The organism is Rhodococcus sp. USK13, assembly GCF_018343855.1.
GTDB classification, from domain to species: Bacteria; Actinomycetota; Actinomycetes; order Mycobacteriales; family Mycobacteriaceae; genus Rhodococcus_F; species Rhodococcus_F oxybenzonivorans.
In genome coordinates this window covers 3,047,182-3,104,425 of sequence record NZ_CP069242.1, presented here as the reverse complement: position 1 = coordinate 3,104,425, position 57,244 = coordinate 3,047,182, and the positions used below count along the sequence as shown (strand labels likewise).

Here is a 57,244-nt window from a genome sequence, read left to right as displayed (position 1 = left end):
ACGGTGTGCACGAGCGGGCCGCCGAACCGTAGCGGTCCGAGCACCCCGAGAATCAGCCCGTGGATGTGGAAGAGCGGGAGTCCGTGCACCACGGTGTCGGCGCCGGTCCACTCCCACGCCTCGGCGAGCGCGTCGAGTCCGGCGGCAATCGCTTTCCGGCTGAGGAGTACGCCCTTCGGCGGTCCCGTCGTCCCGGAGGTGTAGAGGATGAATGCGGTGGCCGTGTCGGGCGGCTCGGGGTAGCTGTGCCAGGAGCGGGCGTGAAGCCGGACGGGGATGACGGGCAGCCCTGCTGCGTTCTGCGGAGCCTCGCCGAGCCACGCCTGGGCCCCGGAGTCACGCAGGATGTGTTCGAGTTCCGCGCGACCCGAATCAGGTGGAACGGGCACGGCGGTGACGCCGGCGATGAGACAACCCACCACCGCGAGCACAGTCGTCACACTGGGGGTGGCGAGGATCGCGACCCGGTCTGCGCGCGAGACCCGTTCCGCCACGGAGGTCGCTGCGCCGAGCACATCACTGCGCGACAGTGTGGATTCGCCGATCCGGACGGCGTCAGGAATGTCGTCGCCGCGGGCGACGGCCACAGGATTCAGGGATCGCAGAAGCACAGGGACAGCTTCTCACAGGGGGCGGGCGGCGCCGGCCGGGTCTCCCACGGGCGGACTGACGGTCGCCAGCGCGGCGCCCAGCAATGCCCCGGTGAGCACCGCGAGTCCGTGAGCGTCGCCTACCGCGACGAGCAGAACACCCGCCAGCACCACCCCGGCACTGAGCGCGAGGGATCGCCACTCCTTCGACTGCATGACCACCAGCCCGGCGATGGAGGCCGCGAGTGTGAGGGTGGCTCCCGAGTTGCCGGCGCCGGAGGAAGGAAAGAGAAAAGCGGTGAACAACCCGAAGATGACTTGACCGGCCACGAACAGTAGGACCGTCCGCGCACTCCCCCACACCTTCACCGCCAGCGGCGCCACCCACGCGAGAACCGCCAAATTCAGCAGCGTGCCGGCGATCCCACCGTCCTGAACCGCGACGGAGGTGACGATGCGCCACCACTGGTCGTCCCTGATCCGGTCGGGCTCCCGATCGAACGCATCGAGAATCGCCGGAAACACGAACTGCAGCAGCGACGGAACTGCGACCACCGACCACAGCACGACGGCGGTCCGGGGCGGGTGAGCCGGCAGTCGGTAGCTGACGAGAACCTGCCCGAGCAGCGCAGACAGCACGAGGACCACCGCGAAGAGGACCGCACCGGTCCATCCTTCGACTGAAGTGGTCACCGCGAAACTCTACAACGGCGCAGGCCCGGCCCCGGGTCCGTGGCACACCGTGTCAGTGCCTGCTGACCACCGACCGGAGGAAGAATCGCAAGTTCGAGGGACGCTCCGCGAGGCGGCGCATGAAGTAGGCATACCACTGAGTTCCGTACGGTACATACACCCGAACCTGCTTGCCCTCACTCGCGAGCCTGCGTTGTTCGAGGTCTCGGATGCCGAACAACATCTGGTGCTCGTATTCTGCGGATGTGCGCCCTGATTTCGTCACAAGTGGCCCGACCGCAGCGATGACTGCCGGATCGTGCGACGCCACCATCGGGTAACCCGATCCGGAGATCAGAACCTCGAGGCACCGCAGATATGCCGCGTCGACCGCAGCACGGTCTTTGAACGCCACCGACTCCGGCTCTTGATAGGCACCCTTGCAGAGACGAACCCGGGAGCGGGCACCCGCCAGTTCGCGGCAGTCCTGTTCGGTGCGCCGCAGATACGACTGCAGCACGGCGCCCAGCCAGGGGTAGTCCCGCCGGAGTTCGCGCACGATCGAGAGAGTCGAATCGGTGGTGGTGTGATCCTCGGCGTCCACGGTGACCCAGACGCCGGCGGCCTCCGCGGCCGCGCAGATCGTGCGGGCGTTCTCGGTGGCCACTTCGGTTCCACGGTCCGGGAGCGCCAGCCCGAGCGCCGACAACTTCATCGACACCTCGAGCCGGCGCGCGCCCGACCCGCCGGGCGCCGCCTCGGGTAACGCTCCGAGGGCGGCGACGAGTTGCAGATACTCGTCGACGGTTGCCTGCGCTCCCTCCTCGTCACGGGTGTCCTCGCCGAGGAAATCGATGGAGACGGAACGGCCCGAGTCGAGGAGGTCGCGGACCGTGCGCAGAACCGAGTCACGGTCGTCGCCGGCGATGAATCGATCGACGAGCTTGCGGGTGACCGGTGTGCCCGTGACCGCCCGTTTCACCCGGGACGAACGCGAGGCCGCGAGGATCGCCGGCCGAAGCGGATTCGCGAGGGACGCGGGCGCTTTCATTCCGACCCCATGTGTGGGTAGCGATAGTCGGTGGCGGGCGAGAACGTCTCCTTGATCGTGCGCGCCGACACCCACCGCAGAAGGTTCAGCTTGGAGCCGGCCTTGTCGTTGGTACCCGAGGCGCGGGCGCCGCCGAAGGGTTGCTGTCCGACCACGGCTCCGGTCGGTTTGTCGTTGACGTAGAAGTTCCCCGCGGTGAACCGCAACGCGGAGGTGGCAGCTTCCACCGCACGGCGGTCGTCGGCGATCACGGCCCCTGTCAGCGCGTACGGGGCCGCCGAATCGACCGCGCCGAGGATGTCGGCGAAGGCACCGGGCGCCGAATCGTCGTAGACGTGCACGGTGAGGATCGGGCCGAAGTACTCGGTGGTCATCGCCTCGTCCACCGGATCGGCGGCGAGCAGCACGGTCGGACGGACGAAGTACCCGACGCTGTCGTCGTACTTGCCGCCCACGGCGATCTCGACGCCGGTGGTGGCGCGTGCACGCTCGATGGCCGCGACGTTCTTCTCGTACGCGCGGCGGTCGATGAGAGCGCCGCCGAAGTTCTCGAGGTCGGTGACGTCACCGTAGGTGAGCGCGTCGACTTCCGCGGTGAAGGTGTCGCGCATCCTGTGCCACAAGGACTTCGGTACGTAGGCGCGGGATGCCGCCGAGCACTTCTGACCCTGATATTCGAACGCTCCCCGGATCAACGCGGTGCGCAGTACGTCCTCGTCCGCCGAGGCGTGCGCGACCACGAAATCCTTGCCGCCGGTCTCGCCGACCAGCCGCGGATAACCGGCATAGTTGCCGATGTTCTCCCCGATCTGCCGCCACAGGTGCTGAAACGTCCGGGTCGAACCGGTGAAGTGGATCCCGGCGAGACGGGGATCGCTCAACGCCACCTCGGACACGGCCTGCCCACTGCCGGTCACCAGATTGATGACGCCCGGTGGCATTCCGGCGGCCTCGAGCAGCTTGATGGTCCAGTACGCCGCAACGGTCTGCGTCGACGACGGCTTCCACACCACCGTGTTACCCATCAGTGCCGGCGCGGTAGGAAGATTCCCGGCGATGGCACTGAAGTTGAACGGGGTGATCGCATAGACGAAACCCTCGAGCGGCCGGTATTCGAGCCGGTTCCACACGCCCGGTGACGAGATCGGCTGATCGGCGAGGATCTGCCGGGCGAAATGAACGTTGAAACGCCAGAAGTCGATCAATTCACACGGTGCGTCGATTTCCGCTTGTTGCACCGACTTGGACTGACCCAGCATCGTGGCCGCCGCCAACGTCTCCCGCCACGGTCCCGACAGCAGGTCGGCGGCACGCAGGAGGACTGCTGCTCGGTCGTCGAAAGACAGTGCCCGCCATTCCGGCGCTGCTGCTGTGGCGGCGTCGATGGCCGCTGATGCGTCGTCGTGGGTCGCGTTGCGCAGCGTGCCGAGCACCGCGGAGTGCCTGTGTGGTTGCACGACGTCGACACGGTCGCCGGCGCCGTGCCGGTGCGTTCCGCCGATCACGTGCGGGATGTCGATGGGATTTGTCGCGATGTCGCCGAGTGCGGTCTTGATTCGTGCGCGTTCGGGACTGCCCGGCGCGTACGAGTGGACCGGCTCATTGGTGGGCACCGGAACCTGGGTGATGGCGTCCATGCTGCCTGCCTCCTGCCCTCAGATCGTGAGGAACTGTGACCGCGAACGAACTGTGACGGGGACTTCTCGGACGGGACACCCGACCGAGTTGGACCCTGTGCCCAGGTTAGCGCCGGAGAGGGGGAGCCATCCGGTTTTGGCCGCGACTACACGTCGCGGGCGTTCGAGACCATCTGATGCACGTCCTGGTCGCCGGCGCCGAGACCGAAACTGATGATGCGACGCGGATGAATACGAATCGTCGGGCCACCGAGGCCCTGCGTCTGCGCAGCGTCCGCGTCGATCGCCTCCCCCCGGCCGCGGATCTCGACGCACCGCACCCGCCACGGATCGACGGAAGGAACATCATCTACCACGAAGGCCACCCGCCCGTTGTCGGCGACGTTGCGGAACTTCCGGCTCGCCGCCATGCGGTAGCCCTGAATGTCGATCGTCGACGTCGTGGGGTTGTAGTGGAAGCCGACAGGGCTGACCTGCAAAGTCCCGTCGGGCTGGACCGTCGCGAGGCGTCCGAGGCGCTGGGTGGACAGGTACGCGAGTTCGTCGTCTGTGAAAGGCATGATCTCACGCTAAAACCTGAACCACGCTGGAGGTCAAGTGTTCACCGAAGATCCCGGACCGCCTGCTTCGCTTCGTCCATCCGCTGTTCGGCCCGGTCGAGTTCCCGTTCCGTCCGACGCACGCTCTCCGCCGACGCCTTCTCGGCGTTCCGGGTGAACTGTCGTTCCTGCTCAGCGTGTTCGAGTTCCGCGCGCAACTCCTCGATGCGCCGGTCGATCTCCGCCAGCGTCGAGCGCGCCTGTTCGAGTTCCGACCGTGCACTGCTCAGCGCGCCCCGGATTTCCTCCGCCTGCGACGTGGCCTCGGCGAGCTCCGTCTTTGCAGCCGCCCGCTCGGCGTCGCGCTTGCGCGCCTCCGACTTCGTGTCCTTCCGGGATGCCGACTTCGGCTTGGACTCGGTAGCCGATTTCGGCTTGGACTCGGTCGTCGACTTCGCGGACGAACCCCCGTCCGACGCGGTCGGGCTCGCCGATTTCTCGCTCTTCTTCGCAAGCTTCTCCGAAACGACACTCAGTCCGGCCGGGCCGAAACCGCTGTAACTCGCAGCAGTCACCATCCGGCCGAGCCGAACCTGATCCGCCGTGCCGGAATCGGCGAGCGCCGCTGTGAGCGTCTGCCCCACCTCGCGTAAAGCGTCTTCACCGACCTGCCGCCCGCGCTCGGCCGCAATGTCCCCCGCCCGGCGAGCCAGGGCGCTCACTGCCTGCTGCCGTTGGGCGGACAGTTTCCGAAGGTCCGGCCCCGACAGATGGCGTTGGGCGTCCCGAAGCGCCTCACCCAACTGCAAAAGCGCGCCCACCTCCTCCGGCAACTCGCGCGAGAGTAGGTTGACCAGCCACCCCACCGTTGTCGGTTTCCGCAGCTTCCCGATTGCGCTGGCCATCGCACGATCCCCGGTCTCGCGGGCCGCTTCCACCCTGGCAGTGCGGGCCGAGACGAACTCACCAGGGTCGAGGCCATACAACTCGTCGGCGACATCGTCCAGGTTCACGGACACAATCCTGTCACCGCAAACCACCGCACCTCAGCGCAACCGCTCGGCCGCCGCCTCGATCCGCTCGTCACTGGCAGTCAAGGCAATCCGCACATGCGTGCCGCCGCGGGGACCGTAGAACTCCCCCGGGGCGACGAGAATGCCGCGGTCGGCGAACCACTCGACGGTGTCGCGGCACGACTCACCGCGGGTGGCCCAGATGTAGAGCCCGGCCTCGGAATCGTCGACGGTGAATCCGGCACCCCGTACTGCGGCGAGGAGGATGTCGCGGCGACGACGATAGCGCTCGCGCTGCTCGTTCTCGTGCTCGTCGTCGGACAGCGCGGCTGTCATCGCCGACTGGATGGGCAGTGGCACCATCATCCCAGCGTGCTTGCGCACCTCGAGGAGTTCGGCAACCAGCACGGGATCACCGGTGACGAATCCGGCGCGGTAGCTCGCGAGATTCGACGTCTTCGACAGGGAGTGCACGGCGAGCAAGCCGGTGAGATCGCCGTCGTTCACCCGCTCGTCGAGGATCGACAGCGCCTCACCCTCCCAGGTAAGTCCCAGGTAGCACTCGTCGGAGACGACGAGGGCGCCGCGCCGCCGCGCCCAGTCGACCACCTTGCGCAGATGTTCGAGGCCCAGCACCTTACCGGTGGGGTTGGACGGCGAATTGACGAAGATGAGGGACGCAGCCTCCGGCCCCAACCGGTTGAGCCCGTCGGCGCGGATCACGCGGGCACCCGCGAGAAGCGCCCCCACCTCGTACGTGGGATACGCGAGTTCCGGAATGACCACCAGGTCGTCGGACCCGAGCCCGAGGAGGCTGGGCAGCCACGCGATCAGTTCCTTGGTACCGATGGCGGGGAGCACCGAAACCGGATCGATCCCGGCGATCCCGTACCGGCGTTTCAGCGACTCGACGGCAGCGACACGCAACTCCTCCGTACCGTGCGTCGTCGGATATCCGGGGACGGCCGCGACCGCGGCCAGCGCCTCCTGGATGATCGGCGCAACGGGATCGACGGGCGTGCCCACCGACAGGTTGACGATGCCGCCCGGGTGCGCGAGTGCTTTCGCCTTGGCCGACTCGAGTGAGTCCCAGGGAAAGTCGGGCAGTGCCTTGGCTACCGAGATACGCGGCACATCTAGTCCTCGCCCATGGGCGGCAACGCCTTGATGAACGGCGGGTCGAAATCGACCTTGCCCAACTTTGCTGCGCCACCGGGGGATCCGAGGTCGTCGAAGAAATCGACGTTGGCGGCGATATAGCCGTTCCACTGTTCCGGGACGTCGTCTTCGTAGAAGATTGCTTCTACCGGGCAGACAGGTTCACAGGCACCGCAGTCCACACACTCGTCGGGATGGATGTAGAGCATCCGCCCGCCCTCGTAGATGCAGTCGACAGGGCACTCCTCGATACATGCCTTGTCCAACACATCTACGCACGGTTCAGCAATCGTGTAGGGCACTGCCGCTCTCCCTGCCTTTCTGACGCCACCAACGAGCTGCGGAAGACCCGCAGAAGACCCTATTATCCCCTGCCCGGACTCCCACTTTTCGCTGAGGGTTACCTGACCCGGCGCAGTCCTGGGGTAAGCGCCGCGTGGGAGCTGATCCACTGCTCACCCTGCTTCGCCGCCCGCGCCAGCGCTCCCCGTTCACCGAGATACGCGGCCACCACACCGATCACCGGCACGTTGCCGAGCAGAGAGTAGGTGCGACCCGGCCCCGGCCGTTGATCGAGCTCGGTGGTGAGTGCACGCAGCGTGCGGGCCGTGCGCCACAAGACGCCCATCAGTGCGAACGGACGCCACGACGACTCCCCTGGGACGGGACCGGGCTCGTCACCCTCGGCAGACAGGGCGCGAGCATCGGCGTCACGCCGGCACAGCACCGACGCCAGTAGCTCCACCTGCTCGGCCCGCTCGGTCACACCGTGCTCCCGCGCAACGGCGACGAGTACGAGAGCCTGGTTCGCGAACCCGAGCAGGTCTCGGATGGGCAATCGGTTCAGGAGAACGCCGAACATGCCCGGGAACGCGACCGCGACCGTGTTGAGTGCCCCGATGCGCGTCACCCACCACCGAGCGCGTTCGTCGTCGCTTGCCTTCTCCCACGAAGCCGTTCCCGGGAACTGGATGGTGTCCAGCACCCAGGCGATGCCGTCGAGCAGGGCTTCTGCGGCGCTGCGCTCCTCCGGTGTCGGGACGAACGTCCGGCCCTTGATCCCGAACGGGTCCGTCAGTGCCAGATCGAGCACAGGGTTGATGCCGCGCGCGGCCCGATCCAGTATCGCGACGACCTTGTCGTCTCCGAGCCGATCCGTATCGCTCATGCTGCGGGTGACCTTCCTTCGCGTCGGGCGTGGGTGGTGGTGCGTTCGCGTGCCGGGCGGTCGATGCCCTCGGCGATGGCCCGTAGTTCGGCGACGGTCTTCTCGGAACCGTGCTCGGACCCCGCCATCCGGGAGATGGTTTCCTCCATCAGGGTGCCGCCGAGATCGTTGGCACCGCCCTGCAACATCACCTGAGTACCCGTGACACCGAGCTTGACCCAACTGGTCTGAATGTTCGGGATCCGCCCGTGCAGCATGATCCTTGCCAGGGCATGGACGGCGCGGTTGTCGCGGTTGGTCGGGCCCGGCCGCGAGGCACCCGCGAGATACAGCGGCGCGCTCTGATGCACGAACGGCAACGGCACGAACTCGGTGAAACCACCGGTCCGGTCCTGGATCCCGCGCAGCACCCGCAGATGCCCCACCCAGTGCTTCGGGTTGTCGACGTGGCCGTACATCATCGTCGAACTCGACCGCAGCCCCACCTCGTGCGCCGTGGTGACCACCTCGACCCAGGTGGCCGTGGGCAACTTCCCCTTGGTCAGCACCCAACGGACCTCGTCGTCGAGGATCTCCGCCGCCGTGCCCGGAATCGTGTCCAGACCCGCCTCCCGCAACTCGGTGAGCCAGTCCCGGATGCTCTGCCCACCCTTGGCGGCACCGTTGACGATCTCCATCGGAGAGAACGCATGCACGTGCATCGACGGCACCCGCGCCTTCACCGCCCGCACCAGATCGGCGTACCCGGTGACCGGCAGCTCCGGGTCGATGCCACCCTGCATGCACACCTCGGTGGCCCCGGCGACGTGCGCCTCCCACGCCCGGTCCGCGACCTCGGACGTCGACAGGGTGAACGCATCCGCATCACCCTTGCGCTGCGCGAACGCGCAGAACCGGCAGCCGGTGTAGCAGATGTTGGTGAAGTTGATGTTCCGGTTCACCACGTAGGTGACCTCGTCCCCGACGGCCTCCTTGCGGAGGGCGTCGGCCAGCGCCACCATCGCCTCGAGACCCGGCCCCTCGGCGGTGGCCAGGGCCAGGTACTCGTCGTCGGTGCATCCGGCCGGATCGCGTTCGGCGCTGCGCAACGCCGCGAGGACATCGGTGTCCACCCGCACCGGGCCACTGAGTTCGAGGACCTGCTCACGGACGGTCTCCCAGTCCCCGAACGCACTGCCCAGATCGCTTCGGGTGTCGGTGTTGCGGCCGTCGGTGTCGATTCCGGTGTGCAGATCCACCCGCCCGGTCGACTCCCACGACTCGTCCGGCTCCTGCCACGGCAATCCGACCGGGATCGTGTCCGGCCGGGCCAACCCGGTGTCCGGCTCGGCGAGGGCCTGCACGTGCCCGAGGATCCGCGGATCGATCCACGGCGAGCCGGCGAGCACGAACTGCGGCTGCGCCGCCGTGCGCTCGGTGAGCACGAACCCGGCCTGCGCGGTGATCTCGGCCAGGGTGTCCAGATTCGGCCACGGGCGTTCGGGGTTCACATGGTCGGGGGTCAACGGCGACACCCCACCCCAGTCGTCGACACCGGCACCGAGCAACGCGGCGCATTCGGTGTTCGAGACCAGGTTGGGCGGCGACTGGATCCGCATCCCCGGACCCAGCAGCAGCCGCGATACCGCAATGGACGCCAGGAATTCCTCGAGACCGGCATCGGGGGCATCGCGCATCGCGGTATCCGGTTTGGCCAGGAAGTTCTGGATAATCACTTCCTGGATGTGCCCGAACGCCTTGTGCGATTTGCGGATCGCCATGATCGACTCGGCCCGCTCGCGCACGCTCTCGCCGATGCCCACCAGAATTCCCGTCGTGAACGGCACGTTCAACCGCCCGGCGTCGGTGAGCGTGCGCAGCCGCACCGCCGGATCCTTGTCCGGGCTGCCATAATGGCATTCGCCCTTGTCGGTGAACAACCGGGTGGCCGTGGTCTCGAGCATCATCCCCATCGAGGGCGCCACCGGCTTGAGGCGGGAGATCTCTTCCCAGTTCATCACCCCGGGATTGAGGTGCGGCAGCAGCCCGGTCTCCTCGAGCACCCGGATCGACATGGCCCGCAGGTAGTCGAGCGTCGAATCGTAGCCGCGCTCGTCGAGCCACTGCTTGGCCTCGGGCCACCGATCCTCGGGACGATCTCCCAAGGTGAACAAGGCCTCCTTGCACCCCAGTTCCGCGCCCCGGCGGGCGATCTCGAGCACCTCGTCCGGCTCGAGATACGCACCCCGGCCCTCGGCCCGCAGCTTGCCCGGCACGGTCACGAACGTGCAGTAATGGCACTTGTCGCGGCACAACCGCGTCAACGGAATGAACACCTTGCGTGAATACGTGACCGCCCCGGGTCTGCCCGCCGCCAGCAACCCCGCATCGCGCACCTTCGCCGCCGACGCACACAGATCGACCAGATCGTCGCCACGCGCCTGCAACAGAACAGTGGCCTCGTCGACATTCAACGTCGCGCCGTCCCGGGCACGCCGCAACACACGCCGCATAGCCGAGGCAGAAGGTGCCGCTTCCTGCACCGATGCGCCAGTCGAGGTCGCAGCTGGAATACCCGGTATGGGAAGCATGGTGGGCCGGCCGGTCTCTTCACCTGAATGGGTCACCCAGCGATCATGCGCCACCCACTCGCGCACGTGCCACCCAGACTCCCCCGAGCGGCCGGTATCGCTATTCGCGCGGATAGTCTTCGTCGTCCGGGACGACTCGGCTCTGCTCCGCGGCATCCGCCTCGTTCACTTCCAAGGACGACACCTCTTGTACCTCGTCAGTGGGCTCGTCGTCGACGGCCAGATCCTGCTCCAAACGGTCGGCCTCGGGAACCTCCGGAGAGTTGGCCGCATCGAATGACGTCATGTCTGCGCTCCTTTCGCTTCGGGGGTCCTCTCACGATAGGTCTGTTCTCGACAGAATGCCGGTGCACGGCCAAAGTAGGGGCATGAGTGCGCCCGCTACCGTCACCATGGCCGATCCGCTGTGGCGGCCCAGCCCCCGAGCCAGGCAGCTGTGGGCCATCAACGCCGCACTCTTGTGGCTCCCGGTCTTCGCCCTCCAGGCGGTGGGTGCCTTCGTCGGCAGCTGGTGGCCGACCTGGGCTCAGATCAGCGTTGCAGCGGTCACTGTCGTCCTCGCCCTGTCGCATGTCACCGTCGTTCCGTTCTGGCGCTATCGCGTGCATCGCTGGGAGATCAGCGACACCGCCGTATACACGCGCACCGGGTGGTTCACGCAGGAACGGCGCATCGCCCCGATCTCCCGGGTGCAGACGGTCGACACCGAACGCGGGCCGATCGACCGCATGCTCGGTCTCGCCACGGTCACCGTGACCACGGCGTCGTCGGCCGGTGCGGTCAAGATCACCGCCCTCGACCAGGACACCGCAGATCGCACCGTGGCCCAGCTCACCGAGATCGCCGGAACCAACGTCGGCGACGCCACATGACTGCGCCGCCGCCCGGAGTCGCGCCTCCCCTCGCGCACGGCGAGGCCGCGGCCGCTGCCGAGGCAGAACAACCGTGGCTCCGCCTGGATCGGCGGATGCTGCTGGTCCACCCGGTGAGCGAGTTCGTGAAGCTGCTGCCCGTGCTGCTGCTGTCGCTGGTCGTCGGCAGCCAGAGTGGTAACCACGTGTGGGGTCTGATCGCGGTGGCGGCGTTCGTGACACTCGGCCTCTCGCGCTGGTTCACCACGAGCTACCGCATCGGTCCCGTCCACGTGCAATTGAGGCAGGGACTTTTCCGCAAACGACTCCTCTCCATTCCCCGAAACCGCATCCGCTCGGTGGATGTCGAAGCGGGAGTGCTGCATCGCCTGCTCGGATTGTCGATCGTCCGGATCGGCACGGGACAACAGGTCGGTTCCAAACCGGACGCGGCGAAGTTCGAACTCAATGCCCTCTCCGCCGCCCTCGTACCGGATCTGCGCACCGCACTGCTCTCCCACACACCCGAAACAGTGCCCGGACCCGGCACGATCGCCGCCGAGCGTCCCGTACACGAGATCGGGCACTGGAGGCCCTCCTGGGTTCGATACGCCCCGTTCTCCGTGACGGGCGTGGTCACCATCGGCGCGATCGTCGGCATCGCATTCCAGTACGGGTTCGCCCGCGAGATCGCACGGTCCTCGACGGTGACCGAAGGTATCGAATCGGCCGAGCGGCTCGGTATCGCGCTCGTGGTGGTCTTCGGAGTCGTCGTACTCCTGATCGCTGCCAGTGCACTGGCATGCATTCGCTATCTCCTGGCGTACGGCAACCTGACGCTCACCGACAACGGACGGACACTGCACGTCAGCCACGGACTCCTGAAAACACGGCAGACGACGCTCGACCGTGCACGGTTGCGGGGCACGACCCTGAAAGAGCCGTTGCTTCTCCGGCTGGCCGGCGGTGCCCGGCTCGACGCCGTCATGACCGGGGTCAGCGCCGAGAAACACGAGTCCTCGCTTCTGCTTCCCCAGGCGCCGCGCCGTGAAGCCGAACGGGTGATGGCCACGGTGATCGGAGACAGTCGTCAAGCCGCGGTCGCACTGAGACCGCACGGAGCTGCCGCACGACGGCGGCGCTTCACGAGGGCTCTGATCCCGGCGGGTGTCGCACTGCTCGCCGCGCTCGTCCTTACGGCGGACGGCCGGCCGGTGATCTGGCCCGTGTGGGCAGGAATCGGGGTCGCCATGGTCGCCGGAGCCGCCCTCGCCTGGGACCGGTACCGCGGGCTCGGCCACGCAGTTCTTCCCGGTTGGCTGATCACCCGCAGCGGCTCCCTCGACCGGGCCCGCGACAGCCTCGAGGCGAACGGCATCATCGGTTGGACCGTCCGCCAGACGTTCTTCCAACGCCGGTCGGGGGTGGCCACCGTCATCGCCGCCACCCCCGCGGGCACCGGAAAGTACCTCGTGATCGACCTCCCCGCCGATCAGGCGTGGACTCTCGTCGAGTCCGTGACTCCAGGCGGAGGTGACGTGTGGGCGCGCCGCTGAACGATCTTGCGCGTCTCGACGCCGAACTCGTCGACTGCCGCGCCTGCCCACGTCTGGTGGAGTGGCGAGAAAAGGTGGCCCTCGAGAAGCGCGCCGCCTACCGGAACGAAACATACTGGGGCCGACCCGTTCCGGGATTCGGACCACCCGACGCCGCCATGCTGATCGTCGGACTCGCTCCTGCCGCCCACGGCGGAAACCGGACGGGGCGGATGTTCACCGGCGACCGCAGCGGAGACTTCCTCTACGCGGCGCTGCATACCGTCGGTCTGGCAAGTCAGCCGACCGCCACGCACATCGGTGACGGCCTCGAACTGTTCGGCACCAGGGTGACGGCACCCGTGCACTGCGCGCCGCCCGACAACAAACCCACGCCTGTGGAACGGCAGACCTGCCGTCGCTGGCTCGACGCCGAATTGAAGATCCTGCAGCCGCGGCTGCGCTCGGTGATCGTGCTCGGCGGATTCGGCTGGCAGGCACTGCTGCCCGTGCTGGAGGACGCCGGATGGGTCGTCCCGCGACCCCGCCCGAAGTTCGGCCACGGCGCCCACGTCGAACTCGCCGGCCGGACCGGTCCTCTGCACCTGTTCGGGTGTTACCACGTCAGCCAGCAGAACACCTTCACCGGCCGGCTCACCCCCGCGATGCTCGAGTCGGTGCTCTCCGACGCCGCACATGCGGCCGGGTTGATGGGGTGATCCCGCCCGTTCGTGCGACACCCGGAGGGTGCTACCGCCGGTTCGGCAGTTCCTCGATGATGTATTTGGCCATGCTGCCCAGCCGTGAGCGGGCGGGTTGCATAGTGTCGACACCGAGCACGGTGAGAGGCGACGCCGTTACCGAGCCGACGCATATCGCGGCCACCGGCCCGTTGAACGCGCGGACGAGAGCGTCGACGCGTCCGACGTCCTTCGCAGTGCTCAGCAGCGAGGACACCGCCGGCGCGCTGGTGAAGGTGACCGCGTCGACGTCACCACCGGCGATGCCGTCGACCAGCGCCCGCAGGGGTCGTTGATCGACGGGCCGTATCCACCGGTACACCGACACCGCGGTGGTCCGCGCGCCCGCCTCGGCCAGGGAGACACTCAAGTCGGTGATCGGTTCCCACTCCGTGATCGTGCCGTGTAGTTGGACCGCAACGTGTAGCCCCCTCACTCCCTCGGCGATGAGGTGTTGCGACACTTCCTCGGACGACTCCGTCTCCGGCGACCACTCCTCCCGCAGGCCCGCACCGCGTACGGCGCCCTTGGCTTTGGGACCGCGGGTGATGATGCGTGCCGAGCTCAACGCGCTGACGAGGGCCTCGTCGTTACCCCAGGCGCGTGCGGCGTCCATCCACCCTCGGAAGCCGACGGCCGTGCTGATCACGACGAGGTCCGGCGGAGAGGTGATGATGTCGGCCGTTCGTGCTTTCAGATCGGAGTCGTCGACCAACGGCAGCACATGGATGGCAGGTGTGTGCGTCACGGTGGCACCGTGACGTTCGAGCAGCGTGACGAACTCCGCGGCTCGGCGTTCGGCGGTGACGGCGATGGTCAGTCCCGCAAGTTCATCGTTCGACATTGTCCCAGTGTGACGGACGTTCCGGCTTATGCTGACGAGATGATCACTGCCGTGCACACGCTCGTCTATGCCGACGACGCCGAAGCTGCCCGCGATTTCTTCCGCGACGTGCTGGGCTGGGACCACGTGGACGCGGGAGGCGGCTGGCTCATCTTCCGCACGGGCCCGTCCGAGATGGGCGTGCATCCCACCTCGGACGACCGCGGCGGGGAGCCGTGGTCGACGCAGCCTCACCATGAGATTTCGCTCGTCTGCGACGACATCGAGGCGACGGTTGCCGAGTTGAAGGCGAAGGGCGCCGAGTTCACCCGCGACGTTCGCGACGAGGGATACGGCTTGACCACCGCGCTGAGAATTCCCGGCGCCGGCGAGATGATGGTGTATCAGCCGCAGCACCCGGTCGCGTACTGAAGGTCGGGTACCGAGAGGTCCAGACGCTCAGGCAGGAACTGGGGACGTGGGCGGCAGCGGCGACCCGACCTTCCAGAGATATGCGGCAGGCGGAATCAACGCGCCGAGAAATAGCAGCAGGGTCCACACGGACGCGAGCAGGAGGACGTCGCCGCCCGGCCCGCCGAGCATGCAGAGCAGGAACCCCACGATCCACCCGACGAGTGGGAGGGCTGCGGCGCCCACCCGGCCGGTCGCGGACCGCGCTGCGATCACCAGTGCCACATTGACCGCTCCGGCGACGAGGATGCTCACCGGGAACGGCGTCGCCCCGAGGTACAGCGGGAGAAAGAGTACGGCGAGGACAGCACACAAAAGGCCGTCGAACACCAGCAGGGCAAGGGTGGCCCTTGCCAGAACGTCCGTATGTTCACGTTTTTCTGCGGTGCCGACGGCCATGTGTCAATAGTGGATCAGGGGACCGGCGGGTAGCCGAGCAGGGTCAGCAAGTGACTCTGCATGTCGGCAAATCCATACAGCACGCTGTAGTACAGCTCGCGCTGAGCGGGCCATGACGGCTTCAGCGTGTCGACGAACGCCACTATGGCGTTCTGAACATCCCAGTTGTACATCGAAGACCTCTCCTGACGGGCGTCACACGGACTCGGACTGAGCCGCTGCGTGATGTGCGCCACAGTGTAATACGTAATGCGAGTCACAGTTAAGTGCGGTCGTGCCCGGCACCGCAGAGGTCAGAGTTCTACACCGGCGAAGAGGTCACGCTCACGACCACGGTCGTCGACCTCCCCCGACCGACCACGGGCCAGCACGAAGTGTTCCTCCGGAAGGATCGGCTGGGCGACGGCGTTGGAGAGCGCGAACTCGGCACCTCCGGGCGCCACCGTCACCTGCGTGGCATGGGCCGCGAGTGCGGCCTGCTTGGCGTCCAGCACCGCCTGCACGTCGATCACCGTGGTGACCTGGGAGTCGGGCACGCTCGGTAGTTCGCCGGGCTCGGGCAGTCGCCATCCTTCGGGGAGGTCGCCGATTCGGCAGATCCCCGGTTCGAGCGCGCTCGCCTCGGTGACCGTCCAGTACAGCTTGGCCACCGGCCACGGTTCACCGGCGTCGGGAAATGTCGTCGTCCCCGACGCCTCCACCGCTGCCTCCGTGAGGCGATGCGCCTGGATGTGGTCGGGGTGCCCGTAGCCGCCGTGCTCGTCGTAGGTGACGACGACGTGCGGTCGCAGCTCCCGGATGACCGCCACCAAGGCTGCGATCGCCGTTTCTTTGTCGGCGTTGACGAAGGCGCGCGGATGGGCTGCCGAGGGCGTACCCGCCATTCCCGAATCGCGAAAGTGCCCCGCCCCCAACAGGAACCGTGGCCGTCCGGCGCCGAGAATCGACAGTGCAGACCTCAGTTCGCCGATCCGGTATCCGCCGAGCTGATCGGCGGCACCGGCAACGAGCCCGGCCCACTCGTCCCCGATCACCTCGCCTTCCTCACCCAGCGTGCAGGTCAGGACGTGTACCTCGACACCCTCGGCGGCGTAATGTGCGATGGTGCCACCGGTGGTGATCGTCTCGTCGTCGGGATGGGCATGGATGAAGAGAAGGCGTCGATCGGTCATTCCTCGATCCTGCTCCAACCGGCCGCGTCACTGAAAATTCCTACCGGCACAGCGCCCGACAGCGACACTCCCTCGACGCCCGGCCCTACCGCCACCAACGTGCGGTCCTGCATGATCGGCAGCACGGCAGCAAGATCCCACAGTCGGCGATCTGCGTCGGCCAGAGCCTGGGATACGTCACCCGCACCGCGCAACGCGGCGTCGATCGCGGGCTGCAGCGACGGGTCACACACGCCGGACAGATTGGACGGCGCTTCCGCCTCTGCGGCGGAATTCCCTTCCGGTGCAGCCCCTTCGGCTCGAGCTGGCGTGTTCGTCGCTGCGGCGGGCGGGCAACTGTGCCGGGAGGCCAGCGCGGTTGCCGGATCGGAACCGTCGCGGGACCATCCGACGACGGCGCCGATCTCGCCGCTCGTCAACGCTTCTCCGTACAACTCTTCCGCGGGTATGGATTGCACACTGGCGTCCACTCCGGCACCACGCAGTTGGTCGGCAGCCGTGTTCGCGACAGCACTGGCGGTGTCATCCCCCTCCGGAGTTCCGATGACTAGCGAGAGCGGCACGCCACCGCGGACGAGCCTCGCCTGCGGCACGGTTGCGGCGGGATCGGGAGTGGGCGCGGCAATGTCGGAGACATAGCCGTACTCCGCGAGCTGCGCCAGCACCTGTTCGCGGGACGGGCGCGCGGGGGCGGTAGCGGTGTATCCCGGGTCGGACGGGGCGTACACCTGCGAGCGGGTGGGAACGGCGGCCGCTTCGCTTCCCGCCCCGACGACCGCCAGAAGGTCGGTATCGAGCAAGTCCAGCAGACTCCGCCGCACCCGGACGTCCGCGAGTTCGGGCACCCGTCCGTTGAGGGTCAGCGACAGCCCTCGCGGCTGGAACGACGCACCCGTGCGCACGGTCGGGATCGCCGCGAGTTGCGCGGAAGTGGCTGTGCCGCCGTGAATCTGCACGATCTGCGTGTCGTTGTTGCGCATCGAGTCGGCGAGCTGCGCGGGGGTTCCGTCACGCCGCATGAGTATCTGGTCCGGGGTCGCCGGCTTGTCCCAGAATCGATCGTTACGTTCGAGCAGAATTTCGTCGCGACCGCGGTCGATGTTTTTGATGTGGAAGTGTGCGCCCGACACCGGAATGTTCTCGGACAGCCCGGTGGCGAATCCCCCCGGCGAATCCTTGATCAGGTGCGACGGCAGGAGGTCGGTGAACAGCTCTCGCCACGCCGGGTACGCGGACTTCATCACCACGTTCACGGTCTTGCCACCGCCCGACGACCGCACGTCCTCGATGAGTTGATAGCCGGCCGGGTCGACGGCTCCCGGGGCGCTGATCATCTGCTGCCACAGGTAGCGGAAATCCTCCGCGGCGATGGGCGCACCGTCGGACCATTGCGCTTCGTTGCGCAACTGATAGGTGATGGTGAACGGTTCCTGCGACGAGACCTCGGCGGACATCACGAGCGAGGTATCGGGGATCCAGTTACTGCCGCCCACACGCTGCGGGTCGGGAACCGGGCGGAACGGACTCGGGAGGACGAGTGCACTGACGGCGGAGTTCGCCGGCGACTGATCCGACAGGAGATGCGGGTTGAATCCACTGCCGACGTCGTCGATGGCCACCACGACGGGCTGCTTCTCCGTGGGTGAGACGGTGGGTTTGGGGCTGTCGGTGCTCTCGACGGGAGGCGGCGGGTCGGCCGTACACGAGGTGAGGACCGTCGTGGACACTGCGAGAAACACCGCGGTGGTCACGAGCCCGTTGCCACGCCTTCGACGCCGAACTCCCCACGCCCTGTCGATCGAACCCCCAGAAACCACCGCGCCGCCTTTCCTCAGAGATACCGGAAGGCTCCGGAAACCCTCGGGCGAATGTACCTTCGGTCGGCGATCGACCGAAGGTACATTCGCCCGGTTGTGTCTTACGTGGTCGGACGCGGGACCTACAGGGCCGCCTTGTCGCGGGCCTTGGAACGCGAACGCTCACGGGCGCGGTCGGTGGCAGACAGGTGCACCTTGCGCACCCGCACGACCTCCGGGGTGACCTCGACGCACTCGTCGCCGGCGCAGAACTCCATCGCGCCCTCGAGTTCGAGCTTGATGGGCTTGGCGAGGGTCTCCATCACGTCGGCGGAGGACTGACGCATGTTGGTCAGCTTCTTCTCGCGGGTGACGTTGATGTCGAGGTCCTCCTGGCGCGGGTTGATACCCACGACCATGCCCTCGTAGGTATCGGCGCCGGGCTCGACGAAGAAGGTGCCGCGATCGGCCAGCTGGATCATCGCGAACGGGGTGACGGTGCCGGTGCGGTCCGAGACGAGCGAACCGGTGTGGCGTGCCCGGATCTCGCCGGCCCACGGTGCATAACCGTGGAACACCGCATTGGCGATGCCGGTGCCGCGGGTCTCGGTGAGGAAGTCGGTGCGGAAACCGATGAGCCCACGCGACGGGACGATGAACTCCATCCGAACCCAGCCTGCGCCGTGGTTCGCCATCTGGACCATCTTGCCCTTGCGGTTGGCCAGCAGCTGGGTGATGGCACCGAGGTACTCCTCGGGGCTGTCGATGGTGAGCTCCTCGAAGGGCTCGTGCACCTTGCCGTCGACCTGACGGGTGACCACCTGCGGCTTGCCGACGGTCAGCTCGAAGCCTTCGCGGCGCATCTGCTCGACGAGAATGGCGAGCGCGAGTTCACCACGGCCCTGCACCTCCCAGGCGTCGGGGCGACCGATGTCGAGGACCTTGAGCGAGACGTTGCCGACGAGCTCCTGGTCGAGGCGGGACTTCACCATGCGGGCGGTGAGCTTGTGCCCACTGACCCGGCCGACGAGCGGCGACGTGTTGGTGCCGATGGTGACCGAGATGGCGGGCTGGTCGACGGTGATCCGAGGCAGCGGGACAGGGTTCTCCAGATCGGCGAGCGTGTCACCGATCATGATGTCGGGGAAACCGGCGACGGCGACGATGTCGCCGGCAACCGCCCTCTCGGCAGGCTGACGCTCGACACCCTTGGTCGCGAGCAATTCGGTGATCTTGGCCTTGGTGACGACGGGCTCGCCGTCCACCTCACGGCACCAGGAGACGGTCTGCCCCTTGGTCAGCTCGCCGTTGTGGATGCGCACCAGCGCGAGGCGGCCCAGGAATGCGGACGCGTCGAGGTTGGTGACGTGAGCCTGCAGTGGCGCGTCGACGTTGCCCTTGGGTGCAGGAACGTAGTTCAGAAGCACGTCGAACAGGGCGTCGAGGTTCTCGGCGTCCGGTGCGTGACCGTTCTCGGGTTGACTCTTGGACGCCTTGCCCTCACGGCCGGAGGCGTAGAGGACCGGGAGGTCGAGAGCGAGTTCGGCGGCTTCCGCGGCCTCGTCGTCGAGGTCCGAGGCGAGGTCGAGAAGCAGGTCGTGACTCTCGGATACGACCTCTTCGATGCGGGCATCGGGGCGGTCGGTCTTGTTGACCACGAGGATCACGGGCAGCGAGGCGGCGAGGGCCTTGCGGAGCACGAACCGAGTCTGCGGCAGCGGGCCCTCGGAGGCGTCGACGAGCAGGACGACACCGTCGACCATGGACAGGCCGCGCTCGACCTCACCACCGAAGTCGGCGTGGCCCGGGGTGTCGATCACGTTGATCACGGTGACGCTGCCGTCGGCATGGTGCTTGTGGACGGCAGTGTTCTTCGCGAGGATGGTGATGCCCTTCTCGCGCTCGAGGTCGCCGGAGTCCATGACGCGATCGACCAGCTCGGCGCGCTCCTCGAAAGCCCCCGATTGGCGCAGCATGGCGTCGACGAGAGTGGTCTTGCCGTGGTCGACGTGTGCGACGATGGCAACGTTACGGAAGCTGGTGATGGTCACGCGATGGCTCTCCTGGCTGAGTTGATTCGGCCACGCGAAAGTTCACTCGCACGACCTTCTGGCGGCCGCATTGTCATCCTGATTCAGAAATCCCTCGTCGAGGCGATGGCAAAATCGCTCATACAGGCATCGCGGCCACGTAAATACTACCCGCCCGCGGCCCGGTTCCGCGCATCGCGGACGTCGAGGGGCATCAGGCACCAGCGTAAAGTGATCTGCGCCACGCAGTGTGCGAGCCGGTCCCAGGTCGGCAGCCGACGAAGTCGCGGCCACGCTAGCCTGGGTCGAGCGTCGCATCCGGTGTTCCGTCAGAGCTAGGGAGGCCGAGCCGAGCATGGGCAAGATCAAGGCCACCGAGGTCTCGGGCCTCAAGCCGAAGAAGAAGTGCTGCCGCAGCAAGAAGCGTTGCCTCAAGTGCCCGGTGGTCATCATGCGGATGAAGAAGCTCGAGAACGAAGGCGCCTCCAAGAAGGAACTGAAGAAGGGCCTCGTGAAGGCCCGTAAAACCTGAGCCGGCGGCCCGATCGATCGTTGTTCTCAGTTTCCACTGTCGAGGTACGGACGCAGGTCCGGCACCCATCCCTGATCGTTGCCGACCAGGTCGATCTCCCCGAGCTCGCGGCCGTTCACCCATCGCACCTCGGCATGGTCGAGCGCGGACGGTGTTCCCGACACCAGGTCCACCCGGTAGGCGCGGAGCACGCGCCCGTCGGGAAGGGGCACGTCGTCCCCTACCCTCGTGCCCCCTGCCACCTCGACGCCGAGTTCTTCTCGCAGTTCCCGCCGGAGGGCGTCCTCGGCCGTCTCCCCTGCTTCGGCCTTGCCGCCCGGCAGTTCCCACAGGCCCGCCAGCTCGGGCGGTCGCGTCCGCTGGGCGAGTAGGAGGCGTCCGTCGACGATGATCGCCGCAGCCACCACTTCGCCGTTGTTCGTGGCGGGTCTTGCAGGTTCCGTCGACACCGCACCATCATGGGGTATGGCCGAGTTGCTGTCAGATGGAAGTATCGATGCCGGACTCGCCGGACTGCCCGAGTGGCGGCGCACCGGCGACTCCCTGGTCCGCACCATCGAGTCGCCGAGCTTCATCGACGCGATCGAACTGGTTCGCAAGGTCGCCGCGGCCGCCGAGGCCGCCAACCACCATCCCGACATCGACATCCGGTGGCGCAAGGTCACCTACACCTTGTCGACCCACTCGGCCGGGGGGATCACACAGCTCGATCTGGATCTCGCTGCACAGATCGACGTGCTGGCAGGGTAGGCGTCAGCTTCGCCCGCCTGCCCGCCCACGCAATCCAGGCATACACGGCGAATGCGCCCACAACGTCGACGGTGCCGAGCCACGCGAGCACCGCAGGCCGTGAGATGAGCCAGATCGAGTCCTGAAAGAAGCTCAGGACCCACGGCACCCCGATCAGCGTCGTGACGAGCCAGTACCCCGCGACGACCCGGGTACCGAGCATCGACCCGTAGGGGCCGTGAAGAAGCCAGATCAGCATCGGGATCACCCATACCCAGTGGTGTGACCACGAGATCGGGGACACGAGCAGTCCCAGCAGCTCCACGACGACGAGTGTGCCCAACCTGTCGTCGCGGGCGAGGGCGCGCCACGCGAGCACTGCGAGGACCACGGTGAGCGCGACGCCCACCACCCAGACCGCACCCGTTCCGACGTCGTACCCGAGCAGCCTCGACAATGCCCCGCGCAGAGATTGGTTCCATACCGAACCGACCGGACCGATGCGATCTGCGTCCCCGAGGAGGTGGGTGAAGTACTCGCGGGCCTCGGAACCGACCAAGAGATAACTGAGGCCGACGGTCGCCCCGAAGGCGACGCCCGAGAAGACCGCCGCTTTCCACCTGCGCTGGAGCAGGAAGTACAGCCCCGTGATGGCCGGGGTCAGTTTGATGCCCGCCGCGAAGCCGACGAGCGCACCCGACAGCCACCACCGTGAACTACGTACCGCAGTCATCACGAGCAAGGCGAGGAAGACATTGATCTGCCCGTAGTCGAGTGTGGTGCGCACCGGCTCCAGCCAGACGCCCACCGTCGTCCACAGAAGTGCCACCGTCCGCCAGTAAGGTCGACGGGCCGCCGCGCCGAGCACGAGACTCAAACTCATGCGGGCCAACGCATACAGCGCGAGGATGGTGAGCAACTGCCAACAGACGCCGACCAGGGTGAACGGCAGGAAGTGCAGGGGAAAGAAGACGAGCGCCGCGAAGGGTGGGTATGTGAACGGCAGTGGAAAGTCCGGTGTCACTTCCGAATAGGTGAAGTCGTACAGGTTGCCACCGCCGAGAGCCTCCGAACCGTCGACGTAGACGTGTAAGTCGACGAGGTTCATCCCGTTGGGGCTCAGCAGTGTCCACGCCATCCGTCCGAGCACCGACAACGCGAGAAGCACAGGCGCCCAGCGCAACAGCACCCGACTCCCGGAAACACGTTGCGACGAGGGAGAAGAGGGGTCCTCGGAGTCCGCTCCGCCGTCGGACGCTGCTTGGTCGGACACAGTGTGGCGCTCTCCCGTGAGGTGTGTAGACGCTTCAGCCGATCCCGAAACGGTCCCGCACAGCGTAGACGCACGGCCACACACGCTCCGCTCTGTCCGTAGCAGCGCGTAACAGTTGCATCACCATCAACACTGATCACACCAGCCACAGGCTATGGTTCCGGGAAGGATCACCGCCGGGGTCACCATGCCATACACTCCCACCGGGGCGCCGCAGCTACCACGGGATGCACTCGTCAGCTGTACAACCCGGGGGCGCTGTACATAGAGTGGCCCCCCGAGCCGTAAGACGTGGATTGGATTGTCGTTCACGCTGTTATGACAAGGATGGGGAGACTGTGCTTCGAACCCGAGGTATGCGCAGGGCATTTACTGCTTTCGCAATTGCCGCAGCAGCAGCGATGGCAGTGCCGGTACAGGTATCCGCGCAGCCGACGCCGCCGCCCGTGCCCGAGGGCATGCCTGTGGAGATGCTCGCATCGTTCGCTCCCGCGATCATCGGCGCAGCCGCTGGTACCGAAGACATCGCTGCAGGCCCGCAGGCCGAGCTTCTCGCGCAGGCACGCAACCTTCTCGAGTCTCCCGGCATTCCTCCCGAGATCAAGTCCACCCTCGAGCGCGTCATCACGTTCCTCGACGGAAGCGGTGGCGGCGGCCCCGAAATTCCGCAGGACAACGCACCCGTCATCGCCCAGTTCCTGTACCCGACGCTCGGTAAGGGCTGCATCGGAGAGGGCGCCGATTCCGTCGGCACCGCACTCGCCGTGCCCGGACCCGCGCAGCTCCCGCCGCCCGGACCTGCGGCCGGACAAGCCGGCTTCGTGTTCACCGCGCTCGGAACCAGTGCGGTCGCTGCCGAGCAGCCCAATCCGCTGACCGTCACGTGGATCAACCTGGACAACCAGCGCCGCGAGACGCAGAACCTCACCAACGAGGCGCGCATCAATCCTGACGGCCCTGCCACCCTGTCCGCGATTGCCGACACCGGCCCCGGTCGCGTCATCGCCGTCATCTCCGGCGGACTCACCACTCAGAAGGAAGGGGCGGCACCCATCACGTGCAGCTTCCTCCCGACCGTGGGTATGTTCCGCGTCGCATAGCAGTTCGACTTCGCGAAAGGCCCCCGGAAGTCCGGGGGCCTTTTTCGTCGGTCCGGGCCCGATCACCGTGTGCCGACGAGACCAGCGTGGTAGACCGAGGAATGCCCTCCAAGCACTCGTTCCGCCGTTCTCGGCACGCCCACCGATCGATACTGTCGATTCGCTCGGAAGGGTCCATCCTCTCGATCGGGTCGGCCTACTCGGTTCTGTCGATCGGCAGCGTCGGCTCGGTCCTGTCGATCGGGTCGGCTGTCTCGATCGGGTCGGTGCTGAGCACGGGCTCGTTCGCCAGCCTGGGCTCTGCCCTGTCCGGACTCTCGGGCTGGTCCCTGATGTCCTGGCGGGGATGGCACGAGTCACCTCAGGAGCATCCCCAACTCACGGTCATCGCAGAAGAACCGGACCTTGCCCGGGACGCGACCGCGCACGTGCAGTCCTGAGCGCTACGACCCCAGCCGCCCTTCCCTCGACCGGCGGGGCCAGCTCCGGCCTTCCAAATTCTCTACCTCCGCGTTGAACTTCGACAGCAGTCGACGCAACTCTTCACGATCGCCGTCGCTCCATCCGCCGATCACCCGTTCCACGCCGCTACGACTCAGCTGTCGATCACTGCGCAGGTGCTCGAGCCCGAGATCGGTGGCCTGCACCTTCCGCGCCAGTCCCCCGTCGGGATCGGGAACGCGCTCGACCAGTCCTCGCCGCAGCAGTGCCCCGATCTGCCTGTTGATCGTCGAGATGTCGAGGCGGAACGCCTCCGAAAGCTCTTTGAGAGTGACCGGATGCTCCAGTTCGAGGCGGCTGAGCAACAGGTAGGCCGAGCGATCGATCTGCAATCCCGCCCGTTGGGAATGCACGTAGTGCCTCGACAACAAGGTCAGCTCGTTCTCGATGTCGGCCGTCACCGCCTCGCGATCGGACACCGTCACCTCCAGAAGTTTTCTTCATCCTGCCCGATCGACGGCGTTGTGCACCATACACACGATGTGTAGGGTACACATCTCTGGTGTCGTGAACGCGTCGCGCCGAACCTGTACACCCGGGAGGTGTCGATGTCCGTTCCACCGCCGAACGCCGGTATCCGAAGCCGGCGGCACGCACCACCCCTCATCCTCGCCGTCCTCGGCTCGTGCGGGATCGTGGTGGCGCTCATGCAGACGCTCGTCATACCGATCATTCCCGAGTTGCCCCACCTCCTGGGATCCAGTGCCGCGAATACGTCCTGGGCGGTCACGGCGACCCTGCTCGTCGCCGCCGTCGTCACGCCGATCAGCGGTCGACTGGGTGATATGTTCGGCAAACGCCGCGCCCTGATCGGGAGCCTCACATTGCTGGTGCTCGGATCGGCGGTGTGCGCGATGGCCTCCTCACTGATTCCGATGGTGACGGGTCGTGCGCTCCAAGGGGCGGCCATCGGCGCGATCCCGCTCGGAATCGCCATCCTTCGCGACGTGCTCCCGCCGAAAAGGGTCGGCGGCGCGATGGCGGTGATGAGCGCGACCCTGGGAGTCGGGGGCGCCGTGGGATTGCCCATCGCCGCGACCATCGCGCACTACACCGATTGGCACATGCTGTTCGTCGTGTCCGCCGTTCTCGGCTGCGCCTGTATCGCCCTGACCTTGCTCGTCATTCCCGAATCGCCCGTACGGCGGCCCGGCCGCTTCGACTTCCTCGGAGCTGTCGGCCTGAGCGTCGTTCTCGTCACGTTCCTGCTGCCCATCACGAAGGGCGACGACTGGGGATGGGCGAGCGGGCAGACCCTCGGACTCTTCGCGGTGTCATTCGCGAGCCTGCTTCTGTGGGGGTTTCTCGAGCTACGGACCGCCGCACCGTTGATCGATCTCCGCGTGAGCGCGCGACCTCCCGTCCTATTCACCAACCTTGCCTCGGTTGCCGTCGGCTTCGCGATGTACGGCACCTCCCTCTCGTTCCCCCAGTTGCTGATGGCTCCGGAGTCGACCGGTTACGGGTTCGGCCTGTCGATGATCACCGCGGGCCTGGTTCTCGCTCCCGGCGGCCTGGTCATGATGGCGCTGTCCCCGGTGTCGGCGCGCCTCTCCGCCTGGCGGGGACCGAGGGTGACCCTGATGACCGGCGCCGTGGTGATCGGGCTCGGTTACGCGGTGGCGTACGTCGCGGTGTCGGCGGTCTGGCAGGTCCTGCTCGCCGGAATGGTGATCGGCGCGGGCATCGGCCTGTCGTACTCCGCCATGCCTGCCCTGATCATGAGTGCGGTTCCCATCACGGAATCGGCGGCGGCCAACGGATTGAATTCGCTGATGCGGTCGATCGGCACATCCACCTCGGCAGCCGTCGTCAGCGTGATCCTCGCGGGAATGACGGTCACCGTCGGCACGGCGGTCATCCCGTCGCTCGACGCTTTCCGCACCGGGTTCATCGCCTCGATCATCGCCTCGATGGTCACACTGGTTCTCGCCTGGCTGATCCCGTCGCCCAGGAAGGACCTACGACCCGTTGACGAAGAACGCGGTGTAGAGGACGGAGGCGATCGTGTAGCCGAAATCGATGAGCAGATCCATGGTGGAACTCCCGGTGTCAAAGTGAATGAAGTGACACCTGATGCATCGCCGCCGGCTCGCCGAGCGTTTCACCCAGCATCTCGCCCAGCGGAAACTTTCCCACAAAGCGACTGAAACGTGTTCTTATTTCCGTAGGCGCACCCCTACGGTCGCCACGAGGGAAGGACACGGGGATGTCGTGGAGTCGGGCCGAACTGAACGACGCATTTGCGCACTACCAGCGAACGGTCAGCCGGTGCGTCGAGCTCGGGGATTGGAACGGCTTCGCCGATCTGTTCACAGAGGACGCCACCTATGCGGAACACGCGTTCGGGAATTTCGAGGGTCGCGATGCCATCCGCGCATGGGTCACGCGGACCATGTCGACGTTTCCCGGCAGCCGGATGACACAGTTTCCCGCGAACTGGCACGTGCTCGACGAAGAACGCGGGTGGGTGATCTGTGAGATCGACAATCCTATGGAAGATCCCGGAGACGGTTCAGTGCACGCGGCCGCCAATATCACGATTCTCCACTACGCGGGCCACAACCTGTGGTCACGGGAAGAAGACGCGTACAACCCGCTGAATTTTCTCGCCACAGCCAGGAACTGGTGCCGCGCAGCGGAAACGGCGGGAAAACTTCCCGACGACGCTCGCGAGTGGCTCGTTCGGATGGGCGAGAAAATCTCTGACTAGCCGCCTCGGCACAGGCTAGCTGCGGAGCGAGCCCGAACGCTCACCACTGGCCGTAATCGGGCGCGAGAATGTCATTGAGGTCGATGCCGACGCCGTCGACAGTTCTGGCATCGATTTCGTACTGGTGCAGATGAGCTTTCGGGTGAACGTACCCCTCCGGAGTGCCCCAGTCGTGCTGCCAGTACCACGACCCGAGTCCGGCGAGGATAGCCAGATCCAACGTCGGCGAATTTGCGTAGATACCCGTATTCGCCTTGCCTACCACCGATTCCCACCCCGCGAGATACGGCGCGATCATGGTGAGGAAGTCTGCCGGCGTCGGATTGTCGTCGATCGATGCATAGATCGGCCGATTCTCGGGACCTCCGGCGGCGAGGTGGAGTTCGAGCCCACGCTCCGCGTGACGTTTTCCGGCTTCGAGCCCGCCACGCCAATCCGCCGTCGACCCCTTGCCGAACTGGTAGCACGACACGACAGACAACCCCGCCTCTTGCAGAGCGCTCGCCTCGTCGGCGCGGAGCGGCTTCCCCACCATCCACTCGGCTCCCGGTCGCCGGTCCGACACGTAGCGGATGGCCCCGGCGTATCCGGCTGCGCTGATCGCCTCTGCAGACGGCACTCCGCCCGAGTAGTCGATGAGTGTGCCGAGGCTGTCGGCGTGCGCCACTGCGCCCGACGTCAGGGTGGAAGTGAGCGCGGCCACTCCGGCCACGGCCGACCCCGCGGCCGCGTACCGGAACAAGTCCCGTCGAGAAATATGCACTGTGCCCCTCATATCCAATCGGTCGCGCCCCGGCGTGTCGTCGACAAGTGTTTCTGCTCAGTCGCTATGTTGTTCGGTTTGCATTCCACCACACTCACTGGTGCCCCGCCAGCCACTTGGACGACATCAGTCACACTGGACACTCACACGGGCGGGACGCGACATCGCCCTCGTCACTGCGCCACGTCGTTGTGGCGCGCGGCCGCCTGCCGGGTCGCCGTGAGGGACCCCACGTTGCACGTTACTTCAACTAACACTTACCTTGGGGCTGTGGGGCATAGATGCCTCGCACGACAGTTCGTTTCATCGCGAAAGGGCGGTGTGTCATGAGCATTGCGGTTGTCTCGATTCTGATCGCCATCGGGCTCACTCCACTCTTCGTGAGCGGCGGCGGAGGTCTCGACTTCCGGGCCCGCCAACTCGGGTACCGGATGCGGGCTCGCCACTGAGGCAGAGAGTTACGCCTTCGCCGCGAGGGCGAGTGCGGTCGATCCAAGTTTAGGCAGACGAAGGTCGGCAATAGGCGTGAGCATGTTGCCCAGCCGATTCGTGACGAAGGCAATCGACAGGCCCGTCTCCGCGTCGGCGAACGCACCCGACCCGCCCAAGCCGTAGTGCCCGAACGTCTTCGACGGCTGGGTGCGTCTCGCCACCATGCCGGCGTGGTAGCCGAGACGCCAATTCATGGGCAGACCCAGCACGTAGTCGCGCCCCGTGGTCTGAACCTCACCGAGTTGCGTCACGACATCGGGTGCGAGGAACTCGACGCCGCCCACCGATCCGCCGTTTGCCAACGCCCCGTACATCTTTGCGAGCGCGCGGGCGCTGAACACTCCATTCCACCCGGGCATCACGCTGTCGTGAACAGCCGGGTTGCGGACGAGTAGATCGAAACCTGCCGGCATTCCGGCATCAGCGACGTTGCGCAGTCCCGGAAGTCGAGACATCGCAAAGGACGTCGCGGCCCAGGGGACACCGAACGGGTTGATGTGCGGAAAGGTCCGGGCGATCCGCCCGCGTTCGTCGAGCGGAACCGCGTACCAGAAGTCCTTCACCCCGAGCGGTTCGGCGATCTCGGTTTTCACCAGCTCGGTGAAGGGCTGTCCCGACGCCCGCGACGTCACTTCGGCGATCAGCGAGCCGAACGTGACCGCGTGATACCCGGGAGCGCGCAGTCGGCGCCGATCGGGGGTCGCGGCAGCCAGCGCGGCGCTGACGAGGGAATGGTCCATCAGACTCAGCGGTTCGGGTACCAGGCCGCGAACCCGATGGAGTCCGGCACGGTGCGACAGCAGTTCGCGTACCGTGATCGCCTCCTTGCCCGCCGCTGCGAACTCGGGCCAGTACTGCGCGATTGGGACGTCGTAATCGATGAGGCCGCGACCCGCCAGTCGGTGTAGCACCGTGGATGCGACGCCCTTACCGGTGGAGAAGGTGAGCGTGACAGTGTCGCCGTTCCACTGTGTCTTCCGGCTGGCCCAGCCCGCCCATACGTCGACGACGGGCTCTCCGTGGAGATAGACCGACAGGGCGCCGCCGCCCTGCCTCGTGTCGCGGAACAGCTGAAAGAACTGGTCCACGAGCCTTCCGAAGCGCCGGTCCACCAGCATCCCTGCCGGCGGCCGCGCCGTTCGGCCGATCAACGGCCACGGCGTTGTGGTCGTCATGTCTGTTGTCCTAACAGTCTTTTCCCGTGAGCACTGTGCACACCTACTTCCTCTGTACACATCCCGGAGGCTGCGGGTGGCGGTTGGCGGCCTACGTGACCGGTTCGTGCCCATACCGCAACGGAAAATGCGCCTGAACAGCGCACGAGCACCGGTTTTGCTATTTGGGTTCGAGTGAGCGGAAGTAGTCCGAGCGGACCTCTACGTCCTCGACGAGACGGGTGGTGGTCTGCACTCCCAGCGCGTGCTCCTTGAGCAGGTCACACAGCCGGTCCCCGTCGATGAGATCGATTGGCGGTGCTCCGTCACGCTTCGACTCGGTGCGGGCGTCACCGGTGAAGGTGCCGGTGGTGATGAGTAGCCCCTTCTCGCCGCGACCAGCCATTGCGCCTCGGAAGTCGCGCACGGCGCCGGCGCCGACACTGCCGTTGTGACGCTTGCACTGGAAGAAGACCGGAAAGCTGAGCAGCGACAACTGGTAGACGCCGAGACCCTCGATGTCGCCCTCTCCCCCGCGCCACGTGACGGATGCGCTCGAGAACCCCGCTTCGCGCAGCAATCGCTGTGTGAGGCGTTCGAACGCGGCCGGCGACATCTTCAGAACGGTCTCGAGGAGCACGTCTTTCCAGCCGGCATCGGTGTCGACTTCGGTGATGTTCGTTTCCGGTTCGTCGGTCCTGCGAGACGCGGCCTTGGCCGATTTTCGGGCAGCGTTCCTCTTGCGGTTCTCCGCCGAGGACTCGGCATGCAGAGGCCGGATCTGACTTTCGGTGACCTCGCGGCCCTTCTCCGTGACACTCCACACCCCGCGGCGGCTGTTCGTGAGCAGACCCATCCCCTTGAGGTGGGTGCGGGCCCACGCCAGCCGGTATTCGATCTCGGTGCTCGGCCCGTCTCCGTGCAGCACACCCTGAACGTCGGACGACAGTCCTTCACGCTCGATGACCGCGTTGTCGAGTTCTTCGTTGGACGCCGAACCACCGAGCGCAATTACGGCCTGAAGTGCTGGCCACAGGAGGTCGACGTACCGAGGAACCTGAACAGTCATGGCGACAAGCATGCCGGAATCGACCGGGCCCCCCACACACCGGACCCCGATCCGTTCACCCGGGCGAATTCTGCAACTGCCGAGCCTCCTCGCGGTTCTCGAGCTGTGCCCGGTAGATCGTCTTTCCGGATCGCCGCACGATGAGATATGCGAGGGCGACGGCAACCATTCCCGGGGCCAGCACACCGATGCTGCCTGTCATCTCGGCCACCATCAACATCACCGCGAGCGGTGCCCGGGCGATGCTGCCGAAGCAGGCCATCATGCCGACGATGACGAACGGCGCCGGACTGTCGGGGACGCCGGGAACGATCGGTTCGAGCAGGCGCCACACCGCGGCACCGGTGAATGCCCCGATCACCATGCCGGGGCCGAAGATACCGCCGGAACCACCGGACCCGATGGACAACGAGGTGGCGAGAATCTTCGCGAACGGCAGCAACAGCACCACCCACAGAGGAATGGATGCGAGGTCGACGCGGGTCATCGATTGCTGGATCCAGCCGTATCCGCTGCCGAGCACCTCGGGAAGTGCCAGCGCCATCAGCCCGACGAGAAGCCCCCCGACCGCCGGCTTGACGATGCGACTGCCCGGCAGCCGGTGACTCAGGTCGACGAACGCATAGAACGTCCCGCTGTACAGCAGTCCGATCAGTCCGGCCAGGATTCCGATGATCGCGAACCACACCAGCTGTATGGGGGATTCGAACGTGTACTCCGACGCGGCCGCACCGAACAACGGCCCGAAACCGAGGATGCTGCCGAACACCGAGTAGCTGACGATCGAGGCGACCATGCCCGGCACGAGTACGTCGTATTCGAAGTCGTCCTTGTAGGGAATCGCGCAACACAGCACCGCCCCTCCGAGCGGCGCACCGAAGATGGCGCCGATGCCGGACCCGATGCCCACCGCGACAGCGATTCTGCCGTCGCGGTCGGACAGGTCGAGCTTGCGGGCGAGCAGCGAGCCGAAACCTGCCGAGATTTGCGCCGTCGGGCCCTCCCGGCCGCCCGACCCGCCCGAACCGATGGTGATCGCAGAGGCGACCAGCTTGACCAGGACGACGCGGATCCGGATCATCCGCGGATTGCGGTGAAACGCCTCGATCGCCGCATCGGTGCCGTGCCCTTCAGCCTCCGGCGCCAGGGTGAACACGATCACTCCCGAGACAAGCCCGCCCAGTGCCACCACGAGTGGGACCGCCCAGGGGCGGGTGAATTCTCCGCTCCCGGCTGCACCGCCGTCTCCTGCCGCAGTCGGCGGCTGATACCCGGCGAGTTCACCGAGGAGCAGATGCGTAGCCCCCGCGAGGGCGACGGAGAACACCACCGCCCCCAGCCCTGCGATTGCGCCGATGACAATTCCCAGCACGAGCCACTTCGGTAGGTAGCTCGCATTCCGGACCCACGTTGCCACCGACGTCGGGATCGACCGCACGGCCTTCGCCAGGTGCGCCACGCGGGTCACTCCAGCTTTCCGAAGACCGTCCGGCCCTCCAGAATCGTGGCGAGCACCTCGAGACCCGCGATGTCGTCGGGGTCCACGCGCATCGGATTGGCCGACAGCACCACGAGGTCGGCGTGCTTGCCGGGTGTGATCGATCCGATGGCATCCTCACTTCGCAGGTGCCATGCCGAGTTGATCGTTTCCGCTCGCAGCGCCTCCAGGATGGGAATTCGTTCCTCGGGTGCGAGGACGCGGCCCGACCGCGTGCGGCGTGTGACCGCGTCGGTGATGTTGCGTAACGGGTTCGTGGGAGTGACCGGACCATCGTTGTGGAACGAAATACGCTGACCGGCCGCGATGGCCGAAGCGGCTGCCGCCCAACGAGACCCGCGCTCTTCTCCGAACAGGTCGTCGACGAGGACGTCGCCCCAGTAGTAGAGATGGTCGACGAACATGCTGCAGGTGACACCCAGTTCCGTGGCTCTGCGGAATTGCTCCGGTCGCATGGCGCCTACGTGCTCGAGGCGCAGACGGTGGTCTTCGCGCGGTACCTCGGTGAGCATCCTCTCCCACGCGTCGAGGACCAAGGTGACCGCGTCGTCGCCGTTGGCGTGACACGAAATCTGCCAGCCCTTCTCGAAATACGGCCGGCTGATGTCGTGAACCTCCTCGGCCGTATAGTTCGCCTTGCCACGTGTTCCGGCGAGCCCCAGCGCCCGGGTGACCTCCGAGTCGATGTACGGAAAACTGGTGGCGGCGTTGCCGACCCACGGAGACCCGTCCGACCAGATCTTGATACCCACCTGCCGGAGAAGGTCGTTCCCGACACCCGGCGACACCGCAGTGGCTCGTTGAGGATTCGACATCTCGTAGAGACGCAGCCGAGTGGTGAGCGCACCGGACCGTGCGATCGCCGTCAACGTCGCGCTGAATCGAGGGTCGAACGCCATCTCACTCACAGTGGTGATTCCCACAGCGTTCATTCGCGCGCATTCAGCCGCGAGAAGCTCTGGCAGACGGGTGGTAGCGCCGGCAAGCACATTGGCAGCCACCGCCATGACGGCGGGCGCTTCGAACGCCGACCCGTCGAGTTCGCCCGACGGGTCCCTGCCGTAACTCCCCCCTTCGGGGTCGGGAGTCTCGCGGGTGAGCCCGGCGTCGCGCGCTGCGACATCATTGAAGTAGGCGACGTGCCCGGTGTTGTGCAGGATCACCATCGACGTCTCGGGCGCAACCGAATTGAGCCATTCCCGCGTCGGAACGGGCAACCCCTTCTGCAGCAGCGGATCCCATCCGTTGAAGACGACACCCTCCGGGTGCTCGCCGACGGCCCGGCGGACGATGTCGACCACCGTGTCGGCATCGGCGATGGTGACGGGGCGGATGTCCACCACAGGCTCGCCGAGCAGGACGGCCGAGTTCAGTGGATGCCCGTGGGCCTCGACGAACCCCGGCATGATGCACGCGCGGTGCACGTCCACCGTTGCGGTGGTGTGTCCGATCAACGGGAACACCGCCGCGTCATTCCCGACAGCGGCTATCCGCCCGTCGCGCACAGCAACGGCCTGCGCTCGCGGCCGCGTGTCGTCCATGGTGACCACGTCACCGAACAGCACCAGATCCGCTGCCTTCTCGTCGTTCGTGCCCATCAGTGCACCCTCCCGTCAGACCGGGCGCGGGCGAGTGCCCGCACGCCGGCAGCGAGCGTCGACTGGAACTTCAGATTACAACCCGGGATGCAGGCCATAGGGAGAAATAGGCAGCAAGAAGTTCCCGTCTCGGACAGCGATGATCCGAGCACTGCCCGATGGGGTTGGCGGCGACGACGCAGCGGGGTGCTAGACGGCGCAGCGGGGTACTACCGGAGTCGGGGCACCGTCGGAGTGGGGCTCGGCCACACCGTCATGCACTGAGCTCCGGTAACGCCGGTCAGTTGCCCTCGACGGTGATGTCGGCCTGGTCGACGTTCACTCCCTCGCCGGGGTTCGCCGTACCGTTCACGGAGATCCGGCCTTTGTCGACGCCCTGCGCGGCGAGCGCGTCGGCGACCGCATTGGCGCGTTGCTCGGCGAGTGCCTCCGCCGCAGCCTCATCGGAGTTGGCGGCGTACGCCGTGATTTCGACCTTGTTGTCACTGGCTTTCAGCGCGGCGGCCACCGCGTTGATGGTCACACCGGAGACGGCATTGAGTTCGGCGGACCCCGACTCGAATCCAATGGGGACCGCCGAGATCGCCGAATTGATGGCGTTCTGCGTGGCCTCGCGGGCCGTGTTCACCGCTGAGGACGCGGTGGCCTGCACGCTGCTCATCGCCCCTTCCATACGGTCCGACATGGACGCCGACGTCGTCGTCGTTGCTATCGGGGCCTGATCGGAGCTGTCGTCGGTGCAGCCGGCAGCGCCTACGACGGCGAGGGCCGCCACTGCGATGCCGCTGACGAGGGTCTTGCGCATCATGGATCCCCTATACATGTGTATTGCCGGAAGCCTTCTCGTGAGGATAGCCGCGGTGCGAGCCCTCGACGGTGGTATTCGCACGAGTCCGTGTAGATCCGCCGGATACGTGTAGAGCTGCCATCGACGCCGCCACCGTTTATTTACTTTGCGTTCCCCGCAATTCAATCTCTCGAATTGCGATCCCCATTCGATCACGGTAAGAAGGTGGACGGCGCCCGCTCAGCGCCACAAATTCCCACGACCGAGCAAGGAGTTATCAGCATGGATCTGTCCTTCCTTTCCGAGTTCTTCACCGCAGTCTCCGACCTCGTCGGTGCCCTCGATTTCTTCTCGGGCTCCGCTGAGGCACTGAGCGGTACGGAAGAAGCCGCATAGGCATCCGCTCTGCTTGGCTGGCCATTTGCGCTGGTAGCTAGCTCGACAGCACGCGACGGTGCTCGCCCGTTCCTTGGGAGAGCACCGTCGCTTTGTCATTTCCTTGGCAATTATCGGTGCACGTAAACGCAAATCACAAGCATGTAACGAAACCGCACGCGCGCATCAACACTCGTGATCGTCGAGACTTTAATTGCCATTTTGGTCGAACGACCAGTTGCATAATTCCCAAGATCAACTTTCTTCGCCGAGGATTAATTCACTCAATCCCCCGCCTTTACGCATGTCGCATGCCGACCGGCAGTTCACCCGGCAGATTGAGTGCACATCTGTACACTCAACCCTCATGATTCAATCCGAGCTGCGGCGTCGAGCCGAAATACAGGCACTCGCCCGGCTGGCCTTCGACGAGATCGGAGGTGCAGCGGAAGGCATCGGGTCGATGCACCGCGCCATCGCGACCCGCATCTTCGTCGGCATCCGCGCAGGCCTCGGGCCTTCGGTGCAACCAGTGCGATTGCTCCACGACGCTCTCTCCGACGCGATCTACACCGCTGTCGCGAGCAGCGCCCGCCTCGGCAGCGCTCTGGCCGGACATCTGCTCGACTTTCCGACTTCCGACAACATCCCGCCGTCGCAGACCAAAACCGGCGCTCAGGTGATCGCGATCATCTCGGGCCTGATCGGCGACGTGCTGGAAACGGAGGGCTCCCCCCTCGCGGAACCGATGGCGGTGCGTGTCGACGGGGCAGCTGTCCCCTTGGACAGCGGCGCGCTGGCAGCGGCATTTCCCGAGGCGAGCCCACGTATCGCCGTCTTCCTCCATGGCCTCGTGGAAACCGAGAGTGCGTGGACGCTCGGCGGAAGACCGACCTACGGCGAACGCCTCGAAACCGATGCAGGGGTCACAGCACTCCAGATCCGGTACAACTCAGGACGCCACATCTCCGACAACGGCAAGTCCCTGTCCGAACTTCTCGACACACTGACCGCGCGGTGGCCGGTCGAGATCGAGTCGATTGCCCTGGTCGGGCATTCGATGGGCGGACTGATCGCCCGTAGCGCCTGCTATGTGGCCGCCCAGGACGATCGACCGTGGGTACAGCAGGTACGGCAGGTCGTGAGCCTCGGATCCCCACACCTCGGGGCGCCGCTCGAGCAGGCGGTGCACTACGTGAGCGCAGCGTTGGCGGCACTGCCCGAGACGCGTGCGGTATCGGGATTGCTCCGTCGGCGGAGCGCGGGTATCCGCGACCTCAATCAGGGGTCGCTGGTCGACGAGGACTGGCGCGACCGCGACCCGGACGCGCTACGTGCGGCTGCCTGCAACGAGGTGCCCCTGCTCGATGGCGTAATGTACTCCTTCGTCTCCGCCACCATCACGCGAAGTCCCAGGCATCCCCTGGGCCGTCTGCTCGGTGACGGCATGGTTCTCGTGCCGAGCGCATCGGGCCGCAATAGAACTCGGATGATCGGGTTCCGCGAAGAGGACGGGATGCACCTGGCCCCCGCGAACCATTTCACGATGCTCAACCACGAGTCGGTGTACGAGAAACTTCTCGGCTGGCTGACGTCCGCGACACCGGAGTCGGCCGGGAAGCCCCCGAACCCCCCGGCCGACCCTGGTCGTCACGAACTGGAGTCGTGATCGCATCAGGTTAACGCGACTCGGGCCGGCCGTCGGCTGTCTGTTTTCCCAGACTCCGCGGAGCGCCGGTTGTGTTGCCTCACAGGCTTCGGAAGCCAATCGAATGATATTCAGGCCATCGTCGTCTGCCACACGATGGCGGCCGCAAGCGCGCCTGCGCCGTTCAACGACCAGTGCAGCGCAATCGGCGCGATGAGGCTACCGCTTCGGCGGCGCAACCACGTGAAGACGACGCCCGCCGCGGCGGTGGCCACCACCGCGGCGAGAACGCCGAGTATCTGACCGAGCAACCCACCTCCGAGGAACCCCGACAGCCCCTTGTTCCCCGAAGTCAACCCGAGCGAAGACGCGATGTGCCAGAGGCCGAACAGAAGCGACCCCGCCGCGAAGACTCCGCGCGCGCCGTAGACGCGCTCCAACGTTCCGTGCAGGACACCGCGGAACGCGAGTTCTTCCGGGATGACGGTTTGCAACGGGATCACGATCATCGAGGCGATGAGTGCCCCGGAGAGCGTGGCATACCGGTCGGCCATGAAGAACGGGCGAGTGATAGGTAACGCTGCGCCGATCGCCACGACACCGATGACGATGGCCATCGCGGCCAGGGCGTACACCGAGCCACGCCGCAAGTGGCGCGGTGAGAGTCCTAGTTCGGCCCAGCCGAGCCCCCGGCGACGCGTGAGAACGAGGAGGACAACGGCGGAGATGGGGACGGTCGCGATACTCGCCCACACGGTGGTGAAGTGCGCGATCAGGTTGGTGGCCGCGAGGACGATCACCACGATCGCAATGTCGAGGTAGGCGTGCAGCACAGGTCTGCCCGCGCGCTCGTCGCCGATTCCGGGTTCGATGGCAGTCACGCAGCCAGCTGGTGAGGTCAGCCGCAGTCGTTCGTGTCGTCGCATCAATTCAAGTGTACGGATTTGTCTGTGAGAACCGTGTGACAGCTTTGTGAGAACCCTGTGACAGGGGCCACAACGTCGCCCCCGGCCTCTGCCGCCTCACGTAGCCGCGTCTAGCCTGAGTACGAACTTCACACCCCTCGCTGTCCAGGAGATAGAATGGCCGACTTCCTCTACGAGGACTTGCTGCCGATCGGTGACGACCCCACCGAATATCGGTTGCTGACCACCGAGGGGGTGTCGACCGTCGAAGGACCGGACGGCCGCACCTTCCTGTCCGTCGAGCCCGAGGCCCTTCGCCTCCTGACCGAGACCGCTCTCCACGACATCTCGCATTACCTGCGCAGCGATCACCTGACACAGCTGGCGAGCATCCTGGACGACCCGGAAGCCTCCGGCAACGACAAGTTCGTCGCCCTGGACCTGCTCAAGAACGCGAACATCTCCGCAGCGGGCGTCCTCCCGATGTGCCAGGACACCGGCACGGCGATCGTCATGGGCAAGCGCGGTCAGCACGTCCTCACCCCGGGTGACGACGAGAAGGCCATCGCGCGGGGTGTGTACGACGCGTACACCCGGCTGAATCTGCGCTACTCACAGAACGCTCCGATCACCATGTGGGAGGAGAAGAACACGGGCAGTAACCTTCCCGCGCAGATCGAGTTGTACGCCGACACCGCGGCAGGTCACGAGAACTCCTACAAGTTCCTGTACATGGCCAAGGGCGGCGGCAGCGCCAACAAGTCGTATCTGTTCCAGGAGACCAAGGCGATCCTGAACCCGGACGGCATGATGCGGTTCCTCGAGGAGAAGATCCGAGCGCTCGGCACCGCCGCCTGCCCGCCGTATCACCTCGCGATCGTCGTCGGCGGCACCTCGGCCGAGTTCGCACTGAAGACCGCGAAGTACGCGTCCGCGCACTACCTCGACGAGCTTCCGAACGAGGGTGCGATCACCGGTCGCGGCTTCCGGGACCTCGACCTCGAGGAGAAGGTGCTCGAGCTGACCCGCCAGATCGGTATCGGTGCGCAGTTCGGCGGGAAGTATTTCTGCCACGACGTCCGCGTCATCCGTCTTCCGCGGCACGGTGCGTCGCTGCCTGTCGCACTCGCCGTGTCCTGCTCCGCGGACCGCCAGGCCAAGGCGAAGATCACCCCCGAGGGCGTCTTCCTCGAGCAGCTCGAATTCAATCCCGGCCGGTTCCTCCCCGAGGTCACCGACGCCCAGCTCGACGCCGAGACCGACGGGGTGTCCGGCACCGGCAAGGGTGCCGCGGTCAAAATCGACCTCACCAGGCCGATGCCGGAGATCCTGGCCGAGCTGTCGAAGCACCCGGTGAAGACCCGCTTGTCGCTCACCGGCCCGCTCGTCGTCGCCCGCGACATCGCGCACGCCAAGATCAAGGAGCGACTCGACGCCGGCGAGGACATGCCGCAGTACCTCAAGGACCACCCGGTGTACTACGCCGGCCCTGCCAAGACCCCCGACGGCATGGCGTCCGGTTCCTTCGGACCCACCACCGCCGGTCGCATGGACTCCTACGTCGAGCAGTTTCAGGCGGCGGGCGGCTCGATGGTCATGCTCGCGAAGGGCAACCGCTCCAAGCAGGTCACCGATGCGTGCAAGAGCTACGGCGGCTTCTACCTCGGGTCGATCGGCGGTCCCGCGGCGCGTCTGGCCCTCGACTGCATCAAGAAGGTCGAGATAGTCGAGTACGAAGAGCTCGGCATGGAAGCGGTGTGGAAGATCGAGGTTGAGGACTTCCCCGCGTTCATCGTCGTCGACGACAAGGGCGAGGATTTCTTCGCCGGTGTCTCGACTCCCACCCTCACCATCGGCAAGCGCCCGGGGCTATAGGCGCTCCGCGCTCGTGCGCCCTTCTGGTAGCTGGGACTACCGATAAGGCGCACGGGCGGAGGCCAGGGCAGTCAGCGTTTCGGCGCTGTTATAGCGGGGCTGCCAGCCGAGGTTCTTCTTCGCCTTCGAGGTGTCCATCACCACCGACGTACGTCCGGTGTGCAGCCATTCCACCATGGCCGGCACAGCCGGGAGCCATTCGAGGGCTGCCGAGGTGGCCTGCGCAAGGGCCAAGGGGATTCGGACGGGCCTCGCACCCAACGCTGTCGCCACCTCGGACAGCGACACGGTTCCGTCTCCGGCGATGTTGTAGGCGCCGGGCGGTGCGTCCGTCGTGACCGCCGCGTCGATCGCCGCGGCCACGTCGTCGTGGTGGACCAGTTGCAGCGGGATGCCGGGGTCGGGAAAGAGCGGGCGCGGAAGGGGCAGCGCACCGACGACCTTCGTCACGACTCCGGGGAGGCGATCGGCGACCTGACGCCACGGCATGGCGTCGGCCAGCGCGGTGGCGTTCGGCCCGGCGACGATGCACGGCCGGAGCACGAACACCTCGAGCCCGTTGCCGTCGGTGATTTCTGCCAGCACCGTCTCGAGTTCAGCCTTCTGTTCCGAGTAGTAGTGCTGCCGGGATCCTCGGGTGGGCACGTCCTCGGTGAGCGGGGTCGGATTGTCGGGGTGATACCCGTAGGCGGCCACCGAGGAGGTGTACACCAACCGGGTGGGGCGGGCGGCCGCGACAGTTGCTTCGAAGACGTTTCGCGTTCCGGTGAGGTTGATCCGATTGCTGTCGGCTCGCGATCCCATGATGAGGAAGGCGAGGTGAACAACCACATCGGCTTCACCGACGAATTGCTCGACCGCGGCGCGGTCGAGGATGTCACCTTGCCGATATTCCGTCTTGGTCCATCCGCGCTCGCCTGGGTCGAACGGCCGTCTCGCCATACCGAGGATCCGGTCGACGGTGGGGTCGTTCTCGAGCGCGGCAACTGCGGCGAGGCCGATCTCGCCGGTGGGGCCGGTGACAGCAACGGTGATGCCCATGAGTTCCACATTTCCCCGTGGAGGCCGTATCGAAACTTCCGCCTCGGTGCGGCCGAGCACGCTGTTAGCGTGGTCTGCAGACTCTGCACGGCAACCGAGGGGACAGCCATGACGTTCAGTCTTGCTCTCACGCCAGCTCAGAAGGATCTCGTCCAGCGGACGCACAGTTTCGCCGAAGACGTGATCCGGCCGGTCGCCGCCGAGTACGACCGCAAGCAGGAGTTCCCGTGGGATGTCCTCGAGAAGGCGGCAGCAGAGGGCTTCTACAGTCCACTTTTCTACCGCGACCTGATCGGTGATCCGACGGGATTGTCGTTGCCGTTGTTCATGGAGGAACTGTTCTGGGGTTGTGCGGGAATAGGACTCGCGGTCGTGATGCCGGCGCTCGCCTTGTCGTCGATCGGCCAGGCCGCGACTCCGGAGCAGATGCTCCGGTGGGCGCCCGAGTGCTTCGGGCAGCCGGGAAACCTGAAACTCGCGGCCCTGTGCATCTCGGAACCGGAGGGCGGAAGCGACGTGCGGAACTTGCGGACCACCGCGACGCGGGACGGTGACGAATGGGTCATCGAAGGTCACAAGATGTGGATCGGGAACGGCGGCATCGCGGACGTGCACGTCGTCAATGCGACGGTCGATCCCGACCTCGGTCATCGCGGACAGGCACTGTTCGTCGTGCCCGGCGGCACGCCGGGTATCGAGCTGGTGCGCAAACTCGACAAGCTGGGGTGCCGCGCGTCCCACACCGCCGAGCTGAAATTCCATCAGGTGCGGGTGCCGGCGGATCATCTCCTCGGCGGTGACGACAAGCTGCAGAGCCGCATGAAGAAGGCTCGCGCAGTGCAGGAGGAGGTCGCGACCGGTGCACCGCGCCGGAAGTCGGCGACACTCGGCACGTTCGAGCAGACGCGCCCCATGGTTGCCGCGCAGGCGCTGGGAATCGCCAGGGCAGCACTCGAATACGCAACCGAGTACGCGAACCGTCGCGAGGCCTTCGGTGGTCCGATCATCGACAACCAAGGCATTTCGTTCCCTCTTGCCGAACTCGCCACCGAGATCGATGCGGCGCGGCTGCTGACGTGGCGGGCGTCATGGATGGCTGCGGCGGGCGTCGAATTCCGGCACGGCGAGGGCTCGATGGCCAAGCTCGCGGCCTCGGAGGTCGCGGTGAAGACGACGGAACGCGCGCTGCAGACGATGGGCGGCTGGGGTTACATCAGCGACCACCCGGTGGAGAAGTGGTACCGGGATGCCAAGCTGTACACCATCTTCGAGGGCACCAGCGAGGTTCAGCGAATGGTGATCGGGCGGGCACTGGGAGCGGCAGACGGCGCCCCTCCCCTGCATTTCGATCAGGCGACCGAGGGAACCGCTTTCAATCGGCGCTTCGGCCGGGGCACGTCGGTGCGCACCAAGGCAGGCGAATTCGCGATGTCCATGAAGGATCGGATGCCCGAGTCGGCGCAGCGACTGGCGATGCGCGTGCTGGCGCCGCCGAAGAAGTGATCAGGTCCAGAGTGCGGCCACCAGAACGGTGAAGACGGCCAGCCCACCGACCACGTGCACCAGTCCCGGCTTCTCCTGCCCGCGTTTCTGCCTGCCGCGCAGAATTTCGGCGAGCGCCACCACCACGAGGGACAGCAGAAGTTTCACACCGATCTTGACGTGGTTGTACTCCTTGTCGAGTGCCCCTTCACCGAGTCCGACGAGGATCAGTCCGGTGACGAACTGGAGCCGGGCACCCCACACGATCACCTCGGAGATCCGCGGAGCCGACAACACAGCGAAGTAGCCACCCACGAGTGCAGCCATGCCGAGTAGGTGGCCTACGAAGACGATGTTGTACACGACAGACATATGCGGAAGCCTAGCGGCCGAATCAGACCTTCACGATGCCCGCCTCGATCGCGGCCTCCCGGTACGACGCGGCGAGAGTAGTGACGGTTTCGTGCGCATTGAGCCCACTGGGATTGGGCACCAGCCACAGGGCAGCCCCCTCCAAATCACCGGGCTGCCTTCCCTTCTTCGCCGCACGCTCGCGGAACGCCGTCCGGTACGCCGTGATTCCGGCAACCGCTACGACGTGCGGGCGGGTGCCGCGCACCACCGTGCGAAGTCGCTCGGCGCCGACCGCCAACTCGTCGGCGGTCAGCTCGTCGGCCTTGGCGGTGGCGCGCACCGCGAGATTGGTGATGCCGACTCCCCGCTCGATCAGGTGGTCCCGGTCGGCGTCCGACATCCCGGCGGTGGGGTCGATAGACCGGTCGATGATTCCGGCAGCCAGCAGAGCCGGGTAGAACCGGTTACCCGGTCTCGCGAAGTGCGCCCCGGTGGCAGCGGTCCACAGTCCCGGGTTGATCCCGACGAAAAGCAACCGGCAGCCGGGTCCGATCAGGTCTGGGACTTCTGCGTCGCGGTACGACTCCAGCTCGGCACGGGTGAATCTCACAGTCGCCCGGCACCCCGGAGACCAGCAACGGTGTCGGCGAGCGTCTCCGCCGAATCGCGGTACTCGACACCGAGTTCCATCTCACTGGGCCGGTCGTCCGTGTCCGGCATCCGCGTGTAGTACTCCATCGCCGCTTCGGACACCGGTGTGTCGAAGGGAACGAATCGGTCGACCACATCGACGACGCGTCCGGCGAGCCGCAGCGCGCTGTCGGGAACCGGCAGGACACCCATCCGCCGTCCGGTGACGGAGGCGAGCATGTCTGCCACTGCGCTGATCGGGACCCTGGGACCGCCGAGCATGAACCGTCGGGGGCCGTGCCCCGGCTCGAGCAGGGCGGCGTGTGCTGCCGCCACGTCCCGCACGTCGACCATCGTCCACGCCGCACTCCGCCCGGGCAGAAACCGCAGTCGGACGGCGGCCTCGACTCCTTGCGCCGCCTCACCGAACTGGTCGCCCGCGGGCGGGCCGATCACCATCCCCGGGTAGGTGATGGCGATCGGCGCACCGCCTGCCTGCAGGTCACGGGCATACTCCTCCACTCGGGCCTTGCTCTGCCCATAGGCGTCCGAGGGACCGCACACGGGCAGGTCCGGGGTGAGCAGGTCGACGCCGGGCTGGAACAGCGCGGCGATACTCGAGACGTAGACGACGGGATCGCAGCCCACGTCGATCGCCGTTCCGAGCACGTTCCGAGCACCGGCGAGGTTGGTCTGCTTCATCTCCTCGGCCCGGCGAGGGTCGACCGCGACGACGGCGGCGGCATGGACCACCGCGTCGCAGCCCTCCAACGCACGCCGCACCGAATCCGCGTCGGTGATGTCTCCGACCACGTGATCCGAGGTGTCGAGACCGAGCTTCGCCGCGCTGCTCTCGAGTCGAGCAGGATTCCGGACGAGGAAACGCACGTGGTGACCGGCGTCCACCACCGCCTTCGCGCTCCATGCCCCGATGAATCCTGTTCCCCCCGTGACCAGAACTCGCAAGGTGTGTTACACCGTCCCGGCGAGGCGATTGGCGAGGAGACTCGTGAAGTGCGCGGGATCGTCGAGTTCGCCACCCTCCGCCAACAACGCCATCCCGTAGAGAATTTCGGCCGTCTCCTTCAGGCCCGGATCCTCGCTACGCTCGGCGTGCGCCGTCCGCAGAGCCGTCACCAGCGGGTGCTCCGGATTCAGCTCGAGAATGCGCTTGCTGGTCGGCACCGGCTGCCCGGAGGCGCGATACATGCGTTCGAGCGCCGGTGACATGCTGAAGGCATCGCCGACCATGCAGGCCGGGGAGGTGGTCAGTCGCGTCGACAACCGCACCTGCTTGACATGCTCGTCGAGGGCTTCGGTCATCCAGGTGAGCAGGTCGGCGAAGTCCTTTTCCTTCTCCTCCCGCTCGGACTCGTGAGCCTTCTTGTCGTCCTCGGTGTCGAGATCGACTTCTCCCTTGGCGATCGACTGGAACGACTTGCCGTCGAACTCCGGAACCGCGCCTACCCACATTTCGTCGATGGGGTCGGTGAGCAGCAGCACCTCGATGCCCTTTGCACGGAAGGCTTCCATGTGGGGCGAACTTTCGAGCAGCTGGCGCGACTCGCCGGTCGCGTAGTAGATCTGCTCCTGACCTTCCTTCATCCGCGATACGTAATCCTCGAGCGACGTCAACTCTTCGTCGCTGTGGGTCGACGCGAAAGACGAGATGGCCAGCAACGTCTCACGGTTGTCGGTGTCGGACAGCAGGCCTTCCTTGATCGCCCGGCCGAATTCGTTCCAGAAGGTGCGGTACTCCTCGGGGCGCTCGTTCTTGATGTCCTTGATCGTCGACAGAACCTTCTTCGTGAGCCGACGGCGGATGGCCCGGATCTGCCTGTCCTGCTGGAGGATCTCGCGAGAGACGTTGAGCGACAAGTCCTGGGCGTCCACGACGCCCTTGACGAAGCGCAGGTACTCCGGCATGAGCTGGTCGCAGTCGTCCATGATGAAGACGCGCTTGACGTAAAGCTGCACACCGACCTTGGCGTCCCGCATGAACAGGTCGAACGGGGCGTGGGACGGGATGAACAGCAGCGCCTGGTACTCGAATGTGCCCTCCGCCTTCATCGGAATGACTTCGAGGGGATCGTCCCAGGCGTGGGCGACGTGCTTGTAGAACTCTTTGTACTCGTCCTCCGAGACCTCGTCCTTCGAGCGGGCCCACAGGGCCTTCATGGAATTGATCGTCTCGTCCGAGATGGTGACCTGTTCCTCGCCGCCTTCCTCGGCGGGCGGGGTCTTGCGCTCCACCTGCATCCGGATCGGCCACGCGATGAAGTCGGAATAGCGCTTGACGAGTTCCTTGATCTTCCATTCCGACGTGTAGTCGTGGAGGTGATCCTCGGTGTCCTCAGGCTTGAGGTGCAGCATCACGGAGGTGCCCTGCGGCGCGTCGTCGAGCGTCTCGATCGTGTAGGTGGCCTCGCCGGCGGATTCCCAGCGCGTGGCCGAACTCTCCCCCGCCTTCCGGGTCACCAGCGTGACCTTGTCGGCGACCATGAACGAGGAATAGAACCCGATGCCGAACTGACCGATCAACTCTTCGGAGGCGGCGGCGTCCCGCGCCTCACGCAACTTGCTGCGCAGTTCCGCGGTGCCGGACTTGGCCAGCGTGCCGATGAGGTCGATCACCTCGTCGTGCGACATACCGATGCCGTTGTCGCGGATGGTGAGTGTGCGCGCTTCTTTGTCCGTCTCGATCTCGATGTGCAGATCGGAGGTGTCGACGTCGAGGTCCTTGTTGCGGTAGGCCTCGAGACGGAGTTTGTCCAACGCGTCGGACGCATTGGAGATCAGCTCGCGCAGGAACGAGTCCTTGTTGGAGTAGATCGAGTGGACCATGAGGTCGAGCAGCTGACGAGCCTCCGCCTGGAACTCGAGCTGCTCGCGGCGCGGTGCGCCGCTCTCCACCGTTTGTGCGTTCACTTCGATTCCCTTCGACAGCAGAACCCTGGACACAGAGTCATTTTCCGAATGATATCCCGCCGGGATACGGCGATTTCATGGTGTCGGCGCGGCGGGTTCAGCGGTATCCGGTGACGTCGGCGGGCATGCCGGCGTCCTGTACTTCGTCCATGTATCGCCAGCAGTCGGGCCGACTACCGTCGAGGTCGTCGAAGTCGTACACCTTCGCCAGTTGGCCGCTCGACAGCGACTGCCCGTTCCACCTCGACACGTCCGGATCCTGGGCGAGCGCCGCCACCGCCCGTCCGACGAAGGCGGGACTCTCGGAGATCGCGAAATGCGGGATACGTTCGGTGGCGTCACGCCAGTTCGCCTCGGTGACGCCGAACGCCTCGAGCATCATTTCCGAACGCAACCATCCCGGCGTGAGCGACACCGCCGTCGCCCCGTGGGGCGGGAGCTCGTGCGCCAGCGCGAAGGCCATTCTGTTCACCGAGGCCTTCGCCAGGTCGTAGAAGAAGGACACCCGGTAATGGGCGGAGTTGTAGTCGTCGGTTCCGTCGGTGACCTCGACCACCAGCCCGCCCGGAGTCTCGATCAGCAGCGGAAGAGCGAAGTGACTGGTAACCGCGTGGGTCTCCACGCCGTGGCGCAGATAGTGGAGGCCGATGTCGAGGGAAGACTCCCAGACCGTCTTGTCCCACTCCATGGTGGTGGCGCCCCAGATGTCGTTGACGAGCACGTGCAGGGCGCCCTGTTCGTCGCGGATGCGGTCGACGAGGGCGCGCACCTCGCCCGGCACCAAGTGATCGACCCGGACAGCGATGCCGCGTCCACCTGCCTCGTCGACGAGTTCGGCGGTCTCCTCGATCGTCTCCGGCCGGTTCATCTCGGACGGCTGGGTGCGAGTGGTACGCCCGGTGACGTAGACGGTGGCTCCCGCGGCACCCAGTTGCACCGCAATGCCACGGCCCGCTCCCCTGGTCCCTCCGGCCACCAGGGCAACCTTGCCCGTCAACGGCTTCTCCATGTCTCGAACCTAACGCCGTCGAGGCCGTCCGCGGAGGCTAATCGAATACGACTCGACGAACTGCCGACCCGGTCGCGGAAACGTAATCTACTTCTGTGTAAGCCCGTAGGCTTGCGAGATGGAACGAACTTCGGCGAGGTGACGGTCGTGACCGAACTGATCCTGGGACCACTTCTGCGGCACGTGGGCAGGTGTGACGCGACGGTGTGGGTAGAGACTTCCGGACCGTGCACGGTCGGCGTACTCGGGCACACCGAGCACACATGGGAGGTCGCCGGCCACCACTATGCGCTGGTTGTGGTGGAGGGGCTGGAAGCGGGGTCGAGCACGCCCTACGAGGTCACCCTCGACGACCGCCGGGTCTGGCCGCTGCCCGACGCGAAACCGTCGACCATCCGCACACTCGCCGACGACGGTTCGCTGGTTCTCGTCTTCGGTTCGTGCCGTTTCGCGACCATGTCCACCACCGAGGACAACAACCACCTCGGCACCGACGCTCTCGATGCCTTCGCGTTGAGGATGACGGAACAACCGGAGAGCCGGTGGCCTGATGCTCTCCTCCTCCTCGGCGACCAGGTGTATGCCGACGAACTATCCGCGGAAACCGAGCGCAGGCTCGCCGAGATCCACGACCTGAGCGAGCCGCCGGGACCGCAGGTCCGTAACTACGAGGAATACACCTGGTTGTATGCGGAATCGTGGTCCGACCCGCAGGTGCGCTGGCTGATGTCGACCGTGCCGACATCGATGATCTTCGACGACCACGACGTTCGTGACGATTGGAACACCTCGCAGTCGTGGCGGGACGAACTCGAGGCCACCTCGTGGTGGGAGGAGCGGATCGTCGGCGCGTTGTCGTCGTACTGGGTCTACCAGCACCTGGGCAATCTGGGACCCGCGCAACTCGCCGAAAACGAACTGTATCAACGTGTTCGGAACCATGGCGGTGACGTGGAACCGATGCTCCGCGAGTTCGCATCCGCCGCCGACGAGGAAGCCGACGGCGCCAAGGGTGCGCAATGGTCCTATCGCCGCGACCTCGGGCCGGCGCGGCTCCTCGTCATCGATTCGCGCTGTGGACGCGTCCTCACCGACGGCCGGCGTGAGATGGTGTCCGATCCGGAGTTCACCTGGATCGAGCGCCAAACTCAAGGAGACTACGACCACCTCCTCGTAGGGACGTCGTTACCGTGGCTGCTGCCGCGCGCGCTGCACGACCTCGAATCGTGGGACGAGCATCTGGCCGAGGGCAGCCGGGGACCACGCCTGGCCGCCCTGGCCGAGAAGATCCGGCGGGGGGCCGATCTCGAACACTGGGCGGCCTTCCGCAATTCGTTCGATCGACTCACCAGATTGTTCGGCGACGTCGGCCGCGGCCAGTGCACCGGCCCAGGCGGGCGGGCGCCGTCCACCATTTCCGTGCTGTCCGGGGACGTGCACCACGCGTACGTCGCGGAGGCACACTATCCGGAGCCGACTCAGTCGCACGTCTACCAACTGACATGTTCGCCGCTGCACAACTACGTGCCTGCCGCGATGAAGGTGGCCTTCCGCATATCGTGGCGGCGCGCCACCGAACGGACGACCCGCTTCATTCTGGGCCGGGTCTCGAAGGTTCCGCCGGTGCCGATCGAGTGGAGCAAGGTCACGGGACCGTTCTTCGGCGATCAGGTGGCCACCCTCCGACTGCAGGGCAGGGCAGCTCACCTCGTCATGGAACAAGCGACCACTGACAGTGCGGGCACCCCGCAGTTCACCACGATGGCCGACCTCGTGCTGTCGACGGCGGACGATTCGGTACCTAGCGCTTCTCGGCCTCCGCTTTGAGCTGTGTCAGGCCCTTGTCGAAGTCCTTGCCTACGAGCTTGTCCATGTTCACGATGAAGCCGAACAGTTTCAGCATCCGATTCTTTCGACCGGTCATCTGCCAGCGGACCGTCGTCCCGGCGCTGTTCGGCTCGAGGAGGAACGTCGTGACGTTCTGCGCCGGAAACGGCTTCTGGAACTCGAGGTCGAGGACAACCTCGGTATCGGGTACCGATTTCGTGATCGACATCGAGCCTTTGCCCGCCTTGCGGTTGCCTTCCCAGCTGTAGGTGGCGCCCACCCCGGAATCAGGACCTGTGTAAGTCCGCCGCAGATTCGGGTCGACTCCTTCCCATGGCGACCACGCCGTCCATCGGTGGAAGTTGTCGATGAAGGGAAACACGGTTCCCGGGCTTGCATCGATCACGATGGATCGCTCGACGCTGAACTCGTCGGAAGTCTTCGGTGCCAACACTGTCTCCGATTCGTCACTCGAGAAGCCAGGTCGCTCGAACCGACCCTGCCGGTACCGCCCGAAGTCGGGGCGTTGCGCGGTATCGTCGAGGACGACCCGTACGACATGCTGTGGTAGGGGGTGCGACATCGCTAGCGACTCGATCCGCAATATCGCTCTGGTGGGACATCAGGGTAACGGTAAGACGAGCCTCGCGGAGGCAATGCTGTTTCGCGCTGGTGTCGTCACCCGTCCGGGGCGCGTCGAGAACGGCAACACTGTGCTCGACACCCAACCGGAAGAGCACGACCGTACCCAGTCGCTGACCCTCGGCCTGGCGTCGTTCGAGTGGGCCGATTGCCGGATCAACCTCCTCGATGCGCCCGGTTACGCCGATTTCGTCGGTGATGCGATGACGGCGCTGCATGTCGCCGACGTGGCCGTATTCGTCGTCGACGGCGTCAGCGGTCTGCAGGTCAACGACGAATTGCTCTGGCAGGCGGCGGCGGAACGCTCGATTCCCCGGATCGTGTTCATCAACAAGATGGACAAGGAGAGGGCATCGTTCGATCAGACGCTGGCAGGTCTCCGAGACCATTTCGGCGCCGGGGTGGAACCGCTCGATCTGCCGGTCGGTGAGGCGTCGGAGTTCACGGGCGTCGCGGATCTTCTCAGCGAGCACGTCATTCTCTACGACACCGGCTCCGCAACGACCAGCGACGAACTCCCCGCGGACATCGCCGACCGCGAGCACGAGCAGCACGAACACCTCGTGGAAGACGTCGTCGAGATCGAGGACGATCTACTGGCCCGATACCTCGACGGTGATGCCATCAGTGTTCCCGAACTCGAGCACGCACTGCGTCGGGGATTTGCCGGCGGATCCCTGTGGCCGGTGCTGTGCGGATCGGCGACCGAGGCGATCGCGATCGACCGGCTGCTGGACTTCTTGTGTCACATCGCGCCGGCGCCTTCGGAGGTGCCCGGTGTCGAGGTGCGCAACGGGAACGGAACCGACGCGGTGACGTGTGATCCGTCCGGCGATCCGCTGGCGTTCGTCTTCAAGACGCAGACCGACGAATACGTGGGTCAGGTTGCGTTGATGAAAGTCCTCTCCGGCACGCTCCACGCCGATGATGTTCTCGTCGACCAGCGAACCGGCACCAAGGAACGCCTCCACAACTTGCTCCGGGTTCTGGGCAGCAAACACACCCCGATCGACACCGCAGTTGCCGGCGACATCGTGGGGGCGATCAAACTCACCGACGTCACCACCGGTGACACCCTCGCGCCGATCGGGTCCTCGCTCACGGTCACACCGGTCGAACACAAACGCCCGGTCTACGGAATCGCCGTCGCCGCCGACAGCGCGGGTGACGAAGACAAGTTGTCGACCGCCTTGGCCGAGCTGGTGGGTGACGATCCGACTCTGGAAGTGGTCCGCGACAGCGAAACCCATCAGACCGTGCTGCGGGGGGCGGGTGACGTCCACGTCCAGGTGGCCCTCACCCGTCTGCAGCGGCGATACGGCATCACCGTCCGCACCGAACCCGTGAAAATCGCCTACCGGGAAACACTGCTCGCCCCGGTCGAGACGGAAGGCAGGCACAAGAAGCAGAGCGGCGGTCACGGGCAGTTCGGTGTCGCGACCGTCCGGTTCGAACCTCTCCCCCGCAACGGTGGCTACGAATTCGTCGACGCCACGCGGGGCGGCGTGATCCCCAAGTCACTCATCCCCGCGGTGGGCAAAGGTGTCGCCGAATCAATGGAACGCGGCGGGCGACACGGATTCCCGCTCGTCGACCTGCGGGCGACGGTTCTGGACGGCAAACACCATTCCGTCGACTCGGACGATTTCAGCTTCCGGATGGCCGGGGCACTCGCTCTGCGCGCCGCCATCGACAAAGTGGGCACGCTGATCCTCGAACCCGTCGACCGTGTGGAGGTCACGGTGCCCTCCTCCCTTCAGGGTGATGTGATGGCAGACCTCGGGCGGCGGCGCGGCCAGATCGAGGGCACCGAGCCCGCCGGAGACGGAGAAGTCACCGTGATCGCCTCGGTGCCCACCAGCGAGGTCGTCGACTACCCCGTCGCCTTGCGCTCGATGACGCATGGACGGGGCCGCCTCGCGCTGTCGTTCGAGCGCTATCAGGAGCGCCCCGACCCCCGGTAGCCGCCACGCCCTTCCCCGTAATGGAGCTCCGTGCGGCGCAGCTTCGTCGCGGCTCCAGGTGTCCGTCTGGGTAAGCCAGAAGAGGTAAGCCAGCGCCGGCACTACCGTCACCGCGGCGAGGCCGACGACCACAAGCAGCCCGATGAGCGTTGCTCTCGCTCCCGCGGCGTCGGCGATGAGAACCTGGTCGACGAGAATCCAGGGTGTCTGGGCGACGCCCCAGCCGATTACGATCGCTGCCACGGCGACGAGCGCCGTGATCCGGTCTGCACCGAAGCTGCTCCGCCACAACAAGATCAGTAAGGCGACACCGGCAAGCGCAGAGACAACGATCAACGGCAACGCGCTGCCGAGGAGACCTTCACCGCGAGGAGCGAGTCGCGGCGCATGGGTTCGATCGCGGCCAGTGCTATGGCGCCGACGACGACTCCGACGACAAGCGTGCGCGGTCGCAGGTACGCGGCCAGCGTGCCGTCGCCGGAGTCTCGGTCAACGCCCCGGTTCCGGAGATGTGCCGATCAACGTTCCGCATAAGGGCAACGCCCGAATGCAAGTCCTCTACCCCTTCTCGGATCCTGTCGCGGAGCCGACGAGGACGTCGACAAGCTGGGTGGCTAGTTTTTCGGAGGACTGCGGATTCTGCCCGGTGTAAAGGTTGCGGTCGACGACCACATGCGGGCGCAGCGGGATCAGCCCTTTGGAGTAGTCGATGCCGGCTTCTTTCAACCTGTCCTCCAACAGCCACGGCGCCTTCTTCGCGAACCGGTTCAGCAGTTCTTCGCGGTTGGACAGTCCGGTCATCCGGTACCCGGCGAAGGCCGAGGTGCCATCAGGGTTGGTTGCAGCCAGGACCGCGGCCGGTGCGTGGCACAGCAGAGCCAGCGGTTTACCCGATGCCAGACGATGGGTCAGCAGATCGCCCGAGTTCTTATCGTAGGCAAGGTCTTCCATCGGGCCGTGACCACCGGGATAGAACACGAGGTCGTATTCGTCCGAGTCCACCGTATCCAACGAGGCCGGGCGGGAGAGTACGTCGGCGATGCTGTCGAGGTAGCTCTTGATGTCGCGGCGCTTCCACGGCATCCCTCCGGAGATACCGAGGCTGAGTTGATCGAGGGTCGGCGCTTTGCCGCCCGGGGTGGCCACGGTGATGTCCCATCCCGCTTCGGAGAAGATGCGGTGGGGCACCGCAAGCTCTTCGGCCCAGTACCCCGAGGGATGCACGGTGCCGTCGTTGAGTGTCCAACGGTCGGCTGCGGTAACTACGAACAGGACCTTCGTCATGATGGTTCCTCCGAAACGGCGCCCACGGGCCACTTGTGATGGATTCCTCGGGCACAAAGCCCGAATGTGCACAGTGCTTACATTAGGCGGGTGGCATGCGCTCGTCAACTGGATGCCCGCGGTGCCGTCGCGACGTGCATCCACTCTGCCGGCTCGCGTTCAAGTCGCCCACCCGAAAGGATCCTGAAAGTGTTGACATTGCTTACATTGCTGCCTAACCTTCATGTGAACAGTGCACACATATCGATTGGTGAGGGACCAGATACATGACTTCAACCGAGCAGAGCACCATCGAGGTCGACCTGGGGGGACATTTCGTCACAGTCCCCGCGGGCGGGCTGTTCGAGCGTTTCCGGATGGACACCGACCTGGACGAGGTGGCGCGCGATCCGCGGGTCAGCGGAGTCGACTTCTTCCGGACCCTTCCCAAGGCCCGGGTCGAGTCCCGGATCGGGCCTACCTTGACTCCGAATTTCTATTACGCGATGTCGTCGGCACGTCTGACGATGATCGCGCCCAGCAAGGCGATCCGGAACCGGATTCCGCGCGAGCTCGCCCCCTTGGAGATCGCCCCTGGTCTCGGTCTGGTGTCGGTGATGTTCTTCCGTTACGACGTCTGCGACATCGACTTCTACACCGAGGCTGCGGTGGGGGTTGCGGTGCGCCCCGCCCGTCACGGCAAACTCCCGGTTGCGGACGTCGCGTCCGCGCTGGCGAACGATCACCTCCACTCGTACGTGCTCTCCCTGCCGGTGAACACCGATATCGCCCAGGTGCGTGGCCATCACGGCTACGGCTTCCCGAAATGGGTCACCGAGCTGGAGGTGAACATCGACGAGCGCCGGACCACCGCCCGCGTCGCCGACGCCGACGGCGGCGTCGACCTCGCCTTGTCCGCGCCGACACCGACTCAGAAGCGCATCCGGAGCGGCGAGAAGGTATCCACCCTGACCTCGTACACGAAGGTCGACGGCGCCTGGCACTCCACCCTGAACCAGACCCACGTGCTGGCCACCGGGACCTCGAGGTTCCCGCGCGGTGTCGACCTGACCGTCGGTGAGGGACGCATGGCCGACGACCTGCGGGCACTGCGGCCGATCCGCACGATCGCGTTCGACGTCAGCACCGAGGCGCAGGCCGCGCTGCACATGCCGGTTCCGTTCTCGGTCCGCAGCCGGTAATCGGCTCTCGCCTCCACTCCGACACCCTCGACGGAAGTCCCCACCATGTCCATCTACACCCCCGAAAAAGTTGCGACGACCGCCGGCCTCCCAGCCTCGCTGACCGCCGCGCTACTGAATCGTCTGACCGGTCAGGTCGCCGCCGGTGCTGACGCCATCCGCGTCGCCACCACCGCCCCCTACACCGGCGGGCTACTCGCCGAATTCCCTGTCTCCACCCCCGGGGACGTCGAGGACGCCTTCGTCCGGGCCCGCCGGGCGCAGACCAGATGGGCGGACACCCCGATCGGTGAGCGCCGCAGGGTGCTGCTGCGGTTCCACGATTTGGTCCTCGCCCGCCAGGACGAAGGCCTGGACCTGATGCAGGCGGAGAACGGCAAGACCCGTCGCGACGCATTCCTGGAGATCACCGACACCGCCATCACCTCCCGGTACTACGCGCGCAGCGCCGAAAAGCTGCTGGCCCCCCGGCGCCGGCGCGGAGCGATCCCGCTCCTGACTCATACCACCGAGCTGCATCATCCCAAAGGTGTGGTAGCGATCATTTCGCCGTGGAACTACCCCCTGTCGATGGCCGCCGGTGATGCGATTCCCGCCCTGATGGCCGGTAACGCCGTGGTACAGAAGCCCGACACCCAGACCGCGCTGACCGCGTTGTGGGCCCTGGATCTGATGTACGAGGCGGGGCTGCCCGCCGACGTGTGGCAGATGGTGGTCGGCCGTGGCAGCTCGATAGGGGAGCCGCTGATGGATAACGCCGACTACGTGATGTTCACCGGGTCCACCGCCACCGGCCGCCGAATCGCCCGCGACGCCGGTGAGCGTCTGATCGGAGCCTCATTGGAGCTGGGCGGCAAGAACGCGATGCTGGTACTCGGCGATGCCGACCTCGATCGTGCCGCCGACGGTGCCGTCGCCGCCGCGTTCCCGTCGGCCGGGCAACTGTGCGTATCGATCGAACGCATCTACGTCGCCGAATCGGTGCGCGAGGAGTTCGTGACCAAGTTCGTGGAGCGGACCAAGCAACTGAAGCTCGGCGCGGCCTACGACTACAGCACCGACGTCGGTAGCCTGACCACTCAGTCGCAGCTGGACACCGTCACCACGCACGTTGCCGATGCCGTCGGCAAGGGCGCCACGGTGCTGGCAGGCGGTTCCGCCCGCCCCGATCTCGGTCCACTGTTCTACGAGCCGACCATCCTCGCCGACGTCACTCCGGAGATGACCCTCCACGGGCACGAAACCTTCGGTCCGGTGGTCTCGGTCTACGGCTTCCACGACGTCGAGGAGGGCATCGCGCAGGCGAACGCCACCTCGTACGGGCTCAACGCCAGCGTGTGGAGCCGCAACGGCGCCCACGGACGTGCGGTGGCTGCCCGGGTGCACGCCGGCACCGTCAACGTCAACGAGGCGTTCGCGGCGGCGTGGGGCAGCATCGACTCTCCGATGGGCGGAATGGGTGACTCGGGCGTGGGACGCCGCCACGGCAAGGACGGCATCCTCAAATACACCGAACCGCAGACCGTCGCCCATCAGCGCGCCCTCGGCTTCACCCCGCCCGCGCACATCCCGTGGACCACATGGGCGCCGGCGCTGAGCGCGGCACTGCGCGTCTGGAAGCTGATCGGCGCCCGCTGACCCGGCCGCACCCTCCGCACTTCAGATGCAGGAAAGGCACTGACATGACCATCCCCGAGACCGTTCCCGCCACCATGCGGGCCATCATCGTCGACGATGACAAGAACATGAACATCACGCAGGTGTCCACTCCTACCCCGGCCGCCGGCGAGGTCCTGCTCCGGGTCGCCGCGGCCGGCATCAACCGCGCCGACCTGATGCAGCGCCAGGGCCTCTACCCGCCACCGCCCGGAATCACCGACATCATGGGCATGGAGGACTCCGGCACCGTCGTCGCGGTCGGCACGGCAGTCGACGATTTCCGCCCGGGCGATCAGGTGTGCGCCCTCGTCGCGGGCGGGGCCTACGCCGAGTACGTCGTCGTCCCGGCAGCCCAGCTGTTACCGATCCCGAACGGGCTCTCCCTCGTCGACGCGGCCGCGCTGCCCGAGGTGGCGAGCACCGTGTGGTCGACCATCGTCATGGACGCCGGCCTGAAGGCGGGGGAAACATTGCTGGTGCACGGCGGCGGCAGCGGCATAGGCACCCACGCCATCCAAGTCGGCAAGGCACTCGGCGCCACCGTGGCGGTGACCGTCGGCTCGGAGGCCAAAGCGCAACGCTGCCGCGAACTCGGGGCCGACATCGTGTTCAACTACCGCGAACAGAACTTCGCCACCGAGCTCGCCGGGCAGGCCGACGTCATCCTCGACATCATGGGCGGCCAGTACCTGCCCGGCAACGTCGACGCGCTCGCGGTCGGCGGACGGTTGGTGATCATCGGAATGCAGGGTGGGTTCACCGGCGAACTGAACGTCGGAGCACTCATCGGCAAACGCGCCCGGGTGATCGGCCTCAACGTCCGGAACCGGCCCCTGACCGGTCCCGGCTCCAAGGCCGACATCGTCGCGGCGGTCGCCGAGAACGAGTGGCCGCTCGTCGCCCAGGGGCTCGTACGGCCGGTCATCTCGGCCAAACTGCCACTGGCCGACGCCGAACGAGGACAGGCGATGCTCGATTCGCAGGACTCGGTCGGCAAGGTGCTCCTGCTGCCCACCGAACCCTGACCCCAGATGAATGGACCTTTCGCGAGGAAAGGAGCAGGAAACTCGTTCCGGCGTTCCCAGAATCTCGGGTCGACACCGGAAACAGGCGACACCGACGTTGGGGCCGTACCCCAATTCGCCCACCGGGATTGCACACCGCAGCGCCGGAACCAGCGACAGGAGAGTGACATGACCGACATCAAGCCCGTCCTAGAACCCGAGGCCGCCGAATTCGCGAAGGCGACCGACACGCCCCCCTTCCTGTTCCAGCTTCCACCGGCCGAGGGACGCACAACGGTCGACGAAGTTCAATCCGGGGAGATCGACAAACCGGCGATCGACGAAGAGTGGATCACCATCGAGGGCGGTCCGACCGGATCGGTGAAGGTACGCATCGTGAAACCGGCAGGTGCCACCGGCACCCTTCCGGTCCTGTTCTTCATCCACGGGGCCGGGTGGGTGTTCGGCAACGCACACACCCACGACCGACTGGTCCGCGAGCTCGCCGTCGGCGCCGACGCCGCGGTGGTCTTCCCCGACTACGACCTGTCCCCGGAAGCGAAGTACCCGACTGCGATCGAGCAGAACTACGCCGCCGCCCAGTGGGTGTTCGCACACGGCGCCGAGAAGGGACTCGATGCCACCCGGTTCGCGGTCGCCGGCGACTCGGTCGGCGGCAACATGAGCGCCGTCCTGACGCTGATGGCCAAGGAACGCGGTGACGTGCACATCACCCAGCAGGTGCTGCTGTACCCGGTGACCAACGGCGCATTCGACACCCCCTCGTACCACCAGTTCGCCGAGCACTACTTCCTCGCCCGGGAAGGCATGCAGTGGTTCTGGGACCAGTACACCAGCAACGAGTCCCAGCGTGCCGAAATCTACGCCTCGCCGCTGCGCGCGTCCGTCGACCAACTGCGCGGATTGCCCCCCGCCCTGGTGATCACCGCCGAGGCCGACGTGCTGCGCGACGAAGGCGAGGCCTACGCCGCCAAGCTCCGCGAGGCCGAGG

55 protein-coding genes and 1 pseudogene (2 of these 56 running past the window's edge) are annotated in these 57,244 nt (G+C 66.1%); 20 read left to right on the top strand and 36 right to left on the bottom strand.

All coding sequences use genetic code 11. The features are described from left to right. From JQT59_RS16790 to JQT59_RS16740, 11 genes are all read right to left on the bottom strand, one after another. Positions 1-611 carry the 5' end (the start) of an acyl-CoA synthetase gene (locus JQT59_RS16790; protein ID WP_213577043.1) on the bottom strand. 790 nt of this gene lie to the left of the window's left edge, so only the first 611 of its 1,401 coding nucleotides appear in the window; the start codon lies at positions 609-611; its stop codon lies beyond the left edge, outside the window. Positions 612-623: 12 nt separating this feature from the next. Next, entirely contained in the window at positions 624-1,283 is a 660-nt protein-coding gene (locus JQT59_RS16785; protein ID WP_213577042.1) for a rhomboid family intramembrane serine protease, read from the bottom strand. Between the two features lie 52 nt (positions 1,284-1,335). Further along, on the bottom strand, positions 1,336-2,313 hold the full coding sequence (locus JQT59_RS16780; RefSeq protein ID WP_213577041.1) for a proline dehydrogenase family protein: 978 nt from the start codon (positions 2,311-2,313) through the stop codon (positions 1,336-1,338). Further along, positions 2,310-3,950: an L-glutamate gamma-semialdehyde dehydrogenase gene (pruA, locus tag JQT59_RS16775; protein WP_213577040.1), complete on the bottom strand. Its 1,641-nt coding sequence runs from the start codon at positions 3,948-3,950 to the stop codon at positions 2,310-2,312. Before pruA ends, JQT59_RS16780 begins: the two co-directional genes overlap by 4 nt. Before the next feature lie 146 nt (positions 3,951-4,096). Continuing rightward, positions 4,097-4,510 carry a PPOX class F420-dependent oxidoreductase gene (locus JQT59_RS16770; protein WP_213577039.1) on the bottom strand — a complete coding sequence of 138 codons (414 nt, stop codon included), beginning with the start codon at positions 4,508-4,510 and terminating at the stop codon, positions 4,097-4,099. 41 nt (positions 4,511-4,551) lie between these two features. After that, positions 4,552-5,502: a hypothetical protein gene (locus JQT59_RS16765; RefSeq protein WP_213577038.1), complete on the bottom strand. Its 951-nt coding sequence runs from the start codon at positions 5,500-5,502 to the stop codon at positions 4,552-4,554. Between the two features lie 33 nt (positions 5,503-5,535). Then, entirely contained in the window at positions 5,536-6,636 is a 1,101-nt protein-coding gene (dapC, locus tag JQT59_RS16760) for a succinyldiaminopimelate transaminase (RefSeq protein WP_109331902.1), read from the bottom strand. Positions 6,637-6,638: 2 nt separating this feature from the next. Next, positions 6,639-6,962, bottom strand: a complete 324-nt coding sequence (gene fdxA, locus JQT59_RS16755) for a ferredoxin (protein ID WP_213577037.1) — start codon at positions 6,960-6,962, stop codon at positions 6,639-6,641. A 98-nt stretch (positions 6,963-7,060) separates the two neighbouring features. Further along, entirely contained in the window at positions 7,061-7,828 is a 768-nt protein-coding gene (locus JQT59_RS16750) for a hypothetical protein (RefSeq protein WP_213577036.1), read from the bottom strand. Continuing rightward, positions 7,825-10,398 (bottom strand): bifunctional FO biosynthesis protein CofGH, encoded by a 2,574-nt coding sequence (locus JQT59_RS16745; RefSeq protein ID WP_249354627.1) that lies wholly within the window; start codon positions 10,396-10,398, stop codon positions 7,825-7,827. Before JQT59_RS16745 ends, JQT59_RS16750 begins: the two co-directional genes overlap by 4 nt. 100 nt (positions 10,399-10,498) lie before the next feature. After that, positions 10,499-10,684, bottom strand: coding sequence for an Rv3202a family protein (locus tag JQT59_RS16740; protein ID WP_213577035.1), 186 nt, complete (start codon positions 10,682-10,684; stop codon positions 10,499-10,501). An 82-nt stretch (positions 10,685-10,766) separates the two neighbouring features. On the opposite strand from JQT59_RS16740, the gene JQT59_RS16735 reads away from it, so the two are divergent. From JQT59_RS16735 to JQT59_RS16725, 3 genes are read left to right on the top strand one after another with little or no spacing between them, the layout of a single operon-like run. Beyond that, positions 10,767-11,270, top strand: a complete 504-nt coding sequence (locus JQT59_RS16735) for a PH domain-containing protein (protein ID WP_213577034.1) — start codon at positions 10,767-10,769, stop codon at positions 11,268-11,270. Beyond that, the gene (locus JQT59_RS16730) at positions 11,267-12,805 is read left to right on the top strand and encodes a PH domain-containing protein (protein WP_213577033.1); all 1,539 of its coding nucleotides are present in this window, start codon (positions 11,267-11,269) and stop codon (positions 12,803-12,805) included. Before JQT59_RS16735 ends, JQT59_RS16730 begins: the two co-directional genes overlap by 4 nt. Then, positions 12,790-13,503, top strand: coding sequence for a uracil-DNA glycosylase (locus JQT59_RS16725; protein WP_213577032.1), 714 nt, complete (start codon positions 12,790-12,792; stop codon positions 13,501-13,503). Before JQT59_RS16730 ends, JQT59_RS16725 begins: the two co-directional genes overlap by 16 nt. Before the next feature lie 31 nt (positions 13,504-13,534). On the opposite strand, the gene JQT59_RS16720 is transcribed toward JQT59_RS16725, so the two are convergent. After that, complete coding sequence (locus JQT59_RS16720) at positions 13,535-14,368, bottom strand: uroporphyrinogen-III synthase (protein ID WP_213577031.1); 834 nt, start codon at positions 14,366-14,368, stop codon at positions 13,535-13,537. A 39-nt stretch (positions 14,369-14,407) separates the two neighbouring features. Between JQT59_RS16720 and JQT59_RS16715 the strand changes: the two genes are divergently transcribed. Then, positions 14,408-14,779, top strand: coding sequence for a VOC family protein (locus JQT59_RS16715; protein ID WP_109331918.1), 372 nt, complete (start codon positions 14,408-14,410; stop codon positions 14,777-14,779). A 27-nt stretch (positions 14,780-14,806) separates the two neighbouring features. On the opposite strand, the gene JQT59_RS16710 is transcribed toward JQT59_RS16715, so the two are convergent. The 5 genes from JQT59_RS16710 to typA all read right to left on the bottom strand — a co-directional run bounded on the left by JQT59_RS16710 (position 14,807) and on the right by typA (position 20,236). Beyond that, positions 14,807-15,217, bottom strand: a complete 411-nt coding sequence (locus JQT59_RS16710; protein WP_213577030.1) for a hypothetical protein — start codon at positions 15,215-15,217, stop codon at positions 14,807-14,809. 14 nt (positions 15,218-15,231) lie between these two features. After that, the gene (locus JQT59_RS16705; protein WP_204164781.1) at positions 15,232-15,390 is read right to left on the bottom strand and encodes a hypothetical protein; all 159 of its coding nucleotides are present in this window, start codon (positions 15,388-15,390) and stop codon (positions 15,232-15,234) included. 120 nt (positions 15,391-15,510) lie between these two features. Next, positions 15,511-16,389, bottom strand: a complete 879-nt coding sequence (gene mshB / locus JQT59_RS16700; RefSeq protein WP_213577029.1) for an N-acetyl-1-D-myo-inositol-2-amino-2-deoxy-alpha-D-glucopyranoside deacetylase — start codon at positions 16,387-16,389, stop codon at positions 15,511-15,513. Continuing rightward, positions 16,386-18,206, bottom strand: coding sequence for an ABC transporter family substrate-binding protein (locus JQT59_RS16695; protein WP_213577028.1), 1,821 nt, complete (start codon positions 18,204-18,206; stop codon positions 16,386-16,388). Before JQT59_RS16695 ends, mshB begins: the two co-directional genes overlap by 4 nt. Positions 18,207-18,328: 122 nt before the next feature. Further along, entirely contained in the window at positions 18,329-20,236 is a 1,908-nt protein-coding gene (gene typA, locus JQT59_RS16690; protein ID WP_109331922.1) for a translational GTPase TypA, read from the bottom strand. A 334-nt stretch (positions 20,237-20,570) separates the two neighbouring features. Here typA and JQT59_RS16685 point away from each other — a divergent pair, with 334 nt between their 5' ends. After that, positions 20,571-20,747, top strand: coding sequence for a hypothetical protein (locus tag JQT59_RS16685; RefSeq protein ID WP_201453443.1), 177 nt, complete (start codon positions 20,571-20,573; stop codon positions 20,745-20,747). Positions 20,748-20,773: 26 nt separating this feature from the next. Here the strand turns inward: JQT59_RS16685 and JQT59_RS16680 are convergent, their stop codons facing one another. Next, positions 20,774-21,154, bottom strand: coding sequence for a (deoxy)nucleoside triphosphate pyrophosphohydrolase (locus tag JQT59_RS16680; protein WP_213577799.1), 381 nt, complete (start codon positions 21,152-21,154; stop codon positions 20,774-20,776). 58 nt (positions 21,155-21,212) lie between these two features. On the opposite strand from JQT59_RS16680, the gene JQT59_RS16675 reads away from it, so the two are divergent. After that, positions 21,213-21,497 (top strand): 4a-hydroxytetrahydrobiopterin dehydratase, encoded by a 285-nt coding sequence (locus JQT59_RS16675; protein WP_213577027.1) that lies wholly within the window; start codon positions 21,213-21,215, stop codon positions 21,495-21,497. Here the strand turns inward: JQT59_RS16675 and JQT59_RS16670 are convergent. Next, positions 21,445-22,749 carry a mannosyltransferase gene (locus JQT59_RS16670; protein WP_213577026.1) on the bottom strand — a complete coding sequence of 435 codons (1,305 nt, stop codon included), beginning with the start codon at positions 22,747-22,749 and terminating at the stop codon, positions 21,445-21,447. The two genes, JQT59_RS16675 and JQT59_RS16670, sit on opposite strands and share 53 nt — an antisense overlap. Positions 22,750-23,105: 356 nt before the next feature. Between JQT59_RS16670 and JQT59_RS16665 the strand changes: the two genes are divergently transcribed. Beyond that, complete coding sequence (locus JQT59_RS16665) at positions 23,106-23,849, top strand: Rv1157c family protein (RefSeq protein ID WP_109331925.1); 744 nt, start codon at positions 23,106-23,108, stop codon at positions 23,847-23,849. Between the two features lie 101 nt (positions 23,850-23,950). Further along, a complete protein-coding gene (locus tag JQT59_RS16660) occupies positions 23,951-24,289 on the top strand; it encodes a hypothetical protein (protein WP_213577025.1) in 339 nt (112 codons plus the stop codon). Between the two features lie 3 nt (positions 24,290-24,292). On the opposite strand, the gene JQT59_RS16655 is transcribed toward JQT59_RS16660, so the two are convergent. Then, a complete protein-coding gene (locus JQT59_RS16655) occupies positions 24,293-24,775 on the bottom strand; it encodes a MarR family winged helix-turn-helix transcriptional regulator (protein ID WP_213577024.1) in 483 nt (160 codons plus the stop codon). A gap of 123 nt (positions 24,776-24,898) precedes the next feature. Between JQT59_RS16655 and JQT59_RS16650 the strand changes: the two genes are divergently transcribed. Next, entirely contained in the window at positions 24,899-26,500 is a 1,602-nt protein-coding gene (locus JQT59_RS16650) for an MFS transporter (RefSeq protein ID WP_213577023.1), read from the top strand. Between the two features lie 59 nt (positions 26,501-26,559). Then, positions 26,560-27,063 (top strand): nuclear transport factor 2 family protein, encoded by a 504-nt coding sequence (locus JQT59_RS16645; RefSeq protein WP_213577022.1) that lies wholly within the window; start codon positions 26,560-26,562, stop codon positions 27,061-27,063. 40 nt (positions 27,064-27,103) lie between these two features. Here JQT59_RS16645 and JQT59_RS16640 read toward each other — a convergent pair whose 3' ends face one another. Then, a complete protein-coding gene (locus tag JQT59_RS16640) occupies positions 27,104-27,838 on the bottom strand; it encodes a DUF1906 domain-containing protein (RefSeq protein ID WP_213577021.1) in 735 nt (244 codons plus the stop codon). 314 nt (positions 27,839-28,152) lie between these two features. On the opposite strand from JQT59_RS16640, the gene JQT59_RS37730 reads away from it, so the two are divergent. Beyond that, entirely contained in the window at positions 28,153-28,275 is a 123-nt protein-coding gene (locus JQT59_RS37730) for a hypothetical protein (RefSeq protein ID WP_257792430.1), read from the top strand. Positions 28,276-28,284: 9 nt separating this feature from the next. Here the strand turns inward: JQT59_RS37730 and JQT59_RS16635 are convergent, their stop codons facing one another. The 5 genes from JQT59_RS16635 to JQT59_RS16615 form a co-directional block, all read right to left on the bottom strand. Beyond that, on the bottom strand, positions 28,285-29,493 hold the full coding sequence (locus JQT59_RS16635; protein ID WP_213577020.1) for a serine hydrolase domain-containing protein: 1,209 nt from the start codon (positions 29,491-29,493) through the stop codon (positions 28,285-28,287). Positions 29,494-29,653: 160 nt separating this feature from the next. Then, complete coding sequence (locus JQT59_RS16630; RefSeq protein ID WP_109331952.1) at positions 29,654-30,553, bottom strand: restriction endonuclease; 900 nt, start codon at positions 30,551-30,553, stop codon at positions 29,654-29,656. A 43-nt stretch (positions 30,554-30,596) separates the two neighbouring features. Next, complete coding sequence (locus JQT59_RS16625) at positions 30,597-32,009, bottom strand: chloride channel protein (protein ID WP_213577019.1); 1,413 nt, start codon at positions 32,007-32,009, stop codon at positions 30,597-30,599. After that, positions 32,006-33,637: an amidohydrolase gene (locus JQT59_RS16620; RefSeq protein ID WP_213577018.1), complete on the bottom strand. Its 1,632-nt coding sequence runs from the start codon at positions 33,635-33,637 to the stop codon at positions 32,006-32,008. Before JQT59_RS16620 ends, JQT59_RS16625 begins: the two co-directional genes overlap by 4 nt. Positions 33,638-33,917: 280 nt before the next feature. Then, a complete protein-coding gene (locus tag JQT59_RS16615) occupies positions 33,918-34,445 on the bottom strand; it encodes an OmpA family protein (RefSeq protein WP_249354494.1) in 528 nt (175 codons plus the stop codon). 721 nt (positions 34,446-35,166) lie between these two features. Here JQT59_RS16615 and JQT59_RS16610 point away from each other — a divergent pair. Then, complete coding sequence (locus JQT59_RS16610) at positions 35,167-36,468, top strand: lipase family alpha/beta hydrolase (protein ID WP_213577017.1); 1,302 nt, start codon at positions 35,167-35,169, stop codon at positions 36,466-36,468. Between the two features lie 110 nt (positions 36,469-36,578). Here the strand turns inward: JQT59_RS16610 and JQT59_RS16605 are convergent, their stop codons facing one another. Then, positions 36,579-37,373: a CPBP family intramembrane glutamic endopeptidase gene (locus JQT59_RS16605; protein WP_502939829.1), complete on the bottom strand. Its 795-nt coding sequence runs from the start codon at positions 37,371-37,373 to the stop codon at positions 36,579-36,581. Positions 37,374-37,529: 156 nt separating this feature from the next. Here JQT59_RS16605 and JQT59_RS16600 point away from each other — a divergent pair, with 156 nt between their 5' ends. After that, positions 37,530-39,227 (top strand): fumarate hydratase, encoded by a 1,698-nt coding sequence (locus JQT59_RS16600; RefSeq protein WP_109331958.1) that lies wholly within the window; start codon positions 37,530-37,532, stop codon positions 39,225-39,227. Positions 39,228-39,263: 36 nt separating this feature from the next. Here JQT59_RS16600 and JQT59_RS16595 read toward each other — a convergent pair whose 3' ends face one another. Further along, positions 39,264-40,268: an NAD-dependent epimerase/dehydratase family protein gene (locus JQT59_RS16595; RefSeq protein WP_213577016.1), complete on the bottom strand. Its 1,005-nt coding sequence runs from the start codon at positions 40,266-40,268 to the stop codon at positions 39,264-39,266. A 108-nt stretch (positions 40,269-40,376) separates the two neighbouring features. Here JQT59_RS16595 and JQT59_RS16590 point away from each other — a divergent pair, with 108 nt between their 5' ends. Beyond that, a complete protein-coding gene (locus JQT59_RS16590) occupies positions 40,377-41,771 on the top strand; it encodes an acyl-CoA dehydrogenase family protein (RefSeq protein WP_213577015.1) in 1,395 nt (464 codons plus the stop codon). Here JQT59_RS16590 and JQT59_RS16585 read toward each other — a convergent pair whose 3' ends face one another. The 5 genes from JQT59_RS16585 to JQT59_RS16565 all read right to left on the bottom strand — a co-directional run bounded on the left by JQT59_RS16585 (position 41,772) and on the right by JQT59_RS16565 (position 46,671). Beyond that, on the bottom strand, positions 41,772-42,122 hold the full coding sequence (locus tag JQT59_RS16585) for a hypothetical protein (protein ID WP_213577014.1): 351 nt from the start codon (positions 42,120-42,122) through the stop codon (positions 41,772-41,774). Between the two features lie 22 nt (positions 42,123-42,144). Beyond that, positions 42,145-42,714, bottom strand: coding sequence for a mismatch-specific DNA-glycosylase (locus tag JQT59_RS16580; RefSeq protein ID WP_213577013.1), 570 nt, complete (start codon positions 42,712-42,714; stop codon positions 42,145-42,147). Next, a complete protein-coding gene (locus JQT59_RS16575) occupies positions 42,711-43,700 on the bottom strand; it encodes an SDR family NAD(P)-dependent oxidoreductase (RefSeq protein WP_213577012.1) in 990 nt (329 codons plus the stop codon). The genes JQT59_RS16580 and JQT59_RS16575 overlap by 4 nt, the downstream gene beginning before the upstream one ends. Positions 43,701-43,706: 6 nt before the next feature. Further along, entirely contained in the window at positions 43,707-45,647 is a 1,941-nt protein-coding gene (gene htpG / locus JQT59_RS16570) for a molecular chaperone HtpG (protein WP_283254092.1), read from the bottom strand. 112 nt (positions 45,648-45,759) lie between these two features. Beyond that, a complete protein-coding gene (locus tag JQT59_RS16565) occupies positions 45,760-46,671 on the bottom strand; it encodes an SDR family oxidoreductase (RefSeq protein WP_213577011.1) in 912 nt (303 codons plus the stop codon). Between the two features lie 147 nt (positions 46,672-46,818). Here JQT59_RS16565 and JQT59_RS16560 point away from each other — a divergent pair, with 147 nt between their 5' ends. Beyond that, entirely contained in the window at positions 46,819-48,498 is a 1,680-nt protein-coding gene (locus tag JQT59_RS16560) for an alkaline phosphatase D family protein (RefSeq protein ID WP_213577010.1), read from the top strand. Here the strand turns inward: JQT59_RS16560 and JQT59_RS16555 are convergent. Next, positions 48,473-48,949 (bottom strand): SRPBCC family protein, encoded by a 477-nt coding sequence (locus tag JQT59_RS16555; protein ID WP_249354626.1) that lies wholly within the window; start codon positions 48,947-48,949, stop codon positions 48,473-48,475. The genes JQT59_RS16560 and JQT59_RS16555 overlap by 26 nt on opposite strands. Before the next feature lie 163 nt (positions 48,950-49,112). Between JQT59_RS16555 and JQT59_RS37105 the strand changes: the two genes are divergently transcribed. Continuing rightward, complete coding sequence (locus tag JQT59_RS37105) at positions 49,113-51,104, top strand: elongation factor G (protein ID WP_249354490.1); 1,992 nt, start codon at positions 49,113-49,115, stop codon at positions 51,102-51,104. Between the two features lie 132 nt (positions 51,105-51,236). Here the strand turns inward: JQT59_RS37105 and JQT59_RS38415 are convergent. After that, positions 51,237-51,395, bottom strand: a pseudogene (locus tag JQT59_RS38415) (cytochrome d ubiquinol oxidase subunit II); the annotation flags it as partial. A gap of 267 nt (positions 51,396-51,662) precedes the next feature. Continuing rightward, entirely contained in the window at positions 51,663-52,388 is a 726-nt protein-coding gene (locus JQT59_RS16545; RefSeq protein ID WP_213577007.1) for a type 1 glutamine amidotransferase domain-containing protein, read from the bottom strand. A gap of 266 nt (positions 52,389-52,654) precedes the next feature. Here JQT59_RS16545 and JQT59_RS16540 point away from each other — a divergent pair, with 266 nt between their 5' ends. The 4 genes from JQT59_RS16540 to JQT59_RS16525 all read left to right on the top strand — a co-directional run. Continuing rightward, the gene (locus JQT59_RS16540) at positions 52,655-53,569 is read left to right on the top strand and encodes an acetoacetate decarboxylase family protein (protein ID WP_213577006.1); all 915 of its coding nucleotides are present in this window, start codon (positions 52,655-52,657) and stop codon (positions 53,567-53,569) included. A gap of 45 nt (positions 53,570-53,614) precedes the next feature. Next, the gene (locus JQT59_RS16535) at positions 53,615-55,207 is read left to right on the top strand and encodes a succinic semialdehyde dehydrogenase (protein ID WP_213577005.1); all 1,593 of its coding nucleotides are present in this window, start codon (positions 53,615-53,617) and stop codon (positions 55,205-55,207) included. Between the two features lie 74 nt (positions 55,208-55,281). After that, complete coding sequence (locus tag JQT59_RS16530) at positions 55,282-56,253, top strand: NAD(P)H-quinone oxidoreductase (protein WP_213577792.1); 972 nt, start codon at positions 55,282-55,284, stop codon at positions 56,251-56,253. A 168-nt stretch (positions 56,254-56,421) separates the two neighbouring features. After that, on the top strand, positions 56,422-57,244 hold the 5' portion of the coding sequence (locus tag JQT59_RS16525) for an alpha/beta hydrolase (RefSeq protein ID WP_213577004.1). It continues 131 nt past the right edge of the window; only the first 823 of its 954 coding nucleotides appear in the window; it begins with the start codon at positions 56,422-56,424; its stop codon lies beyond the right edge, outside the window.

Excerpts from the sequence above, each read along its gene's own strand:
- JQT59_RS16780 (WP_213577041.1), bottom strand. The coding sequence starts at position 2,313 with ATGAAAGCGCCCGCGTCCCTCGCGAATCCGCTTCGGCCGGCGATCCTC.
- pruA (WP_213577040.1), bottom strand. The coding sequence starts at position 3,950 with ATGGACGCCATCACCCAGGTTCCGGTGCCCACCAATGAGCCGGTCCAC.
- JQT59_RS16770 (WP_213577039.1), bottom strand. The coding sequence starts at position 4,510 with ATGCCTTTCACAGACGACGAACTCGCGTACCTGTCCACCCAGCGCCTC.
- JQT59_RS16750 (WP_213577036.1), bottom strand. The coding sequence starts at position 7,828 with ATGAGCGATACGGATCGGCTCGGAGACGACAAGGTCGTCGCGATACTG.
- JQT59_RS16745 (WP_249354627.1), bottom strand. The coding sequence starts at position 10,398 with ATGCTTCCCATACCGGGTATTCCAGCTGCGACCTCGACTGGCGCATCG.
- JQT59_RS16740 (WP_213577035.1), bottom strand. The coding sequence starts at position 10,684 with ATGACGTCATTCGATGCGGCCAACTCTCCGGAGGTTCCCGAGGCCGAC.
- JQT59_RS16735 (WP_213577034.1), top strand. The coding sequence starts at position 10,767 with ATGAGTGCGCCCGCTACCGTCACCATGGCCGATCCGCTGTGGCGGCCC.
- JQT59_RS16730 (WP_213577033.1), top strand. The coding sequence starts at position 11,267 with ATGACTGCGCCGCCGCCCGGAGTCGCGCCTCCCCTCGCGCACGGCGAG.
- JQT59_RS16720 (WP_213577031.1), bottom strand. The coding sequence starts at position 14,368 with ATGTCGAACGATGAACTTGCGGGACTGACCATCGCCGTCACCGCCGAA.
- JQT59_RS16715 (WP_109331918.1), top strand. The coding sequence starts at position 14,408 with ATGATCACTGCCGTGCACACGCTCGTCTATGCCGACGACGCCGAAGCT.
- JQT59_RS16710 (WP_213577030.1), bottom strand. The coding sequence starts at position 15,217 with ATGGCCGTCGGCACCGCAGAAAAACGTGAACATACGGACGTTCTGGCA.
- JQT59_RS16705 (WP_204164781.1), bottom strand. The coding sequence starts at position 15,390 with ATGTACAACTGGGATGTTCAGAACGCCATAGTGGCGTTCGTCGACACG.
- mshB (WP_213577029.1), bottom strand. The coding sequence starts at position 16,389 with ATGACCGATCGACGCCTTCTCTTCATCCATGCCCATCCCGACGACGAG.
- JQT59_RS16685 (WP_201453443.1), top strand. The coding sequence starts at position 20,571 with ATGGGCAAGATCAAGGCCACCGAGGTCTCGGGCCTCAAGCCGAAGAAG.
- JQT59_RS16675 (WP_213577027.1), top strand. The coding sequence starts at position 21,213 with ATGGCCGAGTTGCTGTCAGATGGAAGTATCGATGCCGGACTCGCCGGA.
- JQT59_RS16665 (WP_109331925.1), top strand. The coding sequence starts at position 23,106 with ATGCGCAGGGCATTTACTGCTTTCGCAATTGCCGCAGCAGCAGCGATG.
- JQT59_RS16660 (WP_213577025.1), top strand. The coding sequence starts at position 23,951 with ATGCCCTCCAAGCACTCGTTCCGCCGTTCTCGGCACGCCCACCGATCG.
- JQT59_RS16650 (WP_213577023.1), top strand. The coding sequence starts at position 24,899 with ATGTCCGTTCCACCGCCGAACGCCGGTATCCGAAGCCGGCGGCACGCA.
- JQT59_RS16645 (WP_213577022.1), top strand. The coding sequence starts at position 26,560 with ATGTCGTGGAGTCGGGCCGAACTGAACGACGCATTTGCGCACTACCAG.
- JQT59_RS16640 (WP_213577021.1), bottom strand. The coding sequence starts at position 27,838 with ATGAGGGGCACAGTGCATATTTCTCGACGGGACTTGTTCCGGTACGCG.
- JQT59_RS37730 (WP_257792430.1), top strand. The coding sequence starts at position 28,153 with ATGAGCATTGCGGTTGTCTCGATTCTGATCGCCATCGGGCTCACTCCA.
- JQT59_RS16635 (WP_213577020.1), bottom strand. The coding sequence starts at position 29,493 with ATGACGACCACAACGCCGTGGCCGTTGATCGGCCGAACGGCGCGGCCG.
- JQT59_RS16630 (WP_109331952.1), bottom strand. The coding sequence starts at position 30,553 with ATGCTTGTCGCCATGACTGTTCAGGTTCCTCGGTACGTCGACCTCCTG.
- JQT59_RS16620 (WP_213577018.1), bottom strand. The coding sequence starts at position 33,637 with ATGGGCACGAACGACGAGAAGGCAGCGGATCTGGTGCTGTTCGGTGAC.
- JQT59_RS16615 (WP_249354494.1), bottom strand. The coding sequence starts at position 34,445 with ATGATGCGCAAGACCCTCGTCAGCGGCATCGCAGTGGCGGCCCTCGCC.
- JQT59_RS16610 (WP_213577017.1), top strand. The coding sequence starts at position 35,167 with ATGATTCAATCCGAGCTGCGGCGTCGAGCCGAAATACAGGCACTCGCC.
- JQT59_RS16605 (WP_502939829.1), bottom strand. The coding sequence starts at position 37,373 with ATGCGACGACACGAACGACTGCGGCTGACCTCACCAGCTGGCTGCGTG.
- JQT59_RS16600 (WP_109331958.1), top strand. The coding sequence starts at position 37,530 with ATGGCCGACTTCCTCTACGAGGACTTGCTGCCGATCGGTGACGACCCC.
- JQT59_RS16595 (WP_213577016.1), bottom strand. The coding sequence starts at position 40,268 with ATGGGCATCACCGTTGCTGTCACCGGCCCCACCGGCGAGATCGGCCTC.
- JQT59_RS16590 (WP_213577015.1), top strand. The coding sequence starts at position 40,377 with ATGACGTTCAGTCTTGCTCTCACGCCAGCTCAGAAGGATCTCGTCCAG.
- JQT59_RS16585 (WP_213577014.1), bottom strand. The coding sequence starts at position 42,122 with ATGTCTGTCGTGTACAACATCGTCTTCGTAGGCCACCTACTCGGCATG.
- JQT59_RS16565 (WP_213577011.1), bottom strand. The coding sequence starts at position 46,671 with ATGGAGAAGCCGTTGACGGGCAAGGTTGCCCTGGTGGCCGGAGGGACC.
- JQT59_RS16545 (WP_213577007.1), bottom strand. The coding sequence starts at position 52,388 with ATGACGAAGGTCCTGTTCGTAGTTACCGCAGCCGACCGTTGGACACTC.
- JQT59_RS16540 (WP_213577006.1), top strand. The coding sequence starts at position 52,655 with ATGACTTCAACCGAGCAGAGCACCATCGAGGTCGACCTGGGGGGACAT.
- JQT59_RS16535 (WP_213577005.1), top strand. The coding sequence starts at position 53,615 with ATGTCCATCTACACCCCCGAAAAAGTTGCGACGACCGCCGGCCTCCCA.
- JQT59_RS16530 (WP_213577792.1), top strand. The coding sequence starts at position 55,282 with ATGCGGGCCATCATCGTCGACGATGACAAGAACATGAACATCACGCAG.